This window comes from Pontibacter fetidus (genome assembly GCF_010119545.1).
GTDB lineage: Bacteria > Bacteroidota > Bacteroidia > Cytophagales > Hymenobacteraceae > Pontibacter > Pontibacter fetidus.
The window spans coordinates 55,687-113,357 of record NZ_JAAEAA010000014.1; the positions used below are offsets into that span (position 1 = coordinate 55,687).

A 57,671-nucleotide genomic window follows, 5' to 3' on the forward strand; every position below is an offset into this window, starting at 1 on the left:
AGTAATAGCCAAAGTACCGGTGCCCCTGGAGCAAAGCCTGCTACCAATAGCCAAACGCTCGCTCGTAAAATATGTAACCAAGCTCAGTGCCTGAACTATAGTAGTTTTAAAGCAGCAGTATCATATTTATGTTGCTGGAGTAAACTATAGAAATTATCAGTTTATAATCATTGCAGGATTTTGCAACAATTTGCCATCTAACTGTATCAGCTTGCCCATGAAAACATGCCTTAACGGATGCCAGGCCAAATGCTATAGTTTCCAGTAATCAAACCTATAATACAAGACTGGCAGTTCGGTCTATGAAGCGCTATTCATGGCGCTTTATTATTTGTCTTAACTATGGTCGGTTAACTCAATTTTGCGGGTATTTCCTGGCTACGCCACAATTTCTGCTAAATCCCGACCAGTTGTGCCCACAACCCGACCAAAAACTCATCGGGGTCTTATGCCTTTTTATATAGAAATGCAGTGTGTTGGTATAATCCGTTTTAGCACCTCAGAAAAGCACCTTTACTTTGTAGCAGTGAAGTTGAAGAACAGCTCGCGGAGAACGGATTATAAGAACCTATCCTATAAAAAATTATGAAAAAGAATGTACTTCTTTTATTACTTGGCCTGAGCACTGCCCCGGTTTTTGCCCAAACCCAGCAAGGGCGACCAATGCAGCAACAAGCTGCGCCCATACCGGGCACTACAGCACCAAAAGGCAATGCTAAAATTAGTGGTGTTGTGCTGGATGCTGATACCAAAGCACCGGTAGAATTTGCTACAGTTGCCCTGGTAAATGCCGCCACAGGCAAGCCTATAGATGGTACCATGGCCGATGAAAAAGGCCGTTTCACGATAAATAAAGTAGCAACCGGCAAGTACAAGCTGCTTGTTTCCTTTATCGGCTACCAGCAAAAGACCCTGAACGAGTTTACCATCTCCTCTGACTCGGAGGACCTGAACATGGGTAGTATTACATTAGCCTCTAATGCCCAGAAACTGAATGAAGTTGTGGTAACCGGCGAAAAACCGTTGGTTGAAGAAAAGATAGACCGCACCGTTTACAACGCCGAAAAAGACATAACAAACGCCGGTGGTAATGCTGCCGACGTGTTACAGAAAGTGCCTTCGCTATCGTTAGACAACGACGGTAACGTGCAGCTGCGTGGTAGCTCAAATGTGCGCGTGTTAATAAACAACAAACCATCTGCCATCATGGCCGGCAGCATAGCCGATGCACTAAAGCAGATCCCTGCTGATCAGATCAAATCAGTAGAGGTTATTACATCGCCATCTGCCAAGTATGACGCCGAAGGAACCGCCGGTATCATCAACATAATCACTAAAAAAGATGGTGGCCTGCAGGGGGTTACGGGTTCGGTGGCAGTTGGTGTAGGCACACGTGGCAGCAATGCAAATGCAAGTTTAAATGTGCGCCGTGGTAAATTAGGCATAAATGGCACATTTGGTGGTAACATGTTCTACAATAAAGGAGATCTCACCAATACCATGATCTTCTATGACAATCCGGAAACGCTGGATTTTGATGAAAGCTCTTACAGCTTCCAGAGTGGCAATACAAGAATTAATGGTGCTTTTATGAATGGTCAGTTAGGTTTTGAATATGACCTAACACCGCAGAACAATATCTCCGGCAGTATCCGGTCTAATGGCGGTTTATTCAGAATGCAGAACGATCAGAATGTGTTTTCAGAAACCAGTACAGCGGAAAGGGAATTTGATAATAAGATCAGAAACCGTAACCAGCGTATGAGCACAGACTATAATTTAGACTATACGCATTATTTTAAAAAGCCGCAGCAAGAACTGGCTATCCTTTCGCAGTTATCGGTTACAGATGTTGATAGCAAAATAGATCAGGATTACTCTACCAACGGCGAGGCACCTTATTCGCTGGTTAGGAATACAAATAACAGCCTTAACGAAGAGTTAACTTTTCAGGTAGACTATACGCATCCGTTCAACAATAAAACATTGCTTGAAATAGGTGCCAAGAACATCATGCGTGATGTAACAAGTGATGCAAAGTATAACGAAACACCTACTCCGGCACAACCAAGACCTGACGATGCTTTCTTTTATCAGCAGGATGTTTATGCGACTTACCTGACTTATGGTTTTGCTTTAAAGAAAAAACTTAACGTAAAGCTGGGCGGCCGTTACGAGTACACCGACGTAGCAGCTGATCTGAACGGGACAGAAAGAGACTATACTACCGATTATGATAACTTTATCCCAAGTATAGCCCTGTCGTACAGCATCAAGAATGTGCATACCTTTAAGGCTAATTTCACGCAGCGTATTCAGCGCCCGTCCATGAATTTCCTGAACCCGTACCTGCAAAAGCAAACATCCAATACGTATGTGCAGGGTAATCCGAACATAGATGCAGAGTTAACCAACCTGTATGAGATTGGCTATAGCACCTTCTTTAAAACGACCTCTATTAACGTAACAGGTTATATGCGTCAGACAGATAACGCCATCGAAACTGTTGCTTCGCCATATACTACTGGAGATGGACAGCCTGCTACGTTGCTTACTTTCCAGAACATCGCTACCAACAAAACCTATGGCGTTAGCTTATTCGGCAATACAAAGCCTACCAGCAACTGGACAATTGGAGGTAGTTCCAACATTTATTTTGTTGACCTTAACAGCAAGTATAACAGCAACAGTGGCTGGATGTATAACATCAATGCCAACTCGTCTTATACATTCGGAAAAGGCATCAGTGCTCAGTTTAACGGTGGCTTTAACTCACGTCGTGTACAGCTGTTAGGCAAGTTCAACTCTTTCTCTTTCCACCAGATTGCTATTAAGAAAGAATTGTTCGATAAAAAAGGCGGCGTCAGCATTGGTCTGGATAACCCGTTCCGTAAGAGCATGAAAATGGAGAATGATGTGGTTGCTTCCGCAACACCGGTAAACCCTGCAAGCTACGAACAACATATCCGCATCAACAATTATAACCGTGGCGTGCGTGTTTCATTCGATTACCGCTTCGGTAAAATGGACCAGCAGCGCCCACCAAAACGCAAAAAATCAATCCGTAACGATGATGCCAAGCAAGGCGACGGCGGCGGAGTGCAATAACTAATTGCCATAACCTATTTGCTAACCAAAGAAGCCTCTCCTACACCAGGAGGGGCTTTTTTATTTTAAGGATGATTCAACAGACGCATTAACGCCACGTAAACTATAGTAACTACATGTTTAACTAAAAACGCTAAAGCCATGAATGAGACAGAATATAGAGCACGCGGCAACTGGAACGAGCTAAAAGGCAAAATAAAGCAACAGTACGGCGATATGACAGACGACGACCTGACTTACCAGGAAGGCAAACAGGATGAGTGGCTGGGCAGGCTGCAACAGAAAACCGGAAAGGCCAAACATGATCTGAAAAGATGGATAGACTCGTTGTAGTCTGTTCCGATAAAGCTGTAGTTTATTCAATTACGCTTAAACTATAGTTGCTACTTAGTTTTACAAAAAATGAACTATAGCCGTGCAACATTGGAATTTGGTTGTACGGTTAAAACAAAAAAGCACTTATCTCTAACAGAAATAAGTGCTTTTAATTTGTGGGCCCAGCTGGAATCGAACCAGCCACCTACTGATTATGAGTCAGTTGCTCTAACCGAATGAGCTATAGGCCCGTCCCTGAAAGTTGGCGCTAAAAAGTGCTTTCTTTGATTTGGGAGTGCAATTCTACATATTTGTATCGAGATTTTCAAATGCAACGCAAAAATTTTTTCTGTGGATTTACAAAATATTAAGAACATCATCTTCGACCTGGGCGGGGTGATCATCAACATTGATTATAACAAAAGTATACAGGAGCTGCTAACCTACAGTAACACAGGCAGTGCCATGGAATTTACCCAAAAGCAGCAGTCGCATTTGTTCGACTTGTACGAAACTGGCAACAGCACCTGCCAGGAATTCAGGGATAGCCTGCGCCGCGAATATAATTTAACTGCCACCGACGAAGAGATAGACGCTGCCTGGAATGCCATGCTACTGGATATACCAAAAGAGCGCATCGAGCTGCTGCAGGAACTGGGTAAAAAGTATAGAATTTTTCTGCTGAGCAATACCAACGCCATTCATCTCAAAAAATTTAACGAGATCGTAGCGCACAGCTTCACCATCCCTAACCTGGATTCGTTGTTTGAGAAAAGCTACTACTCGCACCTGGTGGGCAAGCGCAAGCCCGATGCTGCCATTTTTGAGCAGATACTGGCCGAGAATAACCTGAACAAAGAAGAGACCCTGTTTATAGACGACAGTATACAGCACATTAACAGCGCCAACAGTTTAGGTATAAATACCCTGCACCTGCAGCCACCCCTAACTATAAATGCGTTTTTTAAGGATGCCGTTAACTAAGCAGCAAAACTATGGCCTGCACCTGCTGCTATTTATAGTTACTTTTATTACCACAACTATAGCCGGTGCCGAGTGGATGACGGGCAAACTGTTTTTTCTGGGTCCCGAGGAATTTACATGGACCGGAAGTATAACCTGGGCTGAGTTTTGGGCTGGTTTATACTTTTCGGTTCCGTTTCTGGGGGTGCTTACGGTACATGAGTTCGGGCATTATTTTACGGCCAGGCACTACCGCACACAGGTTACGCTGCCGTATTACATACCGTTGTGGTTTGGCATTACGGCTGCTATTGGCACAATGGGTGCGTTTATTCGCATCAAGAGCCGCATTTATTCGCGCCAGCAGTTTTATGATATTGGCATAGCCGGGCCATTGGCTGGGTTTATAGTTGCTATTCCTTTGTTATGGTATGGGTTTACGCACTTGCCTGCACCGGAGCACATTTTTATCATTCACCCCGAGTATCAGCAGTATGGCCTGGATTATGCGGCACATGTATACAATCAGGGCGTGGGCAATTTCTCGCTGGGCAACAACCTGCTGTTTACACTTTTCGAAAACTACGTAGCCAACGGCCCGGTGCCAAATGCTTACGAGATCATCCATTACCCAATTCTGTTTGCCGGTTACCTGGCCTTGTTTTTTACAGCGCTAAACCTGCTTCCTATAGGGCAGTTGGATGGCGGACACATCCTGTACGGACTTATCGGTTATAAGCGTTTTAACAGGCTCTCTCCTATCTTTTTTGCCTTCTTTGTGCTCTATGCCGGGTTGGGTGTTATATCGCCTTATAATGAGCCGCTGTGGTCTGATGAGCTACTGTTGTTTTTTGTACCGTTCACTTACTGGGCTTTCCGGAAGCTGATAGACGACAGGAGATTTAGCGTGGCAGCTGCCTTGTTTATGCTGATGTTCCAGTATAGTTTGGCCACCACTTTACCGGATTGGGCAGGCTATATCTGGGTGTGGCCGACATATGCGTTGTACCTGGTTTTTGTGTTACAGCCAGCGGCACCAAAGTTAAAGTTTGCGATGTATGCAGCTATAGTTATAGTTGTAGTACAGGTGCTGATCAGCTTTCTGTTTCCGGAAGCAGATGGCTATAGTGGCTGGATCGTGTACAGTCTGCTGCTATCGCGGGTAATGGGCTTGTTTCATCCGTCTTGCCCTAACGAGAAAACACTTACGCCATTCCGGAAAGTATTAGGTGTTTTAGCTTTTGTGATATTCTTACTTTGTTTCAGCCCCACGCCTTTTGTAATTGAGTAGATCTATAGTTGAGCTCCTTATAAAGTAGGATTGGATAGCTTTGACTGATGTTTCGGTCATCCATGCCCGAAAGAGCTAAACAAATACAGCTAAATTGAATAAACATAAAAGCCCGGAACAGCTGACTGCTCCGGGCTTTATACTTTAAATCAGTTTTATTCTTAACCTTTGTAGCCTTGTATGCCGCCTAACAGGTTTCGTACATTGGTAAAGCCCTGTTGCTGTAAATAAGCTTTGGCTGAAGCTGAACGTGCACCTGATTTGCAATGCACGATAACTTCTTTTCCTTTCAGGTCATCCAGGTCCTCTACGCGTTGTGGCAAGGTACCAAGTGGTATATTCTGCGCACCGGCAATGTTGCTTTCCTGAAATTCCCAATCCTCGCGCACATCTAAAATAACCGGTGTTTCGCCTTTGCTCAACCGGTCTTTCAGTTCTTCTGCCGTAATATCTGTCGTGATCATAGTGTTATTATAAGTTTTTTAGTGATTACTGATTTACCTGTAGCTAACCGGAAAGTATACATCCCAGCAGGCAGATGGCGCAAATCTACAGTTTTTACCTGAGCATTACGTTGCTGCTTGTATACTTGTCTGCCTGTGATATCAAATACGGTAAGTTCTTTGTACAGGCCATCTACCTGCACCGTTCCTGTGCTGGGGTTCGGGTACAAAGCTATAGTTTGTGCCAGCGGATCTTCCTCTTCAATACCCAATGCAATGCCCGTCATCAATGGCCGCAACATTACAGCGCCTTCCACAAAGGTATCGGGGTGCCAGTTGCTTTGGCTGTTCCATAAAAACCGTGTGTTCGGGGCATTGCTGTTGCGGTCGAAACCAAAGTTGATGAACTGATTGGCCGGCTGGCTCCAGCCCATGTAAAATACGCCTTGTACGGGCACTGCCTTGCTGAGCTCTACTTCATAAAACGCATTTGCCGCCTCGGTATAATTTATTTCAAATACCTGCTGATGCAGTTCGCGGCCAGGCAAACCGTTCGTGTCTTCCCATACTTTAATGGTCAGTGTTTTACCCTCTTGGCTAGCCCCTATTCTCGGGAAGTATACTTTAAAGCCGCGTACCTGGTCCGGTTTTGCCAGTTCAAAGCGCATGGCTACCTGCGTAGTGTTTCCGTTAGCCGGGTAAACAAAACCGGCTTCGGCGGTACCATCATCATAAGCAAAGTAATCCGCAAAAGTAGTTGTCCGGAAAGTAGTGTCGTTGGCTGCCTGCAGTGGGTTCTGTTCCTGTGTGTTCAGTTTAAAGCCATGCACCAGCGTAAAGCCCTCTGATGGCAGCGCAATGTTGGCTATAGTTGGTTTACCGGTAATTTTGTACTGTCGGGCGTTGGCTGGTATAAGGCCCTGTTCAATTAGAAAAGTATCGGCGGTAGCGGCATTTTCGCGCTTAACAAAACCACGCCAGCTGATGGCACCCGGCACATTGCCCAGGTTATTTATAGTTGCGGTAACAGAATCGGCAAGGGCTGCAGCCGGATTCTCCAGGAACTGGTGTACCGGCATGGCTGTATAGTTTTTAAATAGTGGCGTTACTGTCTGGCTGATGCCGATGTCGCGGGTGGTGTTCTGCCCTTTTCTGCGGTTGCGGTCCAGTTCTACATAATCCAGGTTCCAGATATCGAGCAAACCATTCCGGCGGCCAATGTTACGGAACCTGAACTGGAAGTCGTTATGAAAATAGCGGACATCTTTAACGGCTATAAAAGTTTGTACAAAATTGCTTGCCTCACCGGAAGCATTTTGGCGCCAGGCCTGCTGCCAGTTACCGGTGTTATCTTTAAATTCGAGTATCAGGTAATAGCTGTTCTCGGTGGTTCTGTCGGGCACATCGCCTAAACCACCGGCCTGCCAGTAAAAGCTCAGGTAAACCGAATCAGAGGGAGAAAAAGCACCTAACCTGATGGGCTGAGAAGTAAGCGTATCCGAAGGGCCGGGACTTGTAGCACCTGCAACGTATGGCTGGCCTGCAGCAGTTAAGCCATCCAATGTAGCCACATTTTTAGTGATTGGCTTCAGGGCAAACCGGTTGTTCACATAAGTTCCGCCATTTATCCAGCGTGCCGGGTCCGGGGTATTATTAGCTGTCGCAAAATCATCAAAAAACGGAAGACTGACCGATGCTATAGTTACTGCTCTTCTATAGTTTACACTTTGCAGGCTGCGCTGCTCTGTTTGCAACGGCGTAACTATAGCCTGGGCAAAAGCTTCGAAACTATAGCTCCAAAGTAAAAAGGCAAGCAGTAACAGTTTTTTCATAGGGGTAAGGGCAATAACGATAACGCGAAGAAGTTAGGCATTTATACTATAAACGAGAAATCTGTACGCAAATTTCAATATAAAGGCGGGCCGGATGAGTATAAAACAGCAACGCCCACCATTGCTGGCAGGCGTTGTATCTTATGCTTTTATACTTACTCTATCGTTTCTACAGGTTCGGTACCGGCTACCCACAGGTCAACCAACTCGCCAACGCGTATTTTGGCCCCTACTTCGGCAAATGGGCGCTGCTTCAGTACAGTTCCGTCCGGTTCGCCGCTGCCCTGCACATACAAGATGTTACCAATCTGCAGCCCTTGCCCTACCAACAGTACCGATGCCTCATCTACTGGCATGCCAATTACTTCCGGCACTTCAAATTCCGTGTTGCCCAGGCCATCGCCAACGTGCAGATCAACTACAGAGCCTTTGGCTATACTTTCGCCGGGCGCTACTTCTTTGCCATTTACAAACTGCTTTAATACTGCATTTTTCTGCAGATCCGGCACCGGCGTAATTTTACCAACTTTCAGGTCGTAGCTCTTTAAGATAAGCTCCGCATTTTTCACCGATCCATCTATCAGCTTCGGCATTTTAATCATCGGCGGGTTTTTCATGTTCACCGAGATATAAATTTTACGGCCTTCTTTTACCTGCGCACCAGGCGCCGGGTCTTGTGTTAAGATCTCGAATGGCTTGCGGTCGGAGTTATAGCTGGAGTCGTTCACGAAAAACTGCAGGTTCTGCTCGTCCAGGTAAGCCTCGGCATCAGGAAGCAACATACCGGTAATTTTAGGCACCGGCACACTCTCGCCGTGGTTGGTTGTAGAGGGCAGGTAAAAATAGAAGAAACCGATAACCATCACTCCAACTATAGCTGCCATAATCGCCAGGTGCTTCAGCACATCGGCAAACGAATTCGCTTTTAACATTTTTGAATTGCTGTATTGTTGATTGTTAAATTGTTGATTATCTGAACCACAGATTAATCGTGATTTTTGAAATTAGCAGGATTTCTACTTCCTAAACTCGCTAACTCCCAAACTCTCTAACTATAAACCAACTTTCTAACTTATAAACTTTTTAACTTTCTAACTATACCGTCGCTTTCATCTTGGTTCGCTCCACGCCGTAGGTCAGGATGCGGTCGATGAAGTCGTATGGTTTGTAGCCGTTGATGGCCGTCTGGTGGAAGATACAGGTTGCTGGTGTCATGCCTGGCAGCGAGTTCACTTCTATGATGATCGTCTCTACTTCATCGTTCTCCAGCACACGCACAAAGGCATCGATACGGGCATATCCTTCAATGTTCAGGATCTGGGCCACACGCTTCAGGTCTTCTTTTACCTGGTCAGAAATCTTCTGGCGACGTTCCGGGTCTGCGGCATAACGTGCAGGTGTAATGTTCTGTCCTTCACCAGCCAAAAACTTCTCTTCTAAGCTCAGTACTTCGCCTTCCGCTAATGCTTCCGATGCTTCAAAAACTTCATAGTTCACGCTGCCATCCGGTGCATGGGTGGTCAGTAATCCGCCGGTAATTTCAAGGAAGTGCTTTGCGCCGTTTCTGGAGATCAGCGTCTCTACTAAAAAGCCCTGTTTGTTCGGGAATTCTTCTTTAAAACCAAGTGAAAGCGTACGGGCACATTCGGTATCCAGCTCCTCCATTTCGCGGAAGATCAAGGTGGTAAAAGCTTCCAGTTCGGAGCGGTTCTTAATTTTCTTCACAGCAGAGCTGCAACCATCATCGGCTGGCTTAGCTATAAACGGATAAGGGAAGTCGGCCTCTAAACTCTGGAAGAACGCTTCTTTATCTTTCTGCCAGTCTTCTTTCCAGGCCATGCGGTGCTTGGCAACCGGCACGCCATGTTTGCCAAGTATCTCGTTGGTTTCGTACTTGTTTATAGTTATCTGCGACGAGCGGATACCAGAGCCGTTGTACGGAATGTATAGTTTCTCCAGCTCAGCCTGCAGAGCACCATCTTCACCCGGACGGCCATGCAGCGCAATGAACACCGCATCCACCAAATTTTTCAGCTGACTATAGCTGATGCGCTGCGGCTCCTGTAATGTGCTACCTGTATACTTGCGGGTTATAGTTTCAGCTTCTTCTGCGATCTGGGCCAGCACCGGGTGCGGCTCGCCACCGTTCTCAAAGTATAGAACCTTCTCTTTAATATCGTCTGCATTATCCTTCAGCATAATGTTGATCGGGATAGTGTACAAACGGTGCTCTTCGTTGCTGCCAGTCAGGAAAACCGGAACCGGCTCATATTTTACAGATGAAGAAAGCTTTTCGTAAATGTTACGGCCACTCTCCACCGAAATATGACGCTCCGAAGAATAACCACCCATGATCACACCTACCCGAATCTTGTCGTGGCGATGCGCCTGCTCTTCTTTTATACTTTTATCCAGCTCAGCCAGTAGCTTTGTCAGCTTCACGGTGTCTTTACCAGACTCCAGTCTTTCAGCTACCGATGTGCGGATAATATAGGTCAGGAACTGCGATGGGTTAAGCCCGATCTCAGCTGCCTGGTGGAAGAAGAACGACGACGGCAACATACCTGATGTCGTGTTTGGGTCGTTCAGGAATATCTCACCTGAATCAGTAATAAAACCATCCAAGCGGGCATACACGTTAAACCCGAAGGCTGTGAACAGGCGGCTGGTAGCTTGTCTTATACTTTGGATTTGCTCTGTTGGCAGGTTGATTGGCGTAATTTTACGGCTCAGGCCAGGCAGGTATTTCGATCTGTAGTCAAATACTTCACTACCCTTCACGATCTCGGTAGGCGGCAACGCAATCGGCTGTCCCTGCTCATCCTGCACCACTATACAAGAGAACTCCTTACCACGGATAAAAGCTTCTACCAATACCTGCTGCTCATGCTCAATATTCGTAAGCGTAATGCTATCAGTAGCAGACGAAGTAAAGGTTTTGTTGATGTGGTTGAAAAGCTCTTCCGGGTGGTAAACTATAGTTCCGTTCTCCAGCTGCACCGGCATGCCAATTCCTTCACGGATATCCACCAGTTGCTTGATGCTCATCAGCTGCTTCTCCTCGCCCATCGCCAGCCACTGTGCTTTGTAGATGGTTTTGGTAAAGAAACTGCGCTCTACACCTGCTTCAAAAGCGGCAAAATCCAGCTCTTTTATAATAGAAACCCCGATAGACGATCCCTGGTGCGGCGCTTTTAACACCAACGGCAAACCTAGGTCAGCTACCAGTTTCTCGAAAATCTGCGGACGGTTCTGTTTTTCAGACCACTGGCTATAGTTAATGATGCGGTAATCAGGAGTCGGGAAACCATGCTGTTTCAGCATCTCCTTCTGTGCCACCTTATCAATACCGATAGCTGACGGCAAAATACCTGAACCCGAGTAAGGAATATGATACCACTCCAGCAAGCCCTGAATGCTGCCATCTTCGCCGTACGGGCCGTGCAATGCCAGGAATGCAAAATCAAAATGATTTCTGAATTCGTTTGGCTGCAGACGTTTACCGGCTTTGGCTATGATCTTGTCCTGCTCTTCAATGCTCAGCTCACCCAACGACTCCAGGTACACCTGCAAACCGTGTTCGCTCTCCGGCAAGACATCAACCGGCGGGTAAAAGTCACGGATTGTGCCTTTATAGATAAAATGCCAGTCTAAAAGTATAAAGTTGCCCAGGCTGTCCACAAACACCGGAACGGCTTCAAAAAGGGCTTTATCTAAGTTATCGTAAACCGTACGGCCACCTGCAAACGAGATCTCACGCTCACGCGACGGCCCACCGAAAATTATTCCTACTCTCATTCCTGCAAAGGTAATAAATTGGAAGCGTTTATTAATAGGGTTAAAAGGTAAGGGTATTATTTAGAATTTATAACTGGAAGTATAGGTTCAATAGTATAGATTGAATTGCCGCTAGATCGGAGATACTTGTTTGTAGCTTAAACAACTGTACCAACCGTTCAAAAGACCTCACAGTGTTTGCAAAACCTGTGAGCGTTTGTGCCTGAAACCGTTGCATAGTAAGACACTCACAGGTCCCGTAGACGCTGTGAGGTCTAAAGCATCCTGAAAATCCACTAATCCTGAAAATCCTGATTCAGACAAACTTTCTAACTTCCAAACTTTCTAACTCAAACATTATCCTTTCACTATATTTGTTCAACTTTATAAATTCTAGCAACAAAAAAAGCTGAAACACGAACAACGTAAACAAGAAATAAAACTATAACCTTACCTCATGAAAACTATTGACCAGTATAACTTTGCCAGCAAAAAAGCGCTGGTGCGGGTAGACTTTAACGTACCCCTCGACGCAGAATACCGCATCACCGACGATACCCGCATCCGGGCGGCCGTACCCACCATACAGAAAATATTAGCCGATGGCGGCGCTGTTATCCTGATGTCGCATTTGGGCAGACCGAAAGCCGGGCCGGAAGAGAAATACTCATTAAAGCATTTGGTAAGCCGTCTGTCCCAGGAGTTTAACACCAATGTGCTTTTTGCTGAAGACTGTGTTGGACCACAGGCCGCACAACTGGCGCAGGAGTTAAAACCGGGCGAGATTTTACTGCTGGAGAACCTGCGTTTCCATAAGGCCGAAGAAAAAGGCGATGCTGATTTTGCTAAGGAACTGGCTACGCTGGGCGATGTGTATGTGAATGATGCTTTTGGCACGGCACACCGCGAGCACGCATCTACGGCGGTTATTGCCCGCTACTTCCCGAAAGACAAAGTGATGGGCTACGTAATGAACGCGGAACTGGAAAATGCACGTCGTGTGCTGGGCAATGCCGAGCGACCTTACACCGCTATTATGGGTGGCGCGAAAATATCAGACAAGATCCTGATCATCGAGAAACTGATGGACCGCGTAGATAACCTGCTGATCGGTGGTGGCATGAGCTATACCTTTGTGAAGGCTGATGGCGGTGAGATCGGTTCGTCGTTGGTGGAAGAAGATAAAATTGACCTGGCGAAGCGCCTGATTACGATGGCACGCGAAAAAGGCGTGAATCTGATGATACCGGTTGACTCTGTGATAGCAGATGCTTTCAGTAACGACGCCAACGTAGATACCTGCCTGAGCCACCACATTAAACCGCTCTGGATGGGCCTGGACATAGGACCAACTGCCCGCGAAATGTATGCCGACGTTATCCGCAACTCTAAAACCATACTTTGGAACGGTCCGATGGGTGTGTTCGAGATGTCGAACTTCTCGGTGGGTACCGAAGCTGTGGCCGATGCCGTGGTAGACGCTACGCGCATGGGTGCTTATTCACTGATCGGTGGAGGCGACTCGGCTGCGGCGGTTAATAAGTTTGGCTATGCCGATAAGGTATCGTATGTATCGACGGGTGGCGGTGCACTGCTGGAGTACATGGAAGGCAAAACCCTGCCAGGTGTAGCCGCCATCGAGCGCGACGATTACTAAACTATAGTTAGCTATAGTTACAAAACGCTCTGCTACTGAAAAGTGGCAGGGCGTTTATAGTTTATGGCCGTTAAAGTGGGGTTTATTTTATAAATTGTGTATTGAATATGAGCAACGATCAGCAACTATACCACATGATAAAGAAATATTCTGTTTTGATTTGCGTGATCATTTCCGTGACTTTTATAGTAATAGCAACTACTGTTTACCCCGGGGGCTCCATACTCGACAAGAACTCAACAGGGTTTATCTGGTCTCAAAATTTTATAAGCAACTTGTTTGCCGATAAAGCAATAAATGGATCAGCTAACCCTTCCAGGATCTGGGCGTTCATCGGGATGGCTTTTCATTCAGTTAGTTATGGCATATTTTCTTTCAACTCGTCGAAAAAGGTGCCTTCAAAACATGCTTCCAACGTCCTGAAATATGCAGGTATAGCTAACATCCTGTTCAGTTTTTTGATCGTAACGCCGTTGCACGACTTAATGATCATAATTTCGAGCACGCTGTCGCTGTTGGGGCTGTTTTATCTGACTATATTTATTTTAAAGACAAAGCTACATTTGCTCAAGGTTGCTTGTATAGTTTGCCTACTCATCTTTTATTATACCCTGTTTTTGTATGGTTATGGTAATTGGGCATTATTAGCCATTATGCAGAAAGTGTCCTTTATCTGTTCCATGATTTTGGTTTTAGCAATAGAATACTTTACCAAACCAGAGGATTTTAAACTTGTAACAACAAGTCAAACAAAAGTTACCTGAACCAATGCTAAACACACACACAACCCCATGCACCCACAAGTAACCAACTACATCTCCAACTCCGGAAACCAACAGGAAATTCTGCAAGTTATACGGCTGCTCATCCACGAGACCATACCGAATGTAATCGAAGAATTTAAGTGGGGCAGACCGGTTTTCAGAGCTGAGAAAGATTTTGCTTACCTTAAAACGGCAAAGGCTTATGTTACCTTGGGTTTCTTCAATTTTCAGAAGCTGCACGACCCAGATACGCGTCTGGAAGGTACCGGCAAGGACATGCGCCACATCAAGATTAAAACGATAAACGACATAGACCGCGACCTGCTGACTTCGTGGTTTAAAGCTGCAACTATAAACTAACATGGCAAACCAGAAACTACAGATCCAGACAGCCTTACAGATCCTGAAACCGGCCCACCAAGTGTTCCAGGCTATAGTTGATCCGGCTAAGATGTCAAACTACTTTATTGCGGAAGGCTCCGGCCCGATGGAAGAAGGCAAAACTGTTACCTGGAAATTCCCAGAATTTGATGAGACCTTTCCAGTACGGGTAGGCAAAGTAGAGCAGGACAAGTACATATCCTACTACTGGGATGGCACCGACGGAACCGAGCTGCTGGTGGAGATGACACTTGCACCCAAAGGCGACCAAGCTACCGTTGTAACTATAACCGAAAAGGAAATGGACAACAACGAAGCAGGACTGAACTGGTTAAAAGGCAACACGGCCGGTTGGGCCAACTTCCTGGCCTGCCTGAAAGCCTACCTGGAGCATGACATAAACCTGCGCAAAGGGGCTTTCGATTTTATGAAGCCCGAATCATAACTATAGCAGTACCATGTTTGGCTATAACAACCACCGGCAGAGCAACATCACGTAAAAGAAACCGGAAACTATACTTGTAAACAGGCAGGGCATGATCTCGCATAAGCACGAAATCTTTTTGGAAGTGGCACGTCTGCTTAGCTTTACAAAGGCAAGCCAAACGCTGTTTATCAGTCAGTCTGCGATAAGCAAGCAGGTAAAAGCGCTGGAAGAATACTATAAAACCGGCCTTTTTGAGCGACTCGGCAACAGCGTTATACTTACGCCCGCCGGCAAACTACTCTATGACAAACTACAGACCGCCAAACAACTACAGCACGAACTCCACCATGCCTTTACGCAGCTTAACGAGAACTTTTCGCCTCAGGTAAATATGGTGCTAGGTGCCAGCACCACCATTTCGCTGTACATTTTGCCGCCAGTGCTCTCAGCCTATCTGCAGAAAAACCCTAACGTACACCTCACCCTCAAAAACCGTAACTCCGAAAACATTCTCAAAGCCCTGCTCGACCACGAACTGGACCTAGGCATTGTGGAAGGCATCAGCAAGGTAAGCAACGTAACCTACACCCCTTTCCTGACCGATGATGTGATAGCTGTGTGCTCGGCACGTAACCCGCTAAAAAAGCAGCAGCTCGAAATAAAAGACCTGTATGATATACCGCTGGCCCTGCGCGAACGTGGCTCGGGTACCCTGGCCGTGCTGGAACAAGCCCTGGAGCGAAAAAAAATAAACATGAGCAAACTACCCATACGGATAAGACTGGGCGGAACCGAGGCATTAAAGAATTTTGTGCGTGTAGATTCCTGCCTTGCATTTTTGCCGCGCCAGGCGGTGCTAAAAGAATTACAGAGCGGCGAACTGGTAGAGGTTTCGATCGCAGACCTGAAAGTAAAACGTAGCTTTAATTTTATACAGCGCAAGGGCACCGAAAACAATTTCCCCTACAAAGGCTTTATACAGTTCACCAGGCAACACTATTCCAATCCGGAATAGGCTATTCCAATTTGCTATTTTGTTTCGTCATATCGCATCTGCAAATTACCGTAGATGAAAGATATGGAAACTACCGCACAAACACTTACCAGCTATATAAGCACCTTAACTTGCTCAAGCTGCCAAACCCCTTATTCTGCTTTTAGCAAGCAGACCGTATCATCTTGCTGCCACATGCCGCTGCTGGCGCATTACGATGCAACTATAAACCTGCCCAAAACTATACTTAAACAGCGCGAAGGCACTATGTGGCGGTATAAAGAAATGCTGCCGGTACTACACCAGGAGAACATCGTAAGCCTTGGCGAGGGTTTTACTCCTATCCTTACGCTGGGCAATCTGGCTAAAAAATACGAGCTAAAATCGTTGCGCCTGAAAGACGAAGGCCAGAACCCAACCGGCTCATTTAAAGCCCGCGGCTTAAGTATGGCTATATCCAAAGCAAAAGAACACGGCGTGCAGGGCTGCATTATACCTACAGCCGGTAACGCCGGCGTAGCGATGGCCGCCTATTGCGCCAAAGCTGGTATGCGAGCCGTGGTGGTAATGCCCCGCCATACCCCCAAAGCTTTTAAAGAAGAATGTTACTGGTATGGTGCCGATGTTATACTTGTTGATGGCCTGATAAACGACTGCGCTGCCAAAGTAAAAGAACTGAACAGCAACGGCGAGCTACTGGATGTATCAACATTAAAAGAGCCGTACCGCCTGGAGGGTAAAAAGACCATGGGTTACGAAATAGCCGAACAGCTTAACTGGAACTTGCCCGACGTTATACTTTACCCTGCCGGTGGTGGCACCGGCCTCATCGGCATCTGGAAAGCCTTTAAAGAAATGCTGCAACTAGGCTGGCTGGATGAAACGATACAGTTGCCACGCATGGTAGCTGTACAGGCCGCTAATTGCCAGCCCCTCATCGAAACTATAGCCGGACGACAGGCAAACGCACAAAACTATGTAGGAAAACCAACTATAGCCAATGGCCTTGCTGTTCCGCGCCCTTTAGGTGAAACACTGATGTTGCAAACTATCCGCGAATCGGGTGGCTCGGCTATAAGTATCACTGAAGAGGAAATGGTGGAAGGGTTGAAAGAACTAGGTGCAGCCGAAGGGTTGTTTGTAGCCCCCGAAGGAGCAGCTGTCTGGATGGCAGCACGCAAGCAACTGGGGGCAGGCCTGATCGCGCCTGACGAAAAAATCCTGCTGCTAAACACAGGCTCTGGCCAGAAATATATGGAAAACCTCTCCGGAGTTTTCAGTCATATCTAAACAAAACAAACAGCCCTGCACCGTTTTTAAAATTGTGCAGGGCTGTTTGTTATACTACTGCTGTATTGCTAGATCAGTTGCCCGCGTAGCACACGCGCTGTTACCAACAATTGGCCTACATGGCGCATAGTGTGTTCAGCAGCATGAAAGTATAGCCCTATTACCGAAGACGCTACCTGCGAACGCCCTACCTTGCGCACTTCCGTTAACGTTTCTTCGTTCGTTTGGCGCAGCTTTTCCAGGGCTTTATCTACCTGCTCATGAAAGTGCTGTACCAGTTCTGTTGTGGTAGTTTTGGTTGGTTTGCCTTCTGCGTAAAGGTAGGCTAGTTGGTCTTCTGTGAGGGTGTTACCATCGGCATACGTAAACAGGCGCTCCAGTATACCGGTTAAGTGCTGCAGATGATAGCCCACCGAGGCCACACCGGCAGGGCGCTCCCAGACTAGTCCTTCCGGAAAATCGTGCATAAAATTTTCTACTTCTTCGCGGGCCTGCAGCAGCGCATGGGCTACCGGTTGCAACAAGGCAGGTACGCCGGGCACAGGGCCGCGCAGCCATACTTCAAGGTTCTTGGTTTGTGTCGTCATGGGGTATAGAGGTTTGGTAAGGTATAGTTAATTTATGCTCAGCTGACATGCACTACTACTTTGCCACGTGTTTTGTGTGTTTCTACCTGTGCATGTGCTTTAGCCATCTCCTCAAAATCATACACATGCGATACATGCGCCGTTAATTTCCCTTGGCTCATCAGATCCGCAATTTTGGCCATGTCTTCGCCACTGGAATGCACCAGGTAATTTTTGGCTTCAATATTCTGCTTTTTGGCTTCCTCCTGTACCGCTTCTTTTGCCCCACCAAGTATGGAGATCAGTTTACCACCATTTTTCAGGCATTTTAAAGAGCGACGGCTGTTTTCCTCTCCCAACGAATCAAATACCAGGTCTACGTCTGTTACTACATCCTCTACGTTATATTCGTTGTAATCTACCTGTTCATCGGCACCCATGTTCCGTATAAAATCGTGGTTCTCTTTTGATGCCGTACCAATAACTATAGCTTTAAAATAGTGGGCAATCTGTACGGCAAAATGACCAACACCGCCGGCTGCAGCATGTACCAGCACACGCTGCCCTGGCTGTATAGCAGCTTCGTTTACGAGCACCTGCCAGGCCGTAAGGGCAGCTAAGGTAGCTGCGGCAGCCTCGTGGTGCGGTACATTTGCGGGCTTATGTGTTAAATGGGCTTCGGGAGCGGCAACGTACTCGGCATAGGCTCTTCCGTGCCCCGGAAAATTCACCATGCCAAAAACTTCATCGCCCGGTTTAAAATAGGTTACCTCATTACCTACTTCCACCACCTCCCCCGAAATGTCCCAGCCAGGTATGACCGGTGCCGTTTCTTTCAGGGTGTTGTAAAATGCTTTGCCCTCGCGGGTTTTGGTATCTACGGGATTTATACTAACAGCCTTTACCTTTACCAACACTTCGTTAGCTTTTATAGTTGGTTTAGCAAGCTCAGTCAGTTCCAGTTTTTCCGGTCCGCCCGGTTCGTTTACCACGTATGCTTTCATTGTTCTAGTTTAGGTTTGCGCAGGTTTATAGTTACTAAAACTTAAGCTGCTGTAAAAGGTTATAGTTGCTTTGGTTGCCTGCCATTTATAAATATGTGCTTTGCTGTTGTATTGCCCCGCACTTAATTTTATAACTTGCCGCCCGGTAAGCCGTCTGCGTATGTAGTAGTCAGGTAACCGCGTTGCATTTTAGTAAATGGAAGAACAAAAGAACAACCCCCTGCACGGCAAAACACTTGAGCGTATACTGGTGCAACTCGTAGATTATTATGGTTGGGACGAACTGGGCTATAAGATTAACATCAACAGCTTTAATAACAACCCAAGCATAAACTCCAGCCTCAAATTTTTGCGCAAAACGCCTTGGGCACGCCAGAAAGTAGAAGAATTATACATCCGCACCTTTGCCAAGCAATAACCATGAAAGACCTAAAAAAATACTACATCATTCCGGCTGAGCCTGAGATTGTTTATGCAGCGCTTACCAACCCGCTTACCCTGCAGGCCTGGACCGGCGACGTAGCTGAAATGAGCACAGAACCGGGCTCTGAATTTTCGTTATTCGAGGGAAGTATAGTTGGCAAAAACCTTGAATTTGAAGAAGGTAAGAAACTAGTACAGCAGTGGTATTTCGGAGAGCAGGAAGAGCCTTCCATCGTAACTATAAAACTGCATCCGCATAAATTTGGCACCTCCGCCGAGCTGCGCCACACCAACATCCCTGACCAGGACTACAATGACATTGCCGAAGGCTGGGACGAAGCCTATTTTGGTGCGTTAATCGAATTTTACGAAGAAGAATAGTTTTTGGCGGCTTTTTATATTTGAGGAGTTAGCCGCCCTAGGTTTTATCTCACTCCAGCCCTCTCTTCTCAGGAGATGGAGTTTTCCTGATTACCGTTCCTTCTGTCCTCCTGATAGGATCTTGTTTGAAGTGTGCCCAAGCCTTTGCTATAATACTTCTCTGTCTCTCTCAAGAGGGGAGTAACACACCCCTAACTCCTCTCAAGAGGGGAATTGCTGTATTAGCTATAGTTTGCTTTACAGTTTCATAGTTACGGTTTGTCATCCCCCTGCCCCCTTCAAAGGGGGACTTTTTGCTATTGCTATAGTTTACTTTACAATTCTATAGTTACAGTCCACGAGATGGACAGGTCGCGACCTGTCCCTACTAAACTATAGTCACGATCAATTTCGAAGCTTACCGGTGCAAGCTATGGGTAAAAGGTTAATAGCAGAAAGATCGCAGTCTTTGGGTTGAGCGCCTCGAGAGGTTCCGGTGCCGTCAGGCATTGCGAGGTACGAGCAAAGGAAGCGAAAGCAGCGCGATGCCCAAAGACGGGGCCTCCCGGCCGTGAGGGCACCAAAGCTAAAGATGAAACGATAAGTAAGTAAAGCTCCCAGGAATGAAGGAGATTTGAAAGGATAGTTTTTTTAAGTTGCAGAAGGCTTAAATTATAAGACAGATTAGATCCATCGTCTAAAGCTCGGAAAGACGTTATGGGAAGTACACTTTATCTGTAGCATTCAGATTGCTCCTAACGTCGAAATGACAATAGGAAACTATAGGACAAAAAGATTTCTCGACCGCGCTCGAAATGATGAAAAATGGTAATATACCTTTAATCCCTTTTATTAAGATAATCCAACACCTCTTCTACTGTAGCAAGGTCTCCTGCTTTACTGTATTTTTCGATGCGTTTCATTTCACCGGCTATCAGGCCGGCACGGGTGCTTTGGGTTTTGCCCTGCGAGTGTACGGCTATTTGCTGCCACGGCAAAGGCTTACCTGGCAAACTATATACTTTTAGCTCAGGGTAATGGCGCATAGCTGCAGTGGCCGCAGCCATAAATGCGCGTGGTTGCTGAAACGGTGCTGCCGTAACTACAACGCTTTTATAGCCCTTCGCCAGGGCATGCCGTACCATCGAGTTGGCTTCGATGCCTGTGTGTAATAGCTCGGTGTTGGCCGGTAAAGGCTGTATCAGTTCCAGGTTATGTTCAGGTATGCCTAGCGCCGTCATAGCGTTTAGCCAGGTTGTACCGCCGGGGTAACCGCTCATGGGTGGCGTGCCCAGAAACAGAACCCTGGAAGTACAGTTTTCGTGAAGCATTAATTTTGCTGCGGCAAAAGCAGCATCCTGATTATCTTCGGTCTGGCCAAATAAAAACAAGGCATCGGCGGGTATAGTAGGCAAAGTGTCGCAGAGTGTACGAATGATCAGTTCTTCTAACATAAGCGGTCTATACGTGTGTTTCAGGTTCTGGATTTAGGTTAAATTGCCTACTTTTAACCGGTAAACTTTTCGCTTAAACTATAGTTAGGCTTATGGCTGATTTAACTGTCACCCCACATTATATCCCTAAAACAACTGGCATCGAGGCACCTGCTACCCTGCAACTACAAGCATATAACAACCGCGACATCGATACTTTTCTGAAAGCTTATACTAACGATGTAAAAGTTTACCGGCAGCCGGGTGTGCTCAGTTACCAGGGCATTGCGGAAATGCGCACGCGCTATAGCCACAAATTTGCCGAAACACCTGACCTGCATTGCGAGTTAGTAAATAGAATTGTGTCTGGCAACGTGGTAATAGACCATGAACGGGTGCTGACAGCAAAAGACAAACCGCGCACGGAAGCTATTGCCGTGTACCGCATCCGGGAAGATAAAATTTATGAAGTAACGTTTATTTACCCGGATGTTGCAACAACTTAATAAGAGCGATGAACAAGCAAACCGACAGCCTGCTTTTTGACCTGGATGGCACCCTTTGGGATGCAACCGAAACAGTAGCCCGCGCCTGGAACAGTGCCCGCAGGCAGGTAGATTTTGAAGTGCGTGAAATTATGCAGGAAGACATACGAAGTGTTGCCGGTATGCAGCATGACCTTATCTACAACAAGTTTTTTCCGAACCTAACCGATGCCCAGAAGAAAGAGCTGATGAAAGTGAGCGGCCGGGAAGAAATGCAGCACCTGAAAAAGTATGGCGGTGAGCTTTTTTCAGGCATGAAGGAAACTTTACAATATTTGCAGCGCAAGTATAAACTCTTTATCGTAAGCAATTGCCAGGATGGGTATATCGAGGTTTTCTACGATTATCATAACCTTAATTACTTATTTACAGACCATGAATGCTCTGGCCGCACAGGCAACCCCAAAGGCGAAAACCTGAAGGATGTGATAACCCGTAACAACCTCCATCACCCCGTGTATATTGGCGACACGAAGGGCGATTACGAAGCTAGTGTGGTCGCTAACGTGCCTTTTGTTTTTGCCAGCTATGGCTTTGGCCAGGTTCCGGACTATGCACATGCGTTAACCACACCGGCAGACCTAATAAAATTGTTTTAGCCGTATAAAACACTCCGTAAGTATAACACAACACCTTATGATCGTAAAAGCGTTACCGGAAGATATTGATGATTTGTTTCCGTTGTGGCTCGAGCTGATGCAGCATCACCAGGGGCATCATAAGGTTTTTAAATGCAAGCCTCACCACGAAAAACAACTGAAATCCGAATTCCTGACCCGCATCCGGGAGAAAGGCACACAGGTATTTGCCTACGAGCAAGCCGGCGAGTGGGTGGACATGCTGATCTGTACTATAAAACAAGGTGTAAACGGATTTGAACTTAACCGCAAGGGCTATATTGCTGAAACTATAATCAAACACAACTATAGAGGTAAGGGCATTGGTAAAGAAATGTTTGAAGCTGCCCGTAACTGGCTGCAGGACAACGGTGCCGACCACATTGAACTACAGGTATCTGAAAAAAATACGGCCGCCCTCAAATTTTGGGAGAATCAGGGATTTACGCCTGTTACCAGACATATGGTGCTGGTGCTACCGTAGGTTATGGGTTATAAAAACGAAGTACAACCACTGTATACTGGTGGTTGTACCCGTTTAGCTCCTTTTGCCCTCTACCTCAAAAGGAGTGTATGTTTGCAGCTTGCACGTAAGGCGCTGATTTACTCCTCTCGTCTTAATCTCTTTATAACTTTATGTGTTAAATGCTTTCAGTGTTTAAAAGATGCTGTTAGTGTTACAAGGTTTCAGGTTTACGCTGTGGTTTCTGTGCTATAGTTTAAACTGCCCGCAGGATACTTTGTTTTATTTTTCGCTTTCAGCAGACACCTTGCATCTACTTTATTAACAATCTTTATTTCAAATAGTTACAAGTTTAACTCACAAATCTATTGTATGATAATAGCGTAAATTGGGCGGGCTAGATAAAAAGCGGATCAATTTGCGCAACATGCCGTTCCGGGTGCAGAAATCAAGGTACTTCCGGTGATGCTCCTGCGATTCCCAGTCTTCCACCATTAATAAAGACGTAGGCTCTTTTTCATCCTGAAGCAATTTACTGTTCAGGCAGCCTTTGTAAACGAGGGCATCAGGTATAACTTCCTGTAAAAAAGCTTTGGCTTCGTCTATTGCTTCTTCCCGGATGCGGGTTTCTAAAATAACTTTCATAGCCATTGCTTTATGTGTTTCGGTTGGTGTGTTGCTATACCTGCTTCATTCCGTTTGAACTTCCTGCTAAGTAGATATACGTACTGTGTAAAAATCACTTATTCTTTACTTTTTATTTTAGCAAAAACAATATTTTTTATGGCGAAAGTATAATTTATAAGAGTTTTTAATTCTGGACAGATTGTTTGCAACACCTCTTAACCCTATCATTTATAACATGTTAAGTAACAAAAACTATAACTACACACAGGTACAGTTCAGTGATTTAAGATGGCGATTAGTTATAGGGCTACAACTACAGTTCAGCATTTAATTTCTGCAATTGCCCGGCGGTGTTATACGTAATTTCACCAACGTCCAGCAGTTCGCGTACAAGCGATGTTATAGTTTCGGCTACGTTGGGTTCGAACTGCTGCACCAGTTCTTTGGGCATACTTGGTTTATGCTGTAGCAGGGCAAGCACTTTATGGCGCAAGGCTAGCAGTTCTTTTTTTTTGCGTTCTTTCTTACGCTGTGCCAGGCAATAGTCGCATATGCGGCAGCTTTGGTCTGATAGCTCGTTAAAATAAGCCAGTAACAGCTGAGTGCGGCAACGGTTGGTATTCTCTACGTATCTGCCCATTTCTTTTACCTGCAGCAGGGCCCGGCCGCGCAGTTCGTCCAGCTTTTTATGGTTCAGGGGCAGGTTATGGGCATCCTGTCGGGGCTTTGTAAACAGCAGTTGAGGCGCATCGTGCTGGGGCTCGTAAACTATCACCTGTAACTTATGCAGGTACTCTAATTTTCGGCGCACTTCCTGTTCCGGTTTTTTAAGGTACTCGGCCAGTTTGCGCTCCGATATTTTTATAAAATTGGTAAATACCTCGCCTCCGTACACCCTCAATATCAGTTGCAATAAGCTGTCATGTTCCGGGTTCATCACCTGAAACTCGTAAAGCGCGGTGTTATTAAGCTGTACAAAAAGCCTGGACGGTGAATAATAGCCTTCGCTGAGTTGCAGGTACCCCTCTCCCTCCAGTCGTTTTATGGCATGGTGCACTTCCAGGGGCTTCAGTTTATAGTTATTGGCAAAATCGGCCAGCTCAAAATCGAAACTGCTCATGGCACCGCTGCCCACGGCCAACTGGTAATAGTTTGCAAGGCACTGGTACACCCTCCGGATAAGCTCCAGGGGCGGGTGCGCTTCTTCTACTTTTTTATGCAGATCGGCTACATCGCTGGGGCCATAAAGTATAACCGCATAACTATATTTCTCGTCGCGGCCCGCCCGTCCGGCTTCCTGGTAATACGCTTCCAGGCTCTCCGGCAGATCCAGGTGCACCACCAGGCGCACGTCCGGTTTATCAATCCCCATCCCGAAGGCATTGGTGGCTACCATTACCCGTACTTTGTCGTCAATCCATAGTTGCTGGGCTTTGCTGCGCTCCTCAAACTTTAAACCTGCATGGTATGCCGCCGCTGCAATGTTCCGGCTCTGCAAAAACCGGGCTATCTCCACGGTTTGCCGCCTGCTTCGTACATACACTATACTTTGCCCGGGCATGCGTTGCAATATCTCCAGCAACCGGCCTACTTTATCTTCGGTAGGAAGGCAGGAATACGACAGGTTGTAACGGGCAAAGCTTTTTACAAATACATTTGGCTGCTTAAATCTCAGCTTTTCCTGGATGTCTTGGCGAACATGCTCGGTTGCTGTAGCGGTTAATGCCAGTACAGGTACACCTGGTAAAAGCTCACGAAGGTCTGCCAGTTGCAGATAAGGTGGCCTGAAATCGTAACCCCACTGCGAGATACAATGTGCTTCATCTACGGCCAGCAGATTCACTTTCATCCGCTTCACCCGCTCCTGGAAAATATCTGTCAGCAAACGCTCCGGGGACAAATACAGAAATTTGATATTACCATACACACAGTTGTCCAGGGCAATATCAATCTCCCGGCGGTTCATGCCGGAGTAAACAGCCACTGCCGTAATGCCCCGCTTTTTAAGCTGCTCTACCTGGTCTTTCATCAGGGCAATAAGTGGCGTAACAACCAGACAAATCCCATCCTTCGCCATTGCCGGCACCTGGAAACAGATGGATTTACCACCACCAGTAGGCAATAAGGCCAGTGTATCTTTCCCATCCAGCACCGACTGCACAATATCCTCCTGCAACGGCCTGAATTGGTCGTAACCCCAGTAGGTTTTAAGAATATGGTGGATGTCTTGCAAGGGGTGGATGTTTATTTAGCGAAGATAAAGTTTTGGGAAGAGAAGTCAGAATATTTTAAAGATTTGTCACTTCGACGTCAGGAGAAATCTAAGTTCTATAGTTGGTTCTATATTTCTATCGTCTTTCCGAGCGTTAGCCGAGGAATCTTATATGTCCTATAGTTGACATTACTTGCTATCTGAACCAAGCTATCCTTTCAAATTCCCTACAATCCTGGGAGCTCTACCTACCCATCGTTTCATCCCTAGCTTTGGTGCCCTCACGGCCGGGAGGCCCCGCCTTCGGGCATCGTGCTGCTGCCTTCTTGCTATCCTCGTTCCTCGGATTGGCTCACGCCACCGCAACAAGTCAAAGGTACTCAACCCAAAGACTGTGATCTTTCTACTATTACGCGCTAACTATAGCTTAAACCGATAAGCTTCGAGATTGATCATGACTATAATTCTGTAGGGACAGGTCGCGACCTGTCCGCCTCGTGGACTGTAACTATAAAACCATAAATCCAACTATAGCAAAGGCTTAAACTCCCTCTCCTTTTAGGAGAGGGCTGGGGTGAGGTAAAACAGCACCTATGAAACTGTAACACTAACTATAAACAAGGCAGAAACTCCCCTCTTGAGAGGGGTTAGGGGTGTGTTACTCCCCTCTTGTTTTTAGGTGAAGGCTAGGGTGAGGTAAAAAGCTCCCCGCCTCGGACTTCAGAGAACGAGAGTTCGAAAGTAGTGGGTGTAGTTTGAAGGGCTGGGTGATTGGGCTTCAGAAACTATAAAACTATACTTTAAACTATAACAACAGCAGCAACTCTCCTTCCAAGTGTGGCAAAGGTTGGGTTAACACATTATCTAAAAACTATAGCCTACTATCTGGGTAACCTGACACTAATACCGGTTGTTACAAAATATTCAGGATACGGGGAATTGATGGTAGTGCCTGCGGCCAGATCTAACTGTAAATTTGGTAAGACCAGAAATGTTATGCCAGTATCAGCAGAATGAATCGCTTTTTCACCATCTATTTTGTCTCCAAAGACCTCACCAAACGCGCCAATTCTATCATTTAATGCCATACATAAACTTACAGAATAGCTTTTAACTGCATTACCATCTTCCCAGCCATAAGCCAGGTTATGGCTCAGGTCTAATTGATCTGTAAGAGAATTTTTAAACAACAGTCGCAGATTGGGCTCCGGATTTTCAGGAGTGAAAGCGTCATGTCCTACCGGTAGCGTTATCATTGTCATGAATGCAGTTTGTGGCCTGAAACCACTCTCCTCCCAAAACTTTACTTTTGCACCAATGGTTAATGGCCCAAATCCATTTACGTTGGTCTTTGCATTTTCCTCAACTATAAAATTTTGGTAAGTACCTTCCGCACGCACTTCTATTCCTTTCAAGAGTCCAATCCTAAGCAAAGTGGTTGGATAAGCGGTGTAAATCCTTTCAGTATTACCAGCGGTAGCTTTCTCGAAGTAAAATCCAGTTTCCAGTTGAAAAGAACGGGCAGCAACTATAGAGGCACTCTCTGTCTGGTCCGGGCGATCGGTTTCGAGGTCAGGTTTTGTAGTCTGGTTTACCTGTTGGCTAAAAGCATGCTGCGCTAAAAAGATAAATACAGTTGTTACGATACACTGCTTAACACGAAATAAAATTAGAGTAACGGTATAGTTCATCATTTGCTTTTTACACTACATTACGAATGTTTAGACAAATGTTTTAAAATATTTTAGACTTTCCTAAATTTAAAATTAAATATATAAAAAAGCCTGCTTCTTTTGAAGCAGGCTTTCCTGAAATATAAGTGCTTATTAAGCTGCTGCCGACTGTCCGTCTTCGCGCTCTTCAATTACTTTTTTAAGTTTATCAATTGCCTGGGCAGCCCGTTCCTCATCAAAACGGTTTATGTTTAATAACATTTTCGTTTTCTCCTGGCGCGTAATTACCGGGTTATTCAGCAGTCTGATAATTTCTTCTTTCTGCTTAGCCGAAGCATAACGCACGCTGGTTGAAGGAGCTTCTGCTACTTCCTTATCAGCTGTAGCTGCGGTTTCAGCGGCACGCATAGTTGCTTTTTTCTCGGTTGGCACAGCAGGGCTCTTAGCTGCTTTTGCAGGCTCGTTGCCGCTATAGTCCATCTCCTCTGCAGGGGTTGGTTCATAACCAGCCGCTCTGATGATCCAGGCCAGAATGTTACGATATGCTTTACCAATGGCTCGTGTCTGCGCCATACTTGCAATCGCAAATTCCTGATAGTATTTTTTACCCTGCTCTTTGTTAGAACAGATCGCAAAACCAGCCCCAACTACCAACTGGCTACGCAGGTCCAGCAGGTTAACTTTTGCCTGGTATTTTATTTCATCATCCGTGCTTATATTCACCACATGTTCCACTACAGGAAGTATACCTAAACGCGAACCGGCATACTGCCAGCCTTCTACGTTCACATACTCTTTACCCTGAATGTTCTGGTATAGTCTGTTCTCTTTAATGAACTTCGCCAGGTCTACCGCCAGATGCATGGTTTCATCCGACTTCGCAATGTCATAACTCTCGACCTTAGGCTTCTGTACTTTTAAGTCTTTACTTGGTTGATTCATCTCTATTAGCTTTGTTTGTTTAAGTACAATATCTAAACACAATGCCTACAGAAATGGTGCAAAAAAAGCAAAAAATTATGTAATTTATATTACTGATTATCAGCTAGTTACAAAGTATTTTCTAAAATTTTTAGTACCATTACTAAAGCTGTGCAAGCTTTGGCTAAAAGAGAAAAGGGTAAGAGGTATTTACGGAAGTAAGAGAGAATGAGTTTGGGAGTTTGGGAGTTAGAAAGGTATAAGTTAGAAAGTTAGAAAGGTAGAAAGTTAGAAAGTTATAGACCTAGCAGCGTGCGCAGCTCCTGCTAGCGTCTATAGTTGATCAACAAAACCATACTGTAGAAACGCAATACCTTGCGTCTTATACTTAAGTAGCTAAACTATAGCTGAATCGATAGCTAACAATTTAACCTTCAACAATCTAACAATTAACAAACAGCAATCAACTACCTTTCAGAGAATACTTCCTGCACGATGAGACCGTCTTTCATAACCAGGGTGCGGTCGGCCATGCTGGCCAGTTGCTCGTTGTGGGTTACTATAACAAAGGTCTGGTTAAACTCGTCGCGTAGCTTAAAGAAGATGTCGTGAAGCTCCTGGGCATTTTTAGAGTCGAGGTTACCGCTTGGTTCATCCGCAAAAATCACTTCCGGCGAATTGATAAGGGCACGCGCTACTGCGGTACGTTGCTGTTCCCCACCCGACATTTCAGATGGCTTATGATCGAGTCTGTGCGACAGGTTCAGCATCATCAGCAACTCTTTCGCGCGTTCAATCACTTCTTTTTCAGGGCGGCCAGCTAAAAAGCCCGGTAAGCAAACATTCTCAACGGCAGTAAATTCGGGTAGCAGGTTATGGAACTGGAAAATAAAACCAATATGCCTGTTACGGAATTTGGCCAGGTCGGTGGCGTTGTACTTCGCAATGTTCTTCCCTTCAAACAACACTTCCCCGGAGTCAGCATTATCCAAGGTACCTAAGATGTGCAGCAGCGTACTTTTACCAGCCCCGGATGCCCCAACTATAGATACCACTTCGCCGGTACCAATGGTCAGATCTATACCTTTCAGAACCTCGAGTTTACCGTATTTTTTATGAATGTTAGATACCTGCAGCACGTAAATAAAAGTATAGGAATGAAAAGAAATATTGCCTGCTCCAAAGCTACAAAATTTTGTTGGATTAGAGATTGCCTATGTCGCTATAATGCGCAGTATAGCCAGTGGTTTAACATATCCTGGTCGTGAGCCATACTTTATACTTATGCCTGTGTAACTGTATTTTCAGGCTCTTGTGGTTCCTTTTCGAGCACGTCTTTTACATAGAGCTCATTTATAACAACTATAGTTACGGCAAGCAACGGAGCAGCCAGCAGCAAACCTATAGCCCCCATCAGCATACCCAGCAACACCTGCGAAAAGAGCAGCAACGCAGGCGGTAAATGGACGGTTTTCTGGAATATGAGCGGCGTAATTACATAAGTTTCCACCATCTGAATAGCCCCATAAACCAGCAGCGCATATAACGCCAGTTGCGGGCTTACTGTTAAACCAACCAAACCAGCCGGCACTGTAGCCAGCCATGGACCGATGGTCGGTACAAAGGCAAACAAAAAAGAGATAAAAGCCAACGCAAGCGCCAGTGGCAAACCTACCAAACTATAGCCAATGGCTGTGCTTACACCAATTACCGTCATAGCAAGCAGCATGGCCAGCAACCATAGTTTAAGTGTGGTGTAGCATTTGCCCAGCACTTCCAGCACGCGGGTGCGCTGCCTCACCGGGAAAAGCTTTGTAAAACCTATAGTATAGAGCTTCGGATTTGAAGCCAGGAACAGCGCTGTTACAATTACTATAACTATATCGGCGAGCACACTTAAAGTAGTAGAGAAAACAGAAGACACTTTAGAGAAAATACTCTTTGGTGCAGGCAATAGCTCGCTCATATCGTCAGGCACTTTGTTGATGAGTTTCTTACCCAGCCCAAAACTTTGCAGCCATGTTTGTACTTTGTCTACAGAACCGGGTATAGTTTGCTGCATTTCCTGCACCTGCTTGCTAACAGTAGGTGCAATAAGTATAAAAACGCCTATCAAAGTCCCGAAAAAAAGTATGACCGCCAGCAGCAAAGCCAGCCCATGGTTTACATGTAATTTACGTTCGAACCACTCGGCAATGCCACTAAACAATACGGAAAGCAGTATACCGGCAAAAACCAGCAGAAAAAAATACCCGTACTGCCCCAGCATATAAAATGCAGTAGTAATTAGCAGTACAATTAAAGTTGCAGTGGCTACACGTTTCGGGAAACCAGAGGCATCAGAATGAGGTACACCCATCAGGTATAGTATCTAGGTTTTTCAAGTATAAACTGTTCACTGTATGCTTTATACTTGTTGCCCCGATAACAGTTATACTTTAGATAAAATACGCGCTGGCAACAGGCTTCAATATTTTAAAAATCCATTACTTGAATATCATCTTCAAAAGGCGTACTTTCGTGCGTCCATTAAAACTGAAAGCATGAACATACACGAATATCAGGGTAAAGACATTTTAAAGCGCTACGGCGTGCGCGTACAGGAAGGTATTGTGGCTGAAACGCCGGACCAGGCTGTGAAAGCTGCCATGAAACTTACCGAAGAAACAGGTACAGGTTGGCACGTAATTAAAGCACAGATACATGCGGGTGGCCGTGGTAAAGGTGGTGGCGTAAAGCTGGCAAAAGACCTTGACCAGGTTAAAAAGCTTGCAGGCGAAATACTTGGCATGACGCTGGTAACGCACCAGACCGGCCCTGAAGGTAAACTGGTACAGAAAGTATTGGTAGCACAGGACGTTTATTATCCGGGTGAGTCGCAGCCAAAAGAGTTTTACCTGAGCATCCTGCTTGACCGCGCAAAAGGTCAGAACGTGATCATGGCATCTACTGAAGGTGGTATGGACATTGAAGAAGTAGCAGAAAAAACTCCTGAGAAGATCATTAAAGAGTGGATCGACCCGGCTGTTGGGCTGCGTCCGTTCCAGGCTAATAAAATTGCTTTCGCATTTGGTTTAGAAGGCGAAGCTTTCAAAGAGATGGTTAAATTCATCACCAGCCTGTACAAAGCATATCTTGAGTCTGATGCTGCTATGTTCGAGATCAACCCTGTTCTGAAAACATCAGACAACAAGATACTTGCCGTAGATGCGAAAGTTGACTTAGACGATAACGCCTTGTTCCGTCACAAAGACCTGGCTGCCCTGCGCGATATTACCGAAGAAGATCCGTTGGAAGTGGAAGCTAGCGCATCGCACCTGAACTATGTAAAGCTGGACGGAAACGTAGGCTGTATGGTAAACGGTGCTGGTCTTGCCATGGCAACGATGGATATCATTAAGCTTTCTGGCGGTGAGCCTGCTAACTTCCTTGACGTAGGTGGTGGGGCAAACGCACAGACAGTAGAAGCTGGTTTCCGCATTATCCTGAAAGACCCGAACGTAAAAGCCATCCTGATCAACATTTTTGGTGGTATAGTTCGTTGCGACCGTGTTGCAAATGGTGTGGTTGAGGCTTACAAAAACATCGGTGACATCAACGTTCCGATCATTGTTCGTCTGCAGGGTACAAACGCTGAAGAAGGTGCCCGCATCATCGACGAGTCTGGCCTGAAAGTTTACTCTGCCGTAGCCCTGAAAGAAGCTGCTGAAAAAGTAAAGCAGGTTTTAGCTGAAGTTGGAGCGTAGTTTCCTAAACTATAAAAACAGAAAAGGCTGCCAGTTTTGGCAGCCTTTTCTGTTTTTATAGTTTAGGAGTTAAAGAGTTTATGAAGTACGAAGGTTTAACTTAAAAGCCCCTTACTTGCGGATAGCGAATAAGGGCAGGAATTTATAATTTAGGTATAGTATAAACAAAAACAAAGAAGGCCATCTACTGACAGCCTTCTCTGATCAACAAAACAACAACACTGTGTATTCTCTTTATCTTTAAACTATCCAAGACGCGACAAATTGCTTATCCACATTTCTGACTTCGCAAACTTTCTAGCTTACACTTTTCTAACTTACCAACTAAACTCAGCTTTCTAACTTTTTAGGTTTTTTGATGGTGAAGACACGCGAAACATTGAAGCCGAAGTGTACATCGCCTTTGCCCCAGTCACCTATCGTTTCAGTCATAAAGCCGGGCTCTATCATAGATGTGGAGTTGGTAAAATGCAGCTGAAATACGTGACCGCCCGTCTCAATATCAAAGCCTATGGCCAATGAGTTTTTCCGGTCGGTGGGCAACTGGTCTGGCAAGGCATAATAATATTCTGCATTTATAGCTATCCGTTTTGTTATCTTCTGGCGGGCAGCTGCACCAACCAGAATCACATCGTGCGTGTCTTCGGAAGCAGGTACCAGGTTACGGTGAACTAAAGTTGGCATAAACTGCAGCGTGGTACTTTCGCTAAATTTACGGCCAACTATAAGCTGGTGGGTATATTCTAACCTGGAGCTGAAATAGTTCTCGCGCTCGGGCTGCTGCCATTCAATCGTCTTTAAATACACCCCCGAAAGTATAGCCAGCGAAATGGGCATTGTTTTTTTCCCGGAGCTTTGGCGCAGCAATTTATACTTTGCAAAACCGTCGTACACTTTGTTGTGCGAACTACGCCCTACCCCAATCATTAGCCTGTCGGTTATGCCATAGTCCAACCCAATTCTGATACTTGCCTGGTCCAGCCCGAAAAGGTTGTAAGCGCCGGTATTCAACATCCCGAAGCGGTGCGATATTTTCATGTCCAACACGCCACCGGCCACATTCTCCAGCGAGTGCCCGTTTATAACACGGGTGGTTTTAAAACTGGCTTTCGCGTATTCGGTGGTCTCTTCCTCCTCCCCCAACAACGATAACAGGTCGTCCTGGGCAAAGGCGGAACTATAGGCCAGCAAACAAAGCAGCAGCAAGGCAAGTTTAAGTTTCTTCATGGTCTCAAGTACAAGTTTGGGCAGCGATCAGGGTGGTAAGGCTGCCCGTTAACCAATTAGGAGGTTTGTTAGCTTTTCAGGGGCTCGTAGTTTATGTCTACCGTTACTTTTATCTGTTTGGCAATTTTCTCGCGCACCAGGTTGGGTATGGTAATTTTATAGTCTTCGGGAGCCAGGTTAAAGGTAGAGGCAGCATTTACCACGCCGTTTTTCACAACTATAGTTCCGGGCGCTTCTACGGGTTTGGTTACGCCATGCAAGGTCAGGTTGCCTTTAACAGTTACTTTATAAGTACCGTCCTTTTTAAAATTCACATCTCCAATGTTAGCAATAGCCCCAGAAAAACTGGCTTTCGGAAATTTACCAGACTCTACATAGTTCTCGTTAAAGTGTTCTTCCATCAGGGCCTTCTCAAACTGAAAAGCTTTCATCAGCACCGCAAATTCCATTTTCCCTGTCTTCGTATCGATCACGCTGGTTGTGGTTTTGTTGTGCGCTTCAATGTCCTCCATCGGGGTAGATGAGAAGAAGGAGATCTTACCGGTTTTAGTAAAAAACTTATCCTGGGCCTGAGCAGCGGTGACCAGTAAAATCAGCAACAGGGTGTTAAAAATGACTTTTTTCATGGAGCTTATAGTTAGTTTATAGTTTGAGATTATCCTTTTTTGGTTACAACACAGCGGATCAGTACCACATCCATCAGTACGCCTGTGCACACGCCTTTCACCGTTACTTCATCGCCTGCTTTCACATTTGCCGCGCTTTCTGCATCGGTTTTCGGTATCGTACAGATTACCCCAGACATAGCATTGTTTGCATCCAGCGTCAGGTTAATGTTGCCTTCTTCGTCGGGAACCATCGTTTTTACTTTGCCACGTACAGCTACAACTTTGTCGAGGTATTTCTGGTTGGCGGCAGCTTCGTCGGTGGTAAATTCCTGTAGCAAAACAGGCGCTGCTACTGCAAAATCAGATTCGGCGGAGGCTGTGTCGCGGTGCGGTTTGTTGTAAAGCAGCACAGCGGCCACAATACCGATCACAGCAACTGAGAGCACTATAAGGAGTATCTTTTTCATATTTTATTAATTGTTGGGTGCGCCGGCTTCTACCCAGGCTTTTATCTGGTTTATAGTGCATGCCGGCAACTGCGAAGCGCCCTGCGGCATAGGCGTAAACCCACTAGCATGCAACACCGCACCCACCAACCGGCCATTTTTTGCTACCACCGAAGCTCCCGCATACGAAGCCAGATCGATGCCTCCGTTGCCAGCTGCACCTGTATGGCAAACCACACAGTTCCGCTTAAAAACTGGCTGAATGGTCTGGCTGAAGGTTACATTTTCGGTTACACAAGGTGTATTCTGGTAAAGTTCTTCTTCCACGTCGTAATAACAGCTTTGCAGGGTGAAGGACAAAGCTATAAGCATCGGCAGCACAACTGCCTTTGGTACCAGTTTAACTATGCTGAAACGGTTCATACACTGTTTGTACTTGTCGTTAATTATTTGGAGCCCCGGCATTAACCCAGACCTTAATTTTATCAATATCGCATTGGGGTAGTTTGGCACCGCCCTGCGGCATTGGTACAAACCCACTTGCATGCGTAACAGCGCCCACTAACCTACCGCTTTTAGCTACTCCGGCTGCATCGGTATACAGTGTCAGGTTGATGCCGCCAGTTGGGGCTGTGCCACTATGGCAACCGGTGCAGTATTTGGCAAAAATTGGTTTTATAGTTCCGGAGAATGACACGTTAGTTGTGTTGCAGGCTGTGTTATCGGTGCAGGTCAGGTCTTTTGCGCCTTGTTGTATCCATTTTTTTATCAACCCGATCTGCGCTGTGCTTAACCTCGGACGTGGGGCTTTGGGCATGCGTTCGTCTTCATCGTCTTCCGTTATCATTTCATATACTTCGCTATCTTCCGGGTCGCCAGGCTTAATGTCGCCGGTACGCATTACACTTTCATAATCCGTCAGCTGCACACCATCCTGTTTTGTAGTGGCATCGTGGCAACCGCTAACCGCACAGTTCGACACAAGTATTGGCAGTACATCCCGCTGAAAATACACTACATCAGGGTCGCAGTTGCCCGCCCCCGGATCTGTAGGGTCGGTAGGCTCCTCTGTTCCCAGGGGTTCCGGCACCTCGTGCTTACAGCCAACTATAGTTATAGCCAACAGTAAGTACAATAGCATCAGGGGTAGTACACGGGGTCTCATTTCAGTTATGTGGTGTTAGCTATTGTCAGGGTTAATGCTCTGTTTCTGCATCTAAATAACGGTATAAATTAAAAGTTTGCCAGCTAATATTACTGAACCGGGATATTTACTTACCGAACCGGAATGCTTGTGACCTGAATGGGTTAGGTGAATGCTTTAGGGGATGTACTGACTGGGTATTAAAGTGATGTTTAACTATAGCGTTGCGGGATTCGGTAGTAGTGTATGGTTTGTATAATTCTATCTGAACTCTGCATAGTGTTGCTATAACACACCCCTGCCCCTCTCAAGAGGGGAATTTCTGCCTTACCAATTTTTAAACTATAGTTCTATAGTTACAGTCCATCCACGGACAGGTCGCGACCTGTCCCTACGAAAATACTACCACGATCAATTGCAGAGCTTACCAGTTTAAGCTATAGTTAAGCGGTTAATAGCAGAAAGATCGCAGTCTTTGGGTTGAGCGCCTTGTGAATATCTGGTGCCGCAGGCATTGCGAGGTAACGAGCAAAAGAGATTCGCACAGCGCGATGCCCAAAGACGGGGCCTCCCGGCCGTGAGGGCACCAAAGCCAAAGATGAAACTATTAGTGAGTAGAGCTCCCAGGAATACAGATTGTTTGAAAGGATAGCTTAGCTACAGATAGCTTCAACTATAAGCTAAAACAGATTTCTCCCTTCGTCGAAATAATAACGGTGTAACTATAGTAGAGAGGCGCCCAGGAACAAAACCAGGATCCTCGACTAACTAAAACTATACACGCTGGCAAATCAGAAATTATAAAAAATTACAACAACCTACTTCCCTACTAACCATTGTTTAAAAGCCGCGGCACGTTCGGTACTGACGATGGTTTCGTGATCGGAGGCGGGATGGAGATCGATTCGGACTCTGGCTTTAGAGTAACTATACATCGCATCGATAGCTTTAATGTTGATGATGAACTGCCTGTTGATGCGGAAGAATTGCGACGGGTCTAAAATGTCTTCTACTTCATCCAGGTTCTGATCGATGGGCCAGCGCTTTCCTTCAAAAGTGCAGACATGTGTCATTCTTTCCTGTGTATAAAAATAAGCGACATCGGCAATTTCTACGGTTTTAAGGTGCTGCCCGAATTTGATGACTAGCCGTTTCTGGTAAGCTGGTTTAGCGTTTGGCTGCAGCGCCTGTAACAGTAAACTATAGTCTACAGCAGGTCCGGAAGTTTTACTTCGTGTTTTTTTAAACTTTTCGAGGCTTTGGGCCAGTTCCTGCAGTTTTATGGGTTTTAGCAGGTAGTCAATGCTGTTAAGCTTAAAGGCATCTAGGGCAAACTGATCGTAGGCGGTGGTAAAAATGACTGGTACTTCTACGTTCGTTTGCCTGAATATCTCGAAACTGGAGCCGTCGGCTAACTGAATATCCGAAAGAATGAGGTCGGGTTGTGCATGGTTATTAAGCCAGTCGACGGTGCTTTCAATGCTGTCCGTTACACCAAGTATCCGGATGGTGGAGTCTAGTTGTAACAGCATTTTGCTGATGCGGCTGGCTGCAGCGGCTTCGTCCTCAATTATTAATACGTTCATTTTCTGCCTGATCTAATAACGGTATACTTACGGTAAAATACTCCTGTGTCTGGTCAACTTTAATAGGGCGGGCACCCAGCAAATGGTAACGGCTCCGTATGTTCTGCAACCCAATTTTAGTTGATAGTTCGGGGGTTTGCTTTGGCTGGCAATTGTTCTGCACCACCACATATTCACCCTGTACAAAAACAGATACAAACAACGGCCTGGCCTTCGAGATAATGTTGTGTTTGATGGCATTCTCGAGTAGCAGTTGCAAGGTGAGTGGCGCTACATATTTTGTTAAGGCACTATCCGGCACATTTATAATTACCTGCAGGTTGTCGCGGTACCGTTGCTGTTGCAGAAAGGCATAATCCCTAATTAAGTCTAGTTCTTCCTGTAAGGAAATCAGGTTCTTTTCGCGTAGTGTCAGCATTACCCTGAAAAAGTCTGAGAGCCGCTCTACATATACTACTGCTGCATCCGGGTCTTCTTCTATAGTTGATATCAGCGTATTAAAACTGTTGAACAGGAAATGCGGATTTACCTGGCTTTTCAGGGTCTCGAACTGGAACATGACCTTGTCTTTTTCCTGGCGCTCTGTTTCGCGCAGCCGCTTTTCACGCCCTTTTATAAACAGGTATAAGCCTGCCATTACTCCCATAAAAGTGAAGGTATAAAACCAATACGTTCGCCAGAAAGGAGGCCGAATCTCGAAACTATAGTTTACCGTTTCAACGCCCGAAAAATCAGCAGTAGCCGACGATGCAACCTTAAATGTGTACTTGCCCGGGGCCAGGTTAGGATAGGTAATGGTATAGTTGCGGGAGTTTGTCCAGTTGCGGTCGTAGCCTTCCAGTTTTACGCGGTAAGTAACATCTTCGGGGTTCTGAAACCACAGGCCGGTATACTCAAAAGTTAAATGATTATTATCGTAGCTAAACGTATGGTCTTGTTGGTTAAGCACTGATTTGAAGAAAACCTGTACATCCTGCAAACGCGTGTTGGGCCTGAATTGCTTCGGCGAAAAAGCGGGATTGTAACAGATAAGCCCGTTTTGTGTGCCAAACCATACCTGTCCGTCTGTAGCAGAACTTACCACATTCAGGTTGGGGTCGGGATTGCTGATGCCGGCATCTTTACCATAGAAAAGCACTGTGCCGGTTTCAGGATGCAGCACATCCAGCCCAGACCTGTTCATTAGTAATATATTCCCCAGTTTGTCAGCGGCGATAGAGGTAATGTTCAGGTCGTACAAGCCATCTTTTAAACTATAGTTCCGGAAGGTTTTACCATCAAATTTACAGACACCGAAATTAAGCGTACTAAACCAGATGTTGCCTTTTTTATCTTCGGTAATAGAGTAAACGGTTTTGCCCTGCATGCCTTCTTTTTCGGAGAAGTTGGTAAATTTTCCGTTTTGCAGCATGGTAAGCCCGCGGCCGTCGGTGGCAAACCATACCCGGTTTTTACTGTCTATAAATGCCTGGTAAATGTAGTTTATGCCAAGGCCGTTTTGTTGCGTATAGTTCTGGAAAGTATAAACCGGCGCATCTGAGTTCCCGTTTGTTTTTACAGTGCATTTCGATACTCCCCCCAGCGTAGCCAGCCATAGTTCGTTGTCTTTACCGGTTATGCCCAGCACGTTCTCATTTACCAGGCCATCGCTTACGCTTATCTGTTTATAGTTGCCGGTTGCCGGGTTAAGGTGCAGCAAGCCCTGCCCCATGGTACCAATCCAAATAAAGCCCCACTTATCTTCGTACAGACTCACAACCTGAAATTTATTCCGGTTGCTGAGGTAAACCTGGGTAGGTGCATTTTCTGGTTTCCGGAATAAGCCTTCGTCGGTTGCAAACCAAATGCTTTTATCGCGGGCGGCCAGTACGCTGTGTATTGTCTGCTGCTGTAGTTCAGGTATAGTGCTGATGGCCGGATTTGCACGCAGCACAGTGGGTGAATTTGTCGCGAGCCACAGGTGGCCTTCCTGGTCGTGTAGCAGGTCTGTTACTTTTAGCTTGGCCGTTTCAGAATTAAGTGTGCGTATATGATTGCCATCTGCGGGCATCCACAACACCCCTTTGCTGTCAGTACCTATCCACAGGCCATTTTGGTGAGGCAATAGCTTGGTTATGCTGCCATAGTTCCAGTTTCGGGCTGCCTCCGGAATGGTTATCTTACCGGTTTTAAGATCATAACTGCAAACACCGGCACTCTGCATCCCAATCCACACGGTTCCGTTAGGCAGGCTTTTTACGGCGGTTACAATGTTATCCGGCAGGCCATTTCCGGAGCTTAGTACATCTATAGTTGGCTTTCTATTTTTCAGGGTAATAAGGGCAATGCCACGGTCAGTACCAACCCAGATGCGGCCCTTCTTGTCTTCGGTTAAGGTATAGGTATAGTCGTCGGGGAGGCCATGTTTTGCGCTGAGGTGGTAAAAACGGTTGCCTTTGCCATAGTATATTCCCTGCCCATATGTGGCCACCCACAAGGTTTGGTCTGTGCCCTGTAGTATAGCTGCAATGGGGGTGTTAATGTGCTTGCCCGACGGGATGACCGTAACAAGTTGCTGGTTTTTTTTGCGGGCTAACAGGCCGTTTTCGTAGCCAACCCATAGTTGCTGTTGTGCATCTTCGTAAATAGCAGACACAGCCGGTGCATTGGCAGCTTTGCCCGGAACAGGAAAAAACTGGTAAGAGGTACCCGTATAGCGTAATAGACCTAGCGACGTGCCCAGCCAGGTATACCCCTGTTTGTCTTGCAGCAGGTGTTTTACTTTTGCCGGCTGGTTATTATACTCAACTTCAGTGGTATTAAAATGCAGCGATTGCCCCAGCGCAGTTACCTGTAAAAGTACAGGCAGCACAAGTGCAACTATAAGTTTAGCCCACCGGTTGCGTTTCATGGGTTACTTCTGCTGAGGGGTTAGTGTGGCGTTAATTTCTACACTTATCTCTTCGGCAATTTTCTGATACACAATTTTAGGGATGGTGATGTTGTGCTCCTGCAGCGGAACTATAAACTCTGACTGAATGGTAATAATGCCCCCTTTTATAGTTAATGCAGATTTGATGATGCGCTCCACCTCTACCCCGTGCACCGCTAATTTGCCTTTCGCCCGTACTGTGTAGGTACCGTCTTTGCTGAAATCGACAGGCTCTATAATTTTACCGGCAAAGGTGCAGTTTGGGTAGCGCGTGCTTTCCATGTAATTTTCATTGAAATGCTCGCGTTGCAGCGCACTGTTAAACCCCTCAAACGACTCATTGGCTACCGAGAAAGCGAATGTCTGGTCATCGGTTTTAATAAGGCCTTTTAACTTAGCAGAGCTTGCCTCGATCAGTTCCAGGGGAGCTTCAGACTTAAAATGGATGCGCCCTTCTTTAATACGGTATAGTTGCGCGACAGGCCGATAGAATGTATAGCCTGCACTCAACAGCAAAGCTGCACTGCAAATAATCCACCACAAGATTTTATTTGATTGCATCAGCTGCCCTTTTAAAGTATAAAACGTGCCCGCAACCCTATTTCGTGCAAGCATAAAGCCAGTAAAAATAACAAAATTTCTGATGCTCAAAAGTATAAAAAAGCGAAAGCCACCCCATCAGGCAGCTCCCGCTTTAAAATAGCTTAGTATAAAAACTTTCTAACTTTCTAACTTTCTAACTTTCTAACTCCTACACTACCTCAAGCTGCACTTCTACGTTACCCTGCACTCCAATAGAGTACGGGCAAACCTGGTGTGCTTCATCTACTAATTGCCGGGCCTTTTCTTTATCCATGCCTTTCAAGTCTACTTCCAGTTTCACACCTAGGCCATAGGCGCCTTCATCCGATTTCAGCAGATCTACGTGAGCTTTAACTGTAGCTGCAGGGTCTAACCGTTCGTGGTGTTTGCCTGCTACCAATAGCAATGCACTCTGGAAACATGCCGCATAGCCGGCTGCAAACAGTTGTTCGGGGTTTGTTTTTCCTTTTTCGCCGCCCAACCCTTCAGGCAACGACAAGGGCATATCCAACACGCCATCTGATGAGGTTACATGGCCCCTGCGGCCGCCTGTGGCAGTTACTTCTGCCGTATACACTCTTTTCATAGTTTATAATTTGTGGTTATAGTTCAGGTAATACTAACAGCACTTTTAAAAGTAATGTTTTGCAAGACAGGACAATAGTGTGCAAACCCAACTATAACCCGAAACTATCTGGTACATTTTTATAGGGAATGTTTCCTTTTATCAGCATTGTTTCTATTTTTGCACACGTCCTGCACCCGTAGTTCAACTGGATAGAATATCGGATTTCGGCTCCGAGGGTTAGGGGTTCGAATCCTCTCGGGTGCACATTTTAGAGAAAGCCATACTTCATAGTGTGGCTTTTTTCATTTTAGGCCCTATAGTTTATAAGCCGAACCTGGAGTACGAAGGCGTAACCGAACAAACTATAACAACGCCTTTATTGCCTGCCAAAAATTAAGTAGCTGTGTGTCTGTTGCAAAACTATACCTGATTTGCCACAAACGAATGGCCAACCTGCCTGTCGCTACCTCGGAACATACATCTAAAAAGGATCATCTACCAGAGTGCTTGCATCGGCGGGATCTTTATCTTTAAACTACAGGCAGTAGGCACTACACTAAGAACGACTACAACATCAGCATTTTTAACTGGGATGATAAATAAATTTGCGGTGCTGGGTTTCTGCATAACCACTGACGACGAGCTAAAACAAACCGGGTTTTGGTTATTTTTCTGGTGTTTAATAGCTGTTTATACGCAAGCCGCTGGTAAAATTGAAAGGTGTTGCCTTTTTAGTTACCATCTTATATTTTGCGTTTCAATTTCGGGGTGTAGCGTAGCCTGGTATCGCGCCAGCATGGGGTGCTGGAGGTCGTGGGTTCGAATCCCGCCACTCCGACCAAATAAAAAGCACTACCAATTAAGGCAGTGCTTTTTATGCAAACTTTAGAAGCTACCTTATCTGTTCACGGCATTATAAGCCTGTCCGTTCTTCTTCTTTTTGCTTGTACGGTTGCGCCATATTATAATACCACTTATCCAAAGTATAGCTGGCATCAGCCCGCTAACGAACCATACTATACGCGTAAACCAACCACCGATTTCCCCGAAATGGATGGGCACAAACCAGTTGCGGGTAAGCCGGTGACCAGCCGGTGCCGTATGTGGCTCGTATGCAAACAAGACCTTACCTGTATACTGATCAACGTACACCTGGGGCCTGTATTCGGGTCCGGCATCTATTTCTGCGGCATTCACAACAGAAAAATAAACCCTGTCGGCACTATCCTTCGGCATGATGAGGTTTCGCTTATGGTAGCCGGGATACATGGTATCCATCATATCCAGGGCCTGCCCTATTGTTACCTCCGGCAAGTCTGTGCGGTACGTGGATTTTATCTTTGTAACATCCGGTGTTGGTTCATTGGTGCTGGTAACATAATCTACAACTACCTGTACCTGCTCTGAAAAAGCAAAATATACACCAGTTATGCTTACCAGTAAAAGCGGGATGATAAAGTAAAAGCCAAACACTTTGTGCACATCGTAATTGCGGCGTTTAAAGCTGGCATTAGGTTTTAAGCGCAGGCCTTCTTTCAGCTGTTTCTTTTTATGAGGCAACCATAAGTAAAACCCCGACGAAAGTAAAACAACAGCTAGCAGCAACGAACTGATACCTGTTATAGTAGAGCCAACCTCCCCTATCGTGAGCTGCCGGTGAATTTCCAGCACGTCTTCCAGCACGCCGCGGCGCTTGGCCATTTCGCCCAGATACGCACCTGTAGCCCCATCATAAAATACGAACTCATTTTTACCTTCAACCTTTACGATATAATTCTCGAGTTCGCGCAGCGGGAAAAGTATCGTCGAAACCTCGCCTCCAAACTGTGCTTCGGCTTTGGCAACTATAGTTCTGGCATCTATAACCTTTACATCCGGGGCAGTGCTTTGGTATAGTTCCGGGTATAAAAGTGCCGTAAGCTCTGGCTGGAAAACATAAACCGAACCTGTAATGCCAACTATAGAAAGTATAGCACCAGCTGTAAGGCCTATCCAAAGGTGCAGTTGCAGGATCAGTTTTCTCATGTGGTATGTAAACAAACCGGCGGCACAGCCAAAGCTATGCCGCCAGATTTTAGCAAAACTATAGTTTATCCAGGTTAAAAGCGAACCCCAATGGTACCCTGCACACTTATTGGTGCACCCGGCATAATAGCTGTCGCCGACTGTGAGCCATCATAATATTTCAGGTTTGTCAGGTTCTTCACATTTATAGCGGCGTGGTATTTATGGTTATCGTAGTAAATGGTGCCATCGTAGCGGGTGTAGCCTGGCAACCTGAAGCTGTCAGTGGCATCAACGGGTCTGTCGCCAAAACTGGTAAAGCCACCGCCAATGCCAAGGCCTTTTAGCAGGCCATCCTGCAGTTCGTATGTAGCCCAAAGGCTGCCGCTGTGCTTGCTAACGCCCCTGAAAGCTGTGCCCACCATTTTCTCGTCTGTATCTTCTGTAACGCGGGCATCTGTGTAACTATAGGTTGCGATCAGGTTAAGGCCGGCTAGAACTTCGCCGGTCACGTCGGCTTCAATACCTTCGCTGCGCACTTCGCCAACCTGTATGCTATAGGCCGCATCTGTAGGGTCAGTAACCGGTACATTACTGCGCGTTATGTTAAAGTATGCTGCTTTTACATTTATTTTGTCATTCAGCAGCCCAGATTTCAGACCACCTTCCAGCAAATGAGACGTTACTGGATCAAACGATTCGCCATCTTTGGTACGGCCAACTTCCGGCTGAAAACCTTTAGACCAGTTACCATAAACTGATAGTGGGCCAACTACTTCTGCCAGAAAGCCGATGCGCGGGTTAAAAGCGGTGTTGCGCTGGGTTGTAGTTACCTCCGAGAAGGTATTGGTTGTTTTATTTAGTTTTTTGCTTACTTTTTCAAGGTCCCACACATCGTAACGCGCCCCGAACAATAACTTAAAGCGCTGTGCAATAGAAAGGAAATCCTGCATATACACACCGTATAGTTGTGTTTTGTCGCGGTAATCGTCGCCGAAAGTAAGCTTGGTTGGCTTTGGTTTGCTGTTATACTTTGGGTTAAAAACGTTCAGGGTGTCGTAGTTGCCACGGTTATACCAGATATCAAACATAGAGCTGGCTACTTCTAAACCAACTACTGTTTTGTGTTCCAGTGCTGCACCAGTTTTAAACGTAGCGTATAGTTCGTTCTGAGTTGCAAAGTTGCGCTCAAAGTTATATTGGTCCTGCAGGCGGCGCGTTACTTTAGAGTTGGTATCGTCGTTTTTAGGAATACCGGCAAACTCCACTACTTTTCGCTCCTCTGATGAATAGGTAAAGTTAGAGGCATGACGCAAACTAAAAATATCGTTAAAGCGGTGTTGCAGGTTATACTGCACCAGGCGGTTCTGATGTCTGCCCACATTATCTGGTTCGCCGATTGAGCGGTTAGCTGGTACGTCGGCAATTATTTTATTAAAGGCAACTATACCCCTGTCTGATGCCTGGTCGTGGTCCAGGTATTCGGCTTCTAAGGTAAGGGAGGTTCTGTCAGAGAAATCGTAGGTTAAGGCTGGCGCTACAAAGAAACGTTTGGTGCTTACAAAATCACGGTACGTATCGCCTTTCTCAAACACGGCATTCATTCTATATTTCAGGGTTTTTTCCTCGTTAAGGGCACCGCCAAAATCTATAGCCGGACGGTACTGGCCAAAGCTGTTAGCGGTTAACTGAATATCATGGAAAGTAAAGGCCGTAGGTTTCTTGGTTGTGATGTTTACCATACCACCCGGGTCGCTTACACCATATAATACAGATGCAGGTCCCTTCATTACCTCAAGTTGCTGAATGTTGGCCGTCTCGCGGAACGTACGCACGCTGTTACGGAAACCGTTCTTAAAGATACTTTCGGTACTTGTTCTGAACCCACGTATCTGGAAGATGTCGGTACGGCCACCAAATCCGGTTTCCATGGTTACGCCACTTACATTGCGCATGGCATCATCCAGGCGGATAACCTGCATCTGGTCCATGGCGCGGCGCGAAATGATCTGCACAGATTGTGGTACCGACTTTAGCGGAGCTTCCATTTTAGTAGCTGTTGACCCGATCGGCTGCACAAACTCCCCGCTTCTGCTGGTAGTAACCACCACTTCGCTAAGGGCTGTTGCGCTTGATGGCAACAGGAAATACTCGGTTAACGTGGAACCACTTACTACAACTACACTTCGTTTTAATGTGGTGTAACCTACCCCGGCCGCTACAAGTGTATAAGTACCCGGCGCTACCGCTTTTATCACATATTTACCTTCTTCGTCGGTGGTGGTGCCAAGGGTAGTACCTTCCAGGGCAACACTTATACCCAGCAGGGGTTCATTTCTTTCAGATACTATTCGCCCCTCTATACGACCCAGACTTTGCGCCAAGGTTATGTGGGTAACAAACAGAAAAACTATTACAGCTGACAGGCTTCGGAACATGATGTAGAGCTTATACTTATTTAGATTAATTCTAATAAGACGCAAAAGTAAGCAGTGCTCGCTTAATCACAAACCTTTATTTAGACTTTCTCTAAATAATAACAGAAATCATTTTTTGAACACTGTTATAGTTTAGGTATATCCTTTTCGGCATTTGGCAAGTATGTAGGAAATACACACGCAATCAGCATAAACTTATTTACTTATATGGATACTTATAACCTGAAACCCGAACATATGCGCGCTCCTGATAATCTGACTCGCGAAGAGATACAGAAAAGCCTGGATGAACTGGATGGGAAAATAAAAACGTTGCGGGCCAAAGTAAATGCCACCACTGCAGACTCGAACCACACGTACCACGAACACATTGCCGCCCTTGAGAAAAAACGCGAACTGATAGCCAATAAACTAAACGACACCGAAGATACCCAGGACAAATGGCACAACCTGCGCAGCGGCCTTGATACCCTTAAAAACGAAATCGAAAACCTGTTTAAGTAAACTATAGCTATAGTTTGTAACGACCAGAAAACAAAAAGCCCGGCTACTTGCAGCAGCCGGGCTTTTTATAGTTTATAGTTGCTTAGCCAACTACCGGCTCACGGAAGCCAACCCAGGTAAAGCGCTTGATCACAAATTCTGGGTTTGTGAACGATGCGTTACCGGCCGGGTTACCGCCCGTTACGTGGAAGTCGGAGAAGCTCGCATTCTGGTTCACAAAAATACCACCTGTCAGGTTAAAGCTAACTGGCGTACCAGCAAGGCTCATTTCATCCATTATCTTCTCTTTCACAACCGGGTCTGTGGTATAAGCGCCGCACGAAATAGCACCATGCTCACGCGCCATGTCGCTGGCCAGTTCTATGCTCTGGTCTGTATCTTTTGTTTTGATGATTAGCATGATCGGGCCAAACAGTTCGCGGCTGTAGCTTTCCTTGTTGCTGGCCTCTACTTCGTAAATTACAGGCGAGCAGGTGCGCGCATTGGCAAACATCGGGTTACTGAAGTCGCAGGTAGTTAGTACGGCATTGCCACCTATAGTTGCTGCACCTTTCACACGCTCTGTCGTAGCCGGGTTTTGTATCGCGCCCAATATGTGCGGACCAGCTTTCGGGTTATTTACCAGGCCAGTTACTGCATCAGCAATTTTCTGAACCACCTCTTCGTAAGGCACAGTTTCGCCACCTACTTTAATGCCGCCTTCCGGGATAAAGAAGTTCTGCGGAGCCGTACACATCTGGCCGGAGTATAAGCTCACTGAAAATGCCAGGTTCTGCGCTACTTTATCCAGGTCATCTACCGAATCTAGAATAATTGAGTTAACCCCTGCTTTCTCCGTAAATACGGTTTTCCCTTTCAGGCTCTCGATATAGTTACCAAACTCTGTTCCGCCGGTATAGTCTATCAACTTAACCTTCGGGTTCTCAGCCAGTTCTTTGGTTATCAGTCTGTCGTCAGCATCCACGGCAAGCTGGCAGATATTCGGGTTCAGGCCATTTTCAGCTAACACCTTTTGTAATTCAGCTACCACTATAGCTATTGGCAATACGGCTTTAGGGTGCGGTTTAACTATAACCGGGTTACCCGTAACAAGGCTTGCATACATACCCGGCACCGTGTTCCATGTCGGGAAGGTAGAGCAACCAATTACCAGCGCTACGCCTTTAGGTACCGCTTTCCAGCTTTTATTCAGTTTCAGGTTATACTTGCCCATTGGCTTTTCCCATTCCGTGCTTTCCGGGAAACGGGTCTGCTCTTCGTAACCAGAGGCAATAGCTTCCAGGGCGCGGTCGGCGGCATGCGGACCTGATGCCTGAAACGACATCATATAGGCCTGGCCGGTAGTGTGCATGGTTGCATACGCTATCTCAAAAAAACGTGCTTTCATGCGCTCCAGCGATTCTACCAGGATAGCGGCACGGTCAGCAGGCTTTACTTTACGCCATTGGTGGTAGGCTTCTTCGGCGCGCGAAATCAGGGTCTCAGGGGCAAAAAAAGGATATTTTATGCCTAAAGGCTGCTGCTCGTAAGGCGATTCTTCCTGGCCGGCCCAGTTTTCCGGATTTTCCTGTAGCAGTTCGTCGAACTTATTGTCTAATCGGGATGTATACTTTTCGCGGCCTTCTTTGTCAGCATTTTCGCCATAAACTTCCGGCGACGGATTTTCGGGATAATGTGCAAAGAAAGTACGCTCGTGCAGGGCACGTACTGCGGTATCAAGTGTAGTTTGGTGTTTGCTTGCCAGATTAGTAGCCATAGTTTTCAGAGTTATGCTTTTAAAATGATTGGTTTTGATCCAACCTTGGAAAGTTACGTAAAAAAATATAAAGGTTTGGGTACTATAGGCTATTTAGCCTTATATTTAAAAGTGCTATCAGGCACCTGCTACAGGTACAGCGACTGTCCCGGTTTGTTTAACTTAAAATTTTAATTTTTGGTATAGATGTTTACCCCACTAAAGGCGCCCTTCCGCCACGGATGGCTTGTGCTCATCCTTCTTCTATTGGTTACGGGGCCTGTTTCGGCACAGCAAATCAGCGGCCATGGTTCCCGTACTGTACCCTATACGGTTGTGTATAAGCTAAAAGCTACTACACAGGCCAATGCCCGTACTACCCAGGCCAACACTTTACAGGCAGCCCTGGCCAGGGTAAGCGCGAAAGATGTACACCAGAAATTTCCGAATGCAGGAGCATCAGGCATTTCACGTCGCGCCTCCAAGTCTGATATAACACAGATCTACCAGGCTACCTATAGTTCAGCGCTTGATTTTGAAACTGTGAAACGTACGCTGCTGGCAACCGGAACTATAGCTTACGTAGAGCCGCTTTACCTGCGCGAGCCTTTCATGGGCACCACCGACCCTTTTTCAGATTCTACCAAAACAACTGCCTATTACCTGAAACTGATAAAAGCCTACGGCGCCTGGGATATAGAACAAGGTGACACCAGTATTGTTATTGGTGTGGCCGACACAGGTTTCCGTACCGACCACCTTGATCTGAAAGACAACATCAAGTATAACTATGCCGACCCGATAGATGGCATTGACAACGACGGCGATGGCTACACGGATAACTATGCCGGCTGGGACTTTGCCGATAACGATAACAATGTATCTCATGCGCCGCGCTGGGGAGGCCATGGCATGGGTGTGGCAGGTGTTGCGGTAGCTACCCCAAACAACGGCACCGGTTTGGCAGGTGTAGGTTTTAAAAGTAAAATTCTACCCCTGAAAGTGTTTTCGTCTAACAGCGACGGTACATTTGGCGGAGGCTACGATGCGATCGTGTATGCTGCAGACAAAGGCTGTAAGATCATCAACCTGTCGTGGGGCGGCGAAGGTTACTCGCAGTATGAGCAAGATATTATAAACTATGCCGTGCTGGATAAGGATGTTGTGATCGTATCGGCGGCTGGCAATACCAGGCAGCAGCTAAACCTGTACCCAGCCTCTTATGCCAATGTGCTTTCGGTGGGCGGCTCTGACAAGAACGATAATAAGTATAAAGATTACACCTGGAGCCATTACATAGACCTGATGGCACCCAGTATGGATATTTACACCACTGCCGTAAATAATAACAATGCTTACGGCTATAACTGGGGAAGCTCGTTTGCATCGCCAATGGTTGCCGGTGCTGCCGCGCTGGTACGGGCCCATTATCCCGAACTTAACGCCCAGCAGGTAATGGAGCGACTGCGCATAACAACAGATAACATCTATAGTATAGCCGCAAACCAACCCTACCAGGATATGCTGGGTACCGGCAGGCTCAACATAAAAAAAGCACTTACCCAACAAAACCTGAAAGCAGTTCGCTGTACCGCCTTCCACGTACAGAACAACCGCTCGGCCCAGTCAGGGAGTACCGTAGCACTGGAAGCAGCTTTCCAGAATATTTTAGCTCCCATCAGTAACCTGCAGGTAACACTTAGTTCCAATTCGCCTTTTATCACCATCGCCAACAACACACTTACAATTGGCAGTATGGCAAGTATGGCAGAAACCAATAATTACCAGGCACCTTTCCAGGTTACCATTTCTCCCGAAATCCCAATAAACACGACTGTAGCTTTTAGGTTGGGTTTTACAGATGGTACCTACACCGATTTCCAGTATTTTGAGCTGACCGTAAACCCTGATTTCCACACCCTGGATGCAAACAACCTGCGCCTTACCGTAAACAGCAAAGGAAACCTGGGCTATAACGGGCTTAATTTTAACCAGGGCATTGGTATGACTTATAAAAACAGTACCAGTATGCTGTTTGAAGGCGGCCTGATGGTAGGTGTTTCGGATATGCGCGTATCAGATAACCTGCGCAACGCCAACTGGCAGAACGATGGCGACTTTACCCCGCTGCAAAATGCCCGCATCGCGTACGATACCCCCCTTGCAACACAGCAGGTACGCGGCCTGATACAGGATATTTACCCAGCCACAAATACCGTTGGCGTTGAGATTAAGCACCGCAGCTTAGCCTGGAACACTAACCCGGACAAGGACTACGTGATACAGGAATTTATTATAAAAAATATTACCCCGGATACACTTAAAAATGTAGCCGCTGCTTTGTTTGCTGACTGGGATGTAGGGATTTATTACCAGAATGCCGCCGAATGGGACAGCACCCGCAACTTGGGTTATGTTTATAACACCAGGTCGGTATTGCCAGTGGTAGGTATAAAATTGCTAACCCCGGGCGCACCCGTATATTATGCCATAGATAACATGGGCGGGGCCGGAAGTATAGCCGTGGAAGATGGCTTTACCAGTGCTGAAAAATATGCGATGCTATCTGGTGGCGTTAGCCGGACTATAGCAAATGGCAACGGAAACGGCGACAATGTATCGCATGTGGTGGGCAGTATGGCCCCAGCTATTGCTCCCGGCCAGAGCCAGGTAGTTTCGTTTGCTATACTTGCCGGCGATGACCTGGATGCATTAAAAGAACATGCCGATGCAGCTCAACTAAAGTACAAACAAATAAAAAGCGGCCCAGCACCAGTAGCTGTCGAAACTACTGTTTGTGCCGGAAGCACCTATACCTGGCAGCCAACAACAGGCAGCAAGTATAACTTTTACGCCGATCCTGAAAAGAAAACTTTGTTAAGCAGCGGCTCAAACTATACCATCACCAACTTCAGCAAGAACACGATTATTTACGCCACCAACGCCGACTCTTTGTTTGAGAGTGAAATTGTAGCGGCAACTATAAACTTACCACAAACTCCGGTAGCTGATTTTGCAGCTGCAGCTGTAACGCTTCATGCAAATACCCCTGTCGTGTTTGAAGATAAAAGTTTAAATGGTGCCAACTGGCAATGGGACTTTGGAAACGGAACTATAGTTACAGATCAAAACCCGGTCTATACTTTTACTGAGCAGGGCACTTATGAGGTTATGCTGCAGGTTACTGACCCGTCTGGTTGTTTGCAGCATAGTATTACCAAAACCTTTAACGTACGGGAGCCACTCTCAAAAGACAAAGCCGAAATGTATGCGCAGCTAACAGATGTTTACCCAAACCCATCGTTAGGCCTTGTGCGCATTAACTGGGCTGCTGATGCAACTATAGCATCTCCCCCGGAAATTTGGTTTACAGACCAGGTTGGTCGCAGGTTCAGTGCTCCGGTAAAAACGATAGCTGCCAAAGAACTGGAATTTGATTTCAGCAACATGCCAAACGGCTTATACATTGCCCACTTTACTTACAAGGATACTAACTTTATAAAGCGGATATTGTTGATGCGCTAACGAATGTATAAACTATAAAAGAGAAGGTCCAGCAACTTGCCGGGCCTTCTTTTTTATAGTTTATCGTAAAATCCAGAAAGAATAAAACGCAAAAGGCCTCACCAAATGGTAAGGCCTTTTGTTTGTAATGTAAAGTATAGCTTATGCGTTAGCGTTCTGCTTTTCCTTTAAACGGATCAGGTTAAGCGCTGAACCAGCTTTGAACCACTCGATCTGTCCTTCGTTGTAGGTATGGTTCACCATGAACGTGTCTTTCGTACCATCTTTGTGGGTAAGCACAACTTTCAGAGGAACACCCGGTGTGAAGTTCTCCAGACCCAGGATATCAATTGTATCGTTCTCTTCTACCAGGTCATAATCCGCTTTGTTTGCGAATGTCAGGCCTAACATACCCTGTTTTTTCAGGTTAGTTTCGTGGATACGAGCGAAAGACTTCACGATAACGGCACGAACACCTAAGAAGCGTGGCTCCATGGCAGCATGCTCACGAGATGAACCTTCGCCATAGTTCTCGTCACCAACTACTACAGTGCCAATTCCGGCAGCCTTATACGTACGGGCAGTTGCAGGTACAGAGTCATAACCACGGGTCATGTCGTTGTAAACCTTGTTTGCCTCGCCGTTAAACGCGTTAATCGCACCAATCAGCATGTTGTTAGAGATGTTATCCAGGTGACCACGGTATTTCAACCATGGGCCAGCCATCGAGATATGGTCAGTAGTACACTTACCTTGTGCTTTAATAAGAAGCTTCAGACCTTTCAGATCAGTGCCTTCCCATGGCTTAAAGCCTTCCAGTAACTGCAGTCGGTCAGACTTCGGATCAACAACCACTTCAACCTGGCTGCCATCTTCTGCTGGCGCTACATAACCTGCATCTTCTACAGCAAAACCGTTAACCGGTAACTCAATACCGCGTGGCTCATCCAGTTTCACCTGCTGGCCATCTTTGTTAGTTAAGGTATCAGTAAGCGGGTTAAATGTAAGGTCGCCGGCAATTGCAAAAGCAGTTACGATCTCTGGTGATGCCACGAACGCGTGTGTGTTCGGGTTACCATCGTTACGCTTCGCAAAGTTACGGTTGAATGATGTGATGATAGAGTTCTTACGGGTTGGATCATCAGTATGACGTGCCCACTGGCCGATGCACGGACCGCAGGCGTTTGCCAATACAACACCACCCATCTGAGCGAATGTATCTAGCAAGCCATCGCGGGCAGTTGTGTAACGTACCATTTCAGAACCCGGCGTGATGGTGAACTCCGCCTGGGCAACCAGGTTTTTAGTTACCGCCTGCTCTGCTATAGAGGCAGCGCGGGTAATATCTTCGTAAGATGAGTTGGTACAAGAACCGATAAGACCTACTTCCAGTTTAGCTGGCCAGCCGTGCTCTTTAACTACAGCAGCAAACTGAGAAATTGGCCATGCCGCATCCGGCGTAAATGGCCCGTTTACGTGTGGCTCTAATGTAGAAAGGTCGATCTCGATCAGTTGGTCGTAGAAAGATGCCGGATCAGCGTATACTTCATCATCCGCGCGCAGGTGCTCAGCAACTTCATCAGCCATCTGAACGATCTCTTCGCGGTTTGTTGAGTTTAAGTACGCACGCATGCTGTTGTCGTAAGCAAATACCGAAGTAGTTGCACCGATTTCAGCACCCATGTTACAGATGGTACCTTTACCAGTACAAGACATAGACTCAGCACCTTCGCCGAAATACTCCACGATAGCGCCCGTACCACCTTTCACAGTCAGGATACCAGCTACTTTCAGGATTACGTCTTTAGGAGATGTCCAGCCATTCAGTTTACCTGTCAGCTTCACGCCAATTACTTTCGGGAATTTAAGCTCCCAGGCCATACCGGCCATTACGTCAACAGCATCAGCGCCACCAACACCGATCGCTACCATACCCAGACCACCGGCATTTGGCGTGTGTGAGTCAGTTCCGATCATCATACCACCCGGGAAAGCATAGTTCTCTAATACTACCTGGTGAATGATACCTGCACCTGGCTTCCAGAAACCGATGCCATACTTGTTTGATACCGAAGCAAGGAAATCGTAAACTTCTTTGTTTTCTGTGTAAGCGTCTTTCAGATCTGAATCTGCGCCTGTGCGGGCCTGGATCAGGTGATCGCAGTGTACCGTAGATGGAACCGCAACGGTAGGCTTGCCAGCCTGCATGAACTGAAGCAAGGCCATCTGTGCCGTGGCATCCTGCATCGCAACTCTGTCCGGAGCGAAATCCACGTAAGATTTTCCGCGCTCGTACGCCTGCGTTGCCTTGCCTTCATATAGGTGTGCATACAGGATCTTTTCAGTCAGAGTCAGCGGTCTGCCAACTGTATTACGGGCAGCCGAAATGCGCTCTCCCATACCGGCATAAACTGCCTTGATCATTCCTAAATCAAATGCCATAGTTTTGCTATTATTAATGTATAAAATGCTTCTTTTCCGAAGTTCACAAATGTACGAAATCTAGAGGCTATTCAGCAACATTAGATAACATGAATATAACCTTTACAGGTTTAGTATGCTCATACGGTATCATTTTTGGCTTTTACGGATTTACTACAGTAATTTTACCCCATGAAACGTACCTATTCTAATACTTCTGCAAGGCTTATTTTGTTATTTGCCCTGCTGTTAACTATAGGAGTTAGCTCCTGCCAGCAAAATAAAATGGATACAACTTCCGCAACTATAAAACCGGGCACCTGGCGCGTAGCCCTGCACCGTACAGATGGCAAAGAAATTCCGTTTACCATGGAAGCCGAAGCGAAAAACGACAGCACGGTGTTATACCTGGTAAATGGCGAAGAGCGCATTTTGCTGGATGAGATTGCTACAGAAGGTGATTCTGTAAAAATTAAGCTCCATATTTTTGATGCCGACCTGATTGCCAAAATAGAAGATGGTAAAATGGCCGGTCGTTTTGTGAAGAATGATACAGAAGCCCCCTACTCTGTTCCGTTCACGGCCGAGTACGGCAATACTCACCGTTTTAAAACTAACCCTGCCAATGCAACCTATAGTTATGGCGGCAAATGGGAAGTAGTATTTACAGATACGGAAGGTGGCAGTTACAAAGCCGTTGGCGTTTTTGAACAGGATGGCAACAACCTGACCGGTACCTTCCTGACCGAAACCGGTGACTATAGGTACCTGGAAGGACAGGTGGATGGCGACCAGCTGAACCTGTCTACGTTTGATGGTAACCACGCTTATTTGTTCACGGCTAAGCCAACCGATGCCAACACCTTGAAAGGCGATTTTTATGCCGGCATGAGCGGCTACGAAAGCTGGACAGCCAAGCGCAACGAAAATGCTGCACTTGCCAGCGCTGACTCTTTAACGTTTCTGAAACCAGGTTACGAAAAGCTGGAGTTTACATTCCCGAGTATAGAAGGTGGCAAAAACATTTCGCTGAGCGATGACAAGTATAAAGGCAAAGTAGTAATAGTGCAGTTGCTGGGTTCGTGGTGCCCTAACTGTATGGATGAGACCAAATTCCTGGCACCTTACTATAGCAAAAACAAAGACCGTGGCCTGGAGATAATAGGTTTAGGCTTTGAGCGCAGCCCGGAGTTTGAAAAAGCGGCCCCACGCCTGCAAAAAATGAAAGAGCGCATGAACGTGAACTATGACCTGGCAGTAGCTGGTATCTCAGATAAAGAAGCAGCCGCTAAAGCACTACCAGCCCTTAACCACGTGCTCTCCTTCCCGACTACCATTTACATTGGCCGCGACGGCAAAGTTCGCAAAATACACACGGGCTTCTCAGGCCCTGGTACCGGCAAATATTACGAAGAATGGGTAGCTGATTTTAACAAAACGATGGATCAGTTGTTGGCAGAGAAAATTTAACATCCCCCTTGCCCCCTCCTAAAAACAGGAGGGGGTATTTTTTTGCGGTTTGTACTGGCCTTTTGCTGGCGAGAGTTTGTAACTCGTGCCTAACTATGATGTTGGATTTGTAACTTAACTGAGCCAAAGGCTCAACTATAGTTCGACACGAGCGGAGACGCTCGCACCATAATACATGTTATGCAATGCTTCTCCCTCCCCTGTTTTTAGGGGAGGGTTGGGGTGGGGTTATTTCCGCAGCCTTACCAATCTGAACGTACCATTTAAAGCCGCCGGTTCATTCAATTCTATAGTCAGATTTGTATGGCTAACTATAGTTCCGATGCTTCGGTTAATGTCGGAAAAGAGCGTACCGGCAATTTGGTTGAAGAAGTGGCGAGCTATAGTTGGCTTTTGTCCGTCCGGCAGAAATTTGTCGAAAATCATCACTGTACCGCCTGGCTTTAATACCCGCTCTACTTCTTTTATACAGGCAATTGGGTCTGGTATCACAGCAAGTATCAAATGGGCAACAACTGCATCAAAACTGTTATCAGCAAAGGCAAGTTGCTGGCCATTCATTACTTGTGCATCTATAGTTACTCCTAACTTTTCGGCGCGTTGCTGTAGTTTGGTTATCATGCCGGGTGTAATATCGATGGCGGTTAGGTTGGTGTATTGTTGCATGTATGGCAGGTCAAGGCCGGTGCCGGCACCAAGTAACAGAATGGCATCGCTGGGTTTGGCATTCAATAACTCTACTGACCGTTTTCTATACTTTCGGAAAATTCTGTCAGCAATAAGGTCGTATATGGGCAGGTAAAGGGTGTACCGCAGGCGGTTCCAGGTGTTGGTGTTCAGGCTCATTTTTTCATAGGTTATTTTGCGTGCACAAAACTATCCTACTATAGCCCTACTCCATTACAGATTTATAGTTGATGTTTATAGATTTTCTAAATCAGGATTTCCAGGATTTTTAAGGATTTGCAGAATTTGTGCCTGAACTATAGAATCAGGACTATTTTGTTTTGCTGAGACGGAATGCTATATGTTTTGGCAGCTAAGAATCGGGATTAATGAGGGTTGTATAGAATTTGGAAGATGCCATATTTTGCGTCTCTTTTCAAGGCGAGTCTGGAGACTCGCTCACACTGTGCAACACCGGTTAGATACCGGCGCCAGTTATTTGCAAATCCTTTTATCCTTTATAATCCTGTAAATCCTGATTCAGACAAAAAAGTGGGCCAAACAAAAAAGACGCAAAATATTGCATCCCTCCATCCTGTTTATCCTTTATAATCCTGTAAATCCTGATTCAGACAATCAGCAATTACTTCTCCCGCTCTATAGTATACGCGATCAGTTGCTCCAGCGAGGTGCGAGATGGGGACTCAGGGAAAGTGTGCAGAATTTCTAGCGCCTCTTTGTGGTAGCGGTTCATTACCTCTATAGTGTAATCTATCCCACCAGACTGCTTTACAAAATCAATAACCTGCTGCACGCGCTTGTTGTCGCCGTTGTTGTTCTTCACGTTGTAAATAACGCGGCGCTTGGTTAACCAGTCAGCATTACGAAGGGCGTGTATCAGCGGCAGGGTCATTTTCTTTTCCTTGATGTCGATGCCAACAGGTTTTCCAATTTCAGCGGTTCCATAATCAAAAAGGTCATCTTTAATCTGGAAGGCTATACCTACTTTTTCGCCAAACAAACGGGCTTTTTCGATTTCTTCTTTAGAGGCACCTGCCGAGGCAGCACCAACCGCACAACAAGAAGCTATTAACGACGCCGTTTTCTGACGTATGATATCAAAGTATACCGACTCGTCAATGTCCAGGCGGCGGGCTTTTTCGATCTGCAGCAACTCCCCTTCACTCATTTCCTTCACCGCATTCGATACGATCTTCAGCAGTTCAAAATCATCGTTCTGCAACGACAGCAGCAAGCCTTTAGAGAGAAGGTAGTCGCCAACCAATACGGCAATTTTGTTTTTCCAGAGGGCATTAACGGAAAAGAAACCACGTCTATAGTTGGCATCGTCTACCACATCGTCATGCACTAAGGTAGCTGTATGCAGCAACTCAATCAGTGCAGCGCCCCGGTAAGTGGCATCGGTTATAGTTTCGTGGTAGAGTTTGGCTGTGAAGAAAACAAACATCGGGCGCATCTGTTTGCCTTTGCGCTTCACGATGTAGCTCATGATACGGTCCAAAAGCAACACCTTCGACTTCATAGAAGTCCGGAACTTCTTCTCGAAAAGCTCCATTTCGCCGGCAATTGGCGCTTGTATCTGGTCTAGGCGGCTGCTCATGTATTGGTTCTGCAATATTACAGTGTGTGGCAGTGGTTTCCAAACGTGCGGTAGCTTTATTGCGCAATGGCAGCCTGGTTAAATTGCCGGCATAATTCGTTTTGAGCACAATAAATGATAGTTTGCAGAATATTAACGTGGCTGAGAGTCTACTTTCACGACTTTACCCCGACAAAATAATCACTCAGCCAACTATAATTTAACCGTTTCACGATCAACAATTCGGCAGGCAACCTCGTTTAAACATCCAACTATAGTGCCTGCTAAATCCAATTTTATGACAACTACGCTAAAAGTCGATTTTGTTGTATACCCTGAACATGGCCGCCCTTTTACTGCCGATGCCGTGTACCCGCAAACCGGAAAACCTAAACCTGTCGTTATTTTTACGCATGGGTTTAAAG

General features: G+C 46.1%; 49 protein-coding genes and 3 tRNA genes (2 of these 52 only partly in view). 23 read left to right on the forward strand and 29 right to left on the reverse strand.

Annotated elements, in window-relative coordinates; all coding sequences use genetic code 11:
- The 3 genes from GWO68_RS11810 to GWO68_RS11820 form a co-directional block, all read left to right on the forward strand.
- Positions 1–94, forward strand: the 3' end of a protein-coding gene (locus GWO68_RS11810) for a hypothetical protein (protein ID WP_162346656.1). 626 nt of this gene lie to the left of the window's left edge; 94 of the gene's 720 nt are visible here — the last part of the coding sequence; its start codon lies off the left edge, out of view; the stop codon is at positions 92–94.
- Positions 95–585: 491 nt separating this feature from the next.
- Entirely contained in the window at positions 586–3,108 is a 2,523-nt protein-coding gene (locus GWO68_RS11815; protein ID WP_162346657.1) for an outer membrane beta-barrel family protein, read from the forward strand.
- A gap of 141 nt (positions 3,109–3,249) precedes the next feature.
- Positions 3,250–3,441, forward strand: coding sequence for a CsbD family protein (locus GWO68_RS11820; RefSeq protein ID WP_162346658.1), 192 nt, complete (start codon positions 3,250–3,252; stop codon positions 3,439–3,441).
- Positions 3,442–3,600: 159 nt separating this feature from the next.
- On the opposite strand, the gene GWO68_RS11825 is transcribed toward GWO68_RS11820, so the two are convergent.
- Positions 3,601–3,674 (reverse strand) — tRNA-Ile (locus tag GWO68_RS11825).
- Positions 3,675–3,774: 100 nt separating this feature from the next.
- On the opposite strand from GWO68_RS11825, the gene GWO68_RS11830 reads away from it, so the two are divergent.
- Both GWO68_RS11830 and GWO68_RS11835 read left to right on the forward strand, forming a co-directional pair.
- Positions 3,775–4,407: an HAD family hydrolase gene (locus GWO68_RS11830; RefSeq protein WP_162346659.1), complete on the forward strand. Its 633-nt coding sequence runs from the start codon at positions 3,775–3,777 to the stop codon at positions 4,405–4,407.
- Positions 4,394–5,677, forward strand: a complete 1,284-nt coding sequence (locus GWO68_RS11835) for a site-2 protease family protein (RefSeq protein WP_162346660.1) — start codon at positions 4,394–4,396, stop codon at positions 5,675–5,677. The genes GWO68_RS11830 and GWO68_RS11835 overlap by 14 nt, the downstream gene beginning before the upstream one ends.
- A 161-nt stretch (positions 5,678–5,838) precedes the next feature.
- On the opposite strand, the gene GWO68_RS11840 is transcribed toward GWO68_RS11835, so the two are convergent.
- From GWO68_RS11840 to GWO68_RS11855, 4 genes are all read right to left on the reverse strand, one after another.
- Entirely contained in the window at positions 5,839–6,141 is a 303-nt protein-coding gene (locus GWO68_RS11840; protein ID WP_162346661.1) for a rhodanese-like domain-containing protein, read from the reverse strand.
- Positions 6,138–7,952: a T9SS type A sorting domain-containing protein gene (locus tag GWO68_RS11845; protein WP_162346662.1), complete on the reverse strand. Its 1,815-nt coding sequence runs from the start codon at positions 7,950–7,952 to the stop codon at positions 6,138–6,140. Before GWO68_RS11845 ends, GWO68_RS11840 begins: the two co-directional genes overlap by 4 nt.
- Before the next feature lie 155 nt (positions 7,953–8,107).
- Positions 8,108–8,884 carry a PASTA domain-containing protein gene (locus GWO68_RS11850; RefSeq protein ID WP_162346663.1) on the reverse strand — a complete coding sequence of 259 codons (777 nt, stop codon included), beginning with the start codon at positions 8,882–8,884 and terminating at the stop codon, positions 8,108–8,110.
- A gap of 163 nt (positions 8,885–9,047) precedes the next feature.
- Entirely contained in the window at positions 9,048–11,750 is a 2,703-nt protein-coding gene (locus tag GWO68_RS11855; RefSeq protein WP_162346664.1) for a D-alanine--D-alanine ligase family protein, read from the reverse strand.
- Positions 11,751–12,186: 436 nt separating this feature from the next.
- Here GWO68_RS11855 and GWO68_RS11860 point away from each other — a divergent pair, with 436 nt between their 5' ends.
- The 6 genes from GWO68_RS11860 to GWO68_RS11885 all read left to right on the forward strand — a co-directional run bounded on the left by GWO68_RS11860 (position 12,187) and on the right by GWO68_RS11885 (position 17,242).
- Complete coding sequence (locus GWO68_RS11860) at positions 12,187–13,386, forward strand: phosphoglycerate kinase (RefSeq protein ID WP_162346665.1); 1,200 nt, start codon at positions 12,187–12,189, stop codon at positions 13,384–13,386.
- Positions 13,387–13,520: 134 nt separating this feature from the next.
- A complete protein-coding gene (locus GWO68_RS11865; protein WP_202923741.1) occupies positions 13,521–14,150 on the forward strand; it encodes a hypothetical protein in 630 nt (209 codons plus the stop codon).
- Between the two features lie 27 nt (positions 14,151–14,177).
- On the forward strand, positions 14,178–14,510 hold the full coding sequence (locus GWO68_RS11870) for a DUF1801 domain-containing protein (protein ID WP_162346666.1): 333 nt from the start codon (positions 14,178–14,180) through the stop codon (positions 14,508–14,510).
- 1 nt (position 14,511) lies between these two features.
- On the forward strand, positions 14,512–14,976 hold the full coding sequence (locus GWO68_RS11875; RefSeq protein ID WP_162346667.1) for an SRPBCC domain-containing protein: 465 nt from the start codon (positions 14,512–14,514) through the stop codon (positions 14,974–14,976).
- A gap of 91 nt (positions 14,977–15,067) precedes the next feature.
- On the forward strand, positions 15,068–15,973 hold the full coding sequence (locus GWO68_RS11880) for a LysR family transcriptional regulator (protein ID WP_162346668.1): 906 nt from the start codon (positions 15,068–15,070) through the stop codon (positions 15,971–15,973).
- A gap of 63 nt (positions 15,974–16,036) precedes the next feature.
- Positions 16,037–17,242: a threonine synthase gene (locus GWO68_RS11885; protein ID WP_162346669.1), complete on the forward strand. Its 1,206-nt coding sequence runs from the start codon at positions 16,037–16,039 to the stop codon at positions 17,240–17,242.
- Positions 17,243–17,310: 68 nt separating this feature from the next.
- Here GWO68_RS11885 and GWO68_RS11890 read toward each other — a convergent pair whose 3' ends face one another.
- A complete protein-coding gene (locus tag GWO68_RS11890) occupies positions 17,311–17,829 on the reverse strand; it encodes a DinB family protein (protein WP_162346670.1) in 519 nt (172 codons plus the stop codon).
- A 38-nt stretch (positions 17,830–17,867) separates the two neighbouring features.
- Positions 17,868–18,812: an NADP-dependent oxidoreductase gene (locus GWO68_RS11895; RefSeq protein WP_162346671.1), complete on the reverse strand. Its 945-nt coding sequence runs from the start codon at positions 18,810–18,812 to the stop codon at positions 17,868–17,870.
- Positions 18,813–19,008: 196 nt separating this feature from the next.
- On the opposite strand from GWO68_RS11895, the gene GWO68_RS11900 reads away from it, so the two are divergent.
- Together GWO68_RS11900 and GWO68_RS11905 are read left to right on the forward strand one after the other, a co-directional pair.
- The gene (locus tag GWO68_RS11900) at positions 19,009–19,230 is read left to right on the forward strand and encodes a VF530 family protein (protein ID WP_162346672.1); all 222 of its coding nucleotides are present in this window, start codon (positions 19,009–19,011) and stop codon (positions 19,228–19,230) included.
- Between the two features lie 2 nt (positions 19,231–19,232).
- Positions 19,233–19,616 (forward strand): SRPBCC domain-containing protein, encoded by a 384-nt coding sequence (locus GWO68_RS11905; protein ID WP_162346673.1) that lies wholly within the window; start codon positions 19,233–19,235, stop codon positions 19,614–19,616.
- An 818-nt stretch (positions 19,617–20,434) separates the two neighbouring features.
- Here GWO68_RS11905 and GWO68_RS11910 read toward each other — a convergent pair.
- The gene (locus GWO68_RS11910; RefSeq protein ID WP_162346674.1) at positions 20,435–21,049 is read right to left on the reverse strand and encodes a YdcF family protein; all 615 of its coding nucleotides are present in this window, start codon (positions 21,047–21,049) and stop codon (positions 20,435–20,437) included.
- Positions 21,050–21,141: 92 nt separating this feature from the next.
- On the opposite strand from GWO68_RS11910, the gene GWO68_RS11915 reads away from it, so the two are divergent.
- The 3 genes from GWO68_RS11915 to GWO68_RS11925 are packed head-to-tail and all read left to right on the forward strand — an operon-like array spanning position 21,142 to position 22,674.
- Positions 21,142–21,534 carry a nuclear transport factor 2 family protein gene (locus GWO68_RS11915; protein ID WP_162346675.1) on the forward strand — a complete coding sequence of 131 codons (393 nt, stop codon included), beginning with the start codon at positions 21,142–21,144 and terminating at the stop codon, positions 21,532–21,534.
- Positions 21,535–21,542: 8 nt separating this feature from the next.
- Entirely contained in the window at positions 21,543–22,172 is a 630-nt protein-coding gene (locus GWO68_RS11920; protein WP_162346676.1) for an HAD family hydrolase, read from the forward strand.
- A gap of 37 nt (positions 22,173–22,209) precedes the next feature.
- Positions 22,210–22,674 (forward strand): GNAT family N-acetyltransferase, encoded by a 465-nt coding sequence (locus GWO68_RS11925; protein WP_162346677.1) that lies wholly within the window; start codon positions 22,210–22,212, stop codon positions 22,672–22,674.
- A 336-nt stretch (positions 22,675–23,010) separates the two neighbouring features.
- On the opposite strand, the gene GWO68_RS11930 is transcribed toward GWO68_RS11925, so the two are convergent.
- From GWO68_RS11930 to GWO68_RS11955, 6 genes are all read right to left on the reverse strand, one after another.
- Positions 23,011–23,298, reverse strand: a complete 288-nt coding sequence (locus GWO68_RS11930) for a putative quinol monooxygenase (RefSeq protein WP_162346678.1) — start codon at positions 23,296–23,298, stop codon at positions 23,011–23,013.
- Between the two features lie 295 nt (positions 23,299–23,593).
- Positions 23,594–25,513: a RecQ family ATP-dependent DNA helicase gene (locus tag GWO68_RS11935; protein WP_162346679.1), complete on the reverse strand. Its 1,920-nt coding sequence runs from the start codon at positions 25,511–25,513 to the stop codon at positions 23,594–23,596.
- Positions 25,514–26,373: 860 nt separating this feature from the next.
- Entirely contained in the window at positions 26,374–27,186 is an 813-nt protein-coding gene (locus GWO68_RS11940; RefSeq protein WP_162346680.1) for a transporter, read from the reverse strand.
- Positions 27,187–27,318: 132 nt separating this feature from the next.
- Positions 27,319–28,107 carry a hypothetical protein gene (locus GWO68_RS11945; protein WP_162346681.1) on the reverse strand — a complete coding sequence of 263 codons (789 nt, stop codon included), beginning with the start codon at positions 28,105–28,107 and terminating at the stop codon, positions 27,319–27,321.
- Between the two features lie 446 nt (positions 28,108–28,553).
- The gene (locus tag GWO68_RS11950) at positions 28,554–29,225 is read right to left on the reverse strand and encodes an ABC transporter ATP-binding protein (RefSeq protein ID WP_162346682.1); all 672 of its coding nucleotides are present in this window, start codon (positions 29,223–29,225) and stop codon (positions 28,554–28,556) included.
- Positions 29,226–29,368: 143 nt separating this feature from the next.
- On the reverse strand, positions 29,369–30,445 hold the full coding sequence (locus tag GWO68_RS11955; RefSeq protein WP_162346683.1) for an AI-2E family transporter: 1,077 nt from the start codon (positions 30,443–30,445) through the stop codon (positions 29,369–29,371).
- 184 nt (positions 30,446–30,629) lie between these two features.
- Between GWO68_RS11955 and sucC the strand changes: the two genes are divergently transcribed.
- Complete coding sequence (gene sucC / locus GWO68_RS11960) at positions 30,630–31,832, forward strand: ADP-forming succinate--CoA ligase subunit beta (RefSeq protein ID WP_162346684.1); 1,203 nt, start codon at positions 30,630–30,632, stop codon at positions 31,830–31,832.
- 330 nt (positions 31,833–32,162) lie between these two features.
- On the opposite strand, the gene GWO68_RS11965 is transcribed toward sucC, so the two are convergent.
- The 9 genes from GWO68_RS11965 to GWO68_RS12005 all read right to left on the reverse strand — a co-directional run bounded on the left by GWO68_RS11965 (position 32,163) and on the right by GWO68_RS12005 (position 40,922).
- Positions 32,163–33,059: a DUF5777 family beta-barrel protein gene (locus GWO68_RS11965; protein ID WP_162346685.1), complete on the reverse strand. Its 897-nt coding sequence runs from the start codon at positions 33,057–33,059 to the stop codon at positions 32,163–32,165.
- 68 nt (positions 33,060–33,127) lie between these two features.
- Positions 33,128–33,685, reverse strand: a complete 558-nt coding sequence (locus tag GWO68_RS11970) for a YceI family protein (RefSeq protein WP_162346686.1) — start codon at positions 33,683–33,685, stop codon at positions 33,128–33,130.
- Positions 33,686–33,714: 29 nt separating this feature from the next.
- Complete coding sequence (locus GWO68_RS11975; RefSeq protein WP_162346687.1) at positions 33,715–34,134, reverse strand: OB-fold protein; 420 nt, start codon at positions 34,132–34,134, stop codon at positions 33,715–33,717.
- A 6-nt stretch (positions 34,135–34,140) separates the two neighbouring features.
- Positions 34,141–34,536: a c-type cytochrome gene (locus GWO68_RS11980; RefSeq protein WP_162346688.1), complete on the reverse strand. Its 396-nt coding sequence runs from the start codon at positions 34,534–34,536 to the stop codon at positions 34,141–34,143.
- 19 nt (positions 34,537–34,555) lie between these two features.
- Entirely contained in the window at positions 34,556–35,278 is a 723-nt protein-coding gene (locus GWO68_RS11985; RefSeq protein WP_162346689.1) for a c-type cytochrome domain-containing protein, read from the reverse strand.
- A gap of 797 nt (positions 35,279–36,075) precedes the next feature.
- Positions 36,076–36,843, reverse strand: a complete 768-nt coding sequence (locus tag GWO68_RS11990; RefSeq protein WP_162346690.1) for a LytR/AlgR family response regulator transcription factor — start codon at positions 36,841–36,843, stop codon at positions 36,076–36,078.
- The gene (locus tag GWO68_RS11995; RefSeq protein ID WP_162346691.1) at positions 36,824–39,733 is read right to left on the reverse strand and encodes a sensor histidine kinase; all 2,910 of its coding nucleotides are present in this window, start codon (positions 39,731–39,733) and stop codon (positions 36,824–36,826) included. The genes GWO68_RS11990 and GWO68_RS11995 overlap by 20 nt, the downstream gene beginning before the upstream one ends.
- A 3-nt stretch (positions 39,734–39,736) precedes the next feature.
- Positions 39,737–40,369 (reverse strand): YceI family protein, encoded by a 633-nt coding sequence (locus GWO68_RS12000; protein ID WP_235942040.1) that lies wholly within the window; start codon positions 40,367–40,369, stop codon positions 39,737–39,739.
- 136 nt (positions 40,370–40,505) lie between these two features.
- Positions 40,506–40,922, reverse strand: coding sequence for an organic hydroperoxide resistance protein (locus GWO68_RS12005; RefSeq protein ID WP_162346693.1), 417 nt, complete (start codon positions 40,920–40,922; stop codon positions 40,506–40,508).
- Between the two features lie 172 nt (positions 40,923–41,094).
- Between GWO68_RS12005 and GWO68_RS12010 the strand changes: the two genes are divergently transcribed.
- Together GWO68_RS12010 and GWO68_RS12015 are read left to right on the forward strand one after the other, a co-directional pair.
- Positions 41,095–41,168: transfer RNA gene (locus GWO68_RS12010), tRNA-Arg, on the forward strand.
- A gap of 500 nt (positions 41,169–41,668) precedes the next feature.
- A tRNA-Pro gene (locus tag GWO68_RS12015) sits at positions 41,669–41,745 on the forward strand.
- 56 nt (positions 41,746–41,801) lie between these two features.
- Here the strand turns inward: GWO68_RS12015 and GWO68_RS12020 are convergent.
- Complete coding sequence (locus tag GWO68_RS12020; protein ID WP_162346694.1) at positions 41,802–42,929, reverse strand: PepSY-associated TM helix domain-containing protein; 1,128 nt, start codon at positions 42,927–42,929, stop codon at positions 41,802–41,804.
- A 74-nt stretch (positions 42,930–43,003) separates the two neighbouring features.
- Positions 43,004–45,346: a TonB-dependent siderophore receptor gene (locus GWO68_RS12025; RefSeq protein WP_162346695.1), complete on the reverse strand. Its 2,343-nt coding sequence runs from the start codon at positions 45,344–45,346 to the stop codon at positions 43,004–43,006.
- Between the two features lie 207 nt (positions 45,347–45,553).
- On the opposite strand from GWO68_RS12025, the gene GWO68_RS12030 reads away from it, so the two are divergent.
- A complete protein-coding gene (locus GWO68_RS12030; RefSeq protein WP_162346696.1) occupies positions 45,554–45,850 on the forward strand; it encodes a sll1863 family stress response protein in 297 nt (98 codons plus the stop codon).
- 82 nt (positions 45,851–45,932) lie between these two features.
- On the opposite strand, the gene paaN is transcribed toward GWO68_RS12030, so the two are convergent.
- Positions 45,933–47,606, reverse strand: a complete 1,674-nt coding sequence (paaN, locus tag GWO68_RS12035; protein WP_162346697.1) for a phenylacetic acid degradation protein PaaN — start codon at positions 47,604–47,606, stop codon at positions 45,933–45,935.
- Between the two features lie 186 nt (positions 47,607–47,792).
- Here paaN and GWO68_RS12040 point away from each other — a divergent pair, with 186 nt between their 5' ends.
- Positions 47,793–51,110 (forward strand): S8 family serine peptidase, encoded by a 3,318-nt coding sequence (locus GWO68_RS12040; protein WP_162346698.1) that lies wholly within the window; start codon positions 47,793–47,795, stop codon positions 51,108–51,110.
- A 141-nt stretch (positions 51,111–51,251) separates the two neighbouring features.
- Here GWO68_RS12040 and GWO68_RS12045 read toward each other — a convergent pair whose 3' ends face one another.
- A complete protein-coding gene (locus tag GWO68_RS12045; RefSeq protein WP_162346699.1) occupies positions 51,252–53,531 on the reverse strand; it encodes an aconitate hydratase in 2,280 nt (759 codons plus the stop codon).
- Positions 53,532–53,702: 171 nt separating this feature from the next.
- Here GWO68_RS12045 and GWO68_RS12050 point away from each other — a divergent pair, with 171 nt between their 5' ends.
- Positions 53,703–54,980 (forward strand): peroxiredoxin family protein, encoded by a 1,278-nt coding sequence (locus GWO68_RS12050; RefSeq protein WP_235942041.1) that lies wholly within the window; start codon positions 53,703–53,705, stop codon positions 54,978–54,980.
- Between the two features lie 228 nt (positions 54,981–55,208).
- On the opposite strand, the gene GWO68_RS12055 is transcribed toward GWO68_RS12050, so the two are convergent.
- Positions 55,209–55,826: a class I SAM-dependent methyltransferase gene (locus GWO68_RS12055; RefSeq protein ID WP_162346700.1), complete on the reverse strand. Its 618-nt coding sequence runs from the start codon at positions 55,824–55,826 to the stop codon at positions 55,209–55,211.
- A 463-nt stretch (positions 55,827–56,289) separates the two neighbouring features.
- A complete protein-coding gene (locus GWO68_RS12060) occupies positions 56,290–57,267 on the reverse strand; it encodes a polyprenyl synthetase family protein (RefSeq protein ID WP_162346701.1) in 978 nt (325 codons plus the stop codon).
- Between the two features lie 277 nt (positions 57,268–57,544).
- On the opposite strand from GWO68_RS12060, the gene GWO68_RS12065 reads away from it, so the two are divergent.
- On the forward strand, positions 57,545–57,671 hold the start of the coding sequence (locus GWO68_RS12065; RefSeq protein WP_162346702.1) for an alpha/beta hydrolase family protein. 731 nt of this gene lie beyond the right edge of the window; only the first 127 of its 858 coding nucleotides appear in the window; it begins with the start codon at positions 57,545–57,547; its stop codon lies off the right edge, out of view.

Coding starts and splice junctions, on each gene's coding strand:
- GWO68_RS11815 (WP_162346657.1), top strand. CDS start 586: ATGAAAAAGAATGTACTTCTTTTATTACTTGGCCTGAGCACTGCCCCG.
- GWO68_RS11820 (WP_162346658.1), top strand. CDS start 3,250: ATGAATGAGACAGAATATAGAGCACGCGGCAACTGGAACGAGCTAAAA.
- GWO68_RS11835 (WP_162346660.1), top strand. CDS start 4,394: ATGCCGTTAACTAAGCAGCAAAACTATGGCCTGCACCTGCTGCTATTT.
- GWO68_RS11840 (WP_162346661.1), bottom strand. CDS start 6,141: ATGATCACGACAGATATTACGGCAGAAGAACTGAAAGACCGGTTGAGC.
- GWO68_RS11845 (WP_162346662.1), bottom strand. CDS start 7,952: ATGAAAAAACTGTTACTGCTTGCCTTTTTACTTTGGAGCTATAGTTTC.
- GWO68_RS11850 (WP_162346663.1), bottom strand. CDS start 8,884: ATGTTAAAAGCGAATTCGTTTGCCGATGTGCTGAAGCACCTGGCGATT.
- GWO68_RS11855 (WP_162346664.1), bottom strand. CDS start 11,750: ATGAGAGTAGGAATAATTTTCGGTGGGCCGTCGCGTGAGCGTGAGATC.
- GWO68_RS11860 (WP_162346665.1), top strand. CDS start 12,187: ATGAAAACTATTGACCAGTATAACTTTGCCAGCAAAAAAGCGCTGGTG.
- GWO68_RS11865 (WP_202923741.1), top strand. CDS start 13,521: ATGATAAAGAAATATTCTGTTTTGATTTGCGTGATCATTTCCGTGACT.
- GWO68_RS11870 (WP_162346666.1), top strand. CDS start 14,178: ATGCACCCACAAGTAACCAACTACATCTCCAACTCCGGAAACCAACAG.
- GWO68_RS11875 (WP_162346667.1), top strand. CDS start 14,512: ATGGCAAACCAGAAACTACAGATCCAGACAGCCTTACAGATCCTGAAA.
- GWO68_RS11880 (WP_162346668.1), top strand. CDS start 15,068: ATGATCTCGCATAAGCACGAAATCTTTTTGGAAGTGGCACGTCTGCTT.
- GWO68_RS11885 (WP_162346669.1), top strand. CDS start 16,037: ATGGAAACTACCGCACAAACACTTACCAGCTATATAAGCACCTTAACT.
- GWO68_RS11890 (WP_162346670.1), bottom strand. CDS start 17,829: ATGACGACACAAACCAAGAACCTTGAAGTATGGCTGCGCGGCCCTGTG.
- GWO68_RS11895 (WP_162346671.1), bottom strand. CDS start 18,812: ATGAAAGCATACGTGGTAAACGAACCGGGCGGACCGGAAAAACTGGAA.
- GWO68_RS11900 (WP_162346672.1), top strand. CDS start 19,009: ATGGAAGAACAAAAGAACAACCCCCTGCACGGCAAAACACTTGAGCGT.
- GWO68_RS11905 (WP_162346673.1), top strand. CDS start 19,233: ATGAAAGACCTAAAAAAATACTACATCATTCCGGCTGAGCCTGAGATT.
- GWO68_RS11910 (WP_162346674.1), bottom strand. CDS start 21,049: ATGTTAGAAGAACTGATCATTCGTACACTCTGCGACACTTTGCCTACT.
- GWO68_RS11915 (WP_162346675.1), top strand. CDS start 21,142: ATGGCTGATTTAACTGTCACCCCACATTATATCCCTAAAACAACTGGC.
- GWO68_RS11920 (WP_162346676.1), top strand. CDS start 21,543: ATGAACAAGCAAACCGACAGCCTGCTTTTTGACCTGGATGGCACCCTT.
- GWO68_RS11925 (WP_162346677.1), top strand. CDS start 22,210: ATGATCGTAAAAGCGTTACCGGAAGATATTGATGATTTGTTTCCGTTG.
- GWO68_RS11930 (WP_162346678.1), bottom strand. CDS start 23,298: ATGAAAGTTATTTTAGAAACCCGCATCCGGGAAGAAGCAATAGACGAA.
- GWO68_RS11940 (WP_162346680.1), bottom strand. CDS start 27,186: ATGATGAACTATACCGTTACTCTAATTTTATTTCGTGTTAAGCAGTGT.
- GWO68_RS11945 (WP_162346681.1), bottom strand. CDS start 28,107: ATGAATCAACCAAGTAAAGACTTAAAAGTACAGAAGCCTAAGGTCGAG.
- GWO68_RS11955 (WP_162346683.1), bottom strand. CDS start 30,445: ATGGGTGTACCTCATTCTGATGCCTCTGGTTTCCCGAAACGTGTAGCC.
- sucC (WP_162346684.1), top strand. CDS start 30,630: ATGAACATACACGAATATCAGGGTAAAGACATTTTAAAGCGCTACGGC.
- GWO68_RS11965 (WP_162346685.1), bottom strand. CDS start 33,059: ATGAAGAAACTTAAACTTGCCTTGCTGCTGCTTTGTTTGCTGGCCTAT.
- GWO68_RS11970 (WP_162346686.1), bottom strand. CDS start 33,685: ATGAAAAAAGTCATTTTTAACACCCTGTTGCTGATTTTACTGGTCACC.
- GWO68_RS11975 (WP_162346687.1), bottom strand. CDS start 34,134: ATGAAAAAGATACTCCTTATAGTGCTCTCAGTTGCTGTGATCGGTATT.
- GWO68_RS11980 (WP_162346688.1), bottom strand. CDS start 34,536: ATGAACCGTTTCAGCATAGTTAAACTGGTACCAAAGGCAGTTGTGCTG.
- GWO68_RS11985 (WP_162346689.1), bottom strand. CDS start 35,278: ATGAGACCCCGTGTACTACCCCTGATGCTATTGTACTTACTGTTGGCT.
- GWO68_RS11990 (WP_162346690.1), bottom strand. CDS start 36,843: ATGAACGTATTAATAATTGAGGACGAAGCCGCTGCAGCCAGCCGCATC.
- GWO68_RS11995 (WP_162346691.1), bottom strand. CDS start 39,733: ATGAAACGCAACCGGTGGGCTAAACTTATAGTTGCACTTGTGCTGCCT.
- GWO68_RS12000 (WP_235942040.1), bottom strand. CDS start 40,369: ATGCTTGCACGAAATAGGGTTGCGGGCACGTTTTATACTTTAAAAGGG.
- GWO68_RS12005 (WP_162346693.1), bottom strand. CDS start 40,922: ATGAAAAGAGTGTATACGGCAGAAGTAACTGCCACAGGCGGCCGCAGG.
- GWO68_RS12020 (WP_162346694.1), bottom strand. CDS start 42,929: ATGAGAAAACTGATCCTGCAACTGCACCTTTGGATAGGCCTTACAGCT.
- GWO68_RS12025 (WP_162346695.1), bottom strand. CDS start 45,346: ATGTTCCGAAGCCTGTCAGCTGTAATAGTTTTTCTGTTTGTTACCCAC.
- GWO68_RS12030 (WP_162346696.1), top strand. CDS start 45,554: ATGGATACTTATAACCTGAAACCCGAACATATGCGCGCTCCTGATAAT.
- paaN (WP_162346697.1), bottom strand. CDS start 47,606: ATGGCTACTAATCTGGCAAGCAAACACCAAACTACACTTGATACCGCA.
- GWO68_RS12040 (WP_162346698.1), top strand. CDS start 47,793: ATGTTTACCCCACTAAAGGCGCCCTTCCGCCACGGATGGCTTGTGCTC.
- GWO68_RS12045 (WP_162346699.1), bottom strand. CDS start 53,531: ATGGCATTTGATTTAGGAATGATCAAGGCAGTTTATGCCGGTATGGGA.
- GWO68_RS12050 (WP_235942041.1), top strand. CDS start 53,703: ATGAAACGTACCTATTCTAATACTTCTGCAAGGCTTATTTTGTTATTT.
- GWO68_RS12055 (WP_162346700.1), bottom strand. CDS start 55,826: ATGAGCCTGAACACCAACACCTGGAACCGCCTGCGGTACACCCTTTAC.
- GWO68_RS12060 (WP_162346701.1), bottom strand. CDS start 57,267: ATGAGCAGCCGCCTAGACCAGATACAAGCGCCAATTGCCGGCGAAATG.